This window comes from Streptomyces sp. NPDC104096, from assembly GCF_055584385.1.
Genome location: NZ_JBVJMD010000006.1, coordinates 1 through 57,671, shown reverse-complemented (window position 1 = coordinate 57,671; position 57,671 = coordinate 1). Strand labels below are relative to the sequence as shown.

45 protein-coding genes, 1 tRNA gene and 6 pseudogenes (1 of these 52 running past the window's edge) are annotated in these 57,671 nt (G+C 71.0%); 25 read left to right on the top strand and 27 right to left on the bottom strand.

The genetic code is table 11. The features are described 5' to 3' along the window. Nucleotides 1-293, bottom strand: partial view of a hypothetical protein gene (locus ACZ60B_RS09155; protein ID WP_469385371.1) — the 5' portion only. The gene continues 421 nt to the left of window position 1, outside the view; only the first 293 of its 714 coding nucleotides appear in the window; it begins with the start codon at nt 291-293; the stop codon falls past the left edge of the window. A gap of 336 nt (nt 294-629) precedes the next feature. Here ACZ60B_RS09155 and ACZ60B_RS09150 point away from each other — a divergent pair, with 336 nt between their 5' ends. After that, nucleotides 630-4,616: a phosphorylase family protein gene (locus ACZ60B_RS09150; protein ID WP_469385370.1), complete on the top strand. Its 3,987-nt coding sequence runs from the start codon at nt 630-632 to the stop codon at nt 4,614-4,616. On the opposite strand, the gene ACZ60B_RS09145 is transcribed toward ACZ60B_RS09150, so the two are convergent. After that, nucleotides 4,541-5,236 carry an HAD family hydrolase gene (locus tag ACZ60B_RS09145; RefSeq protein WP_469385369.1) on the bottom strand — a complete coding sequence of 232 codons (696 nt, stop codon included), beginning with the start codon at nt 5,234-5,236 and terminating at the stop codon, nt 4,541-4,543. The genes ACZ60B_RS09150 and ACZ60B_RS09145 overlap by 76 nt on opposite strands. A gap of 11 nt (nt 5,237-5,247) precedes the next feature. After that, the gene (locus ACZ60B_RS09140; RefSeq protein WP_469385368.1) at nt 5,248-5,667 is read right to left on the bottom strand and encodes a polysaccharide biosynthesis C-terminal domain-containing protein; all 420 of its coding nucleotides are present in this window, start codon (nt 5,665-5,667) and stop codon (nt 5,248-5,250) included. Nucleotides 5,668-5,778: 111 nt separating this feature from the next. On the opposite strand from ACZ60B_RS09140, the gene ACZ60B_RS09135 reads away from it, so the two are divergent. Continuing rightward, complete coding sequence (locus ACZ60B_RS09135) at nt 5,779-5,982, top strand: hypothetical protein (protein ID WP_469385367.1); 204 nt, start codon at nt 5,779-5,781, stop codon at nt 5,980-5,982. A gap of 175 nt (nt 5,983-6,157) precedes the next feature. After that, nucleotides 6,158-6,352: pseudogene (locus tag ACZ60B_RS09130) on the top strand (hypothetical protein); the annotation flags it as partial. Here the strand turns inward: ACZ60B_RS09130 and ACZ60B_RS09125 are convergent. Both ACZ60B_RS09125 and ACZ60B_RS09120 read right to left on the bottom strand, forming a co-directional pair. Beyond that, nucleotides 6,278-7,126, bottom strand: a complete 849-nt coding sequence (locus ACZ60B_RS09125) for an alpha/beta hydrolase (protein WP_469385366.1) — start codon at nt 7,124-7,126, stop codon at nt 6,278-6,280. The pseudogene ACZ60B_RS09130 and the gene ACZ60B_RS09125 overlap by 75 nt on opposite strands. 284 nt (nt 7,127-7,410) lie before the next feature. Further along, nucleotides 7,411-7,668: a hypothetical protein gene (locus ACZ60B_RS09120; RefSeq protein WP_469385365.1), complete on the bottom strand. Its 258-nt coding sequence runs from the start codon at nt 7,666-7,668 to the stop codon at nt 7,411-7,413. 777 nt (nt 7,669-8,445) lie between these two features. On the opposite strand from ACZ60B_RS09120, the gene ACZ60B_RS09115 reads away from it, so the two are divergent. Next, on the top strand, nt 8,446-9,330 hold the full coding sequence (locus ACZ60B_RS09115; protein WP_469385364.1) for a hypothetical protein: 885 nt from the start codon (nt 8,446-8,448) through the stop codon (nt 9,328-9,330). A gap of 54 nt (nt 9,331-9,384) precedes the next feature. Further along, nucleotides 9,385-9,705 carry a hypothetical protein gene (locus ACZ60B_RS09110; protein WP_469385363.1) on the top strand — a complete coding sequence of 107 codons (321 nt, stop codon included), beginning with the start codon at nt 9,385-9,387 and terminating at the stop codon, nt 9,703-9,705. A gap of 212 nt (nt 9,706-9,917) precedes the next feature. Here the strand turns inward: ACZ60B_RS09110 and ACZ60B_RS09105 are convergent, their stop codons facing one another. Together ACZ60B_RS09105 and ACZ60B_RS09100 are read right to left on the bottom strand one after the other, a co-directional pair. Beyond that, nucleotides 9,918-11,036: a fatty acid desaturase family protein gene (locus ACZ60B_RS09105; protein WP_469385362.1), complete on the bottom strand. Its 1,119-nt coding sequence runs from the start codon at nt 11,034-11,036 to the stop codon at nt 9,918-9,920. A 7-nt stretch (nt 11,037-11,043) separates the two neighbouring features. Beyond that, nucleotides 11,044-12,099 (bottom strand): ferredoxin reductase, encoded by a 1,056-nt coding sequence (locus ACZ60B_RS09100; RefSeq protein ID WP_469385361.1) that lies wholly within the window; start codon nt 12,097-12,099, stop codon nt 11,044-11,046. 86 nt (nt 12,100-12,185) lie between these two features. Here ACZ60B_RS09100 and ACZ60B_RS09095 point away from each other — a divergent pair, with 86 nt between their 5' ends. Together ACZ60B_RS09095 and ACZ60B_RS09090 are read left to right on the top strand one after the other, a co-directional pair. Beyond that, complete coding sequence (locus tag ACZ60B_RS09095) at nt 12,186-13,325, top strand: PucR family transcriptional regulator (protein ID WP_469385360.1); 1,140 nt, start codon at nt 12,186-12,188, stop codon at nt 13,323-13,325. A gap of 220 nt (nt 13,326-13,545) precedes the next feature. Next, nucleotides 13,546-13,710 (top strand): hypothetical protein, encoded by a 165-nt coding sequence (locus tag ACZ60B_RS09090; RefSeq protein WP_469385359.1) that lies wholly within the window; start codon nt 13,546-13,548, stop codon nt 13,708-13,710. On the opposite strand, the gene ACZ60B_RS09085 is transcribed toward ACZ60B_RS09090, so the two are convergent. Both ACZ60B_RS09085 and ACZ60B_RS09080 read right to left on the bottom strand, forming a co-directional pair. Further along, on the bottom strand, nt 13,697-15,259 hold the full coding sequence (locus ACZ60B_RS09085) for a DUF4139 domain-containing protein (protein WP_469385358.1): 1,563 nt from the start codon (nt 15,257-15,259) through the stop codon (nt 13,697-13,699). The genes ACZ60B_RS09090 and ACZ60B_RS09085 overlap by 14 nt on opposite strands. A gap of 8 nt (nt 15,260-15,267) precedes the next feature. Beyond that, nucleotides 15,268-17,403, bottom strand: coding sequence for a DUF4139 domain-containing protein (locus ACZ60B_RS09080; protein WP_469385357.1), 2,136 nt, complete (start codon nt 17,401-17,403; stop codon nt 15,268-15,270). A 407-nt stretch (nt 17,404-17,810) separates the two neighbouring features. Here ACZ60B_RS09080 and ACZ60B_RS09075 point away from each other — a divergent pair. Beyond that, nucleotides 17,811-18,074 (top strand): annotated as a pseudogene (locus ACZ60B_RS09075) (IS110 family transposase); the annotation flags it as partial. Nucleotides 18,075-18,081: 7 nt separating this feature from the next. Here the strand turns inward: ACZ60B_RS09075 and ACZ60B_RS09070 are convergent. Beyond that, entirely contained in the window at nt 18,082-18,567 is a 486-nt protein-coding gene (locus ACZ60B_RS09070; protein ID WP_469385555.1) for a hypothetical protein, read from the bottom strand. 304 nt (nt 18,568-18,871) lie between these two features. Between ACZ60B_RS09070 and ACZ60B_RS09065 the strand changes: the two genes are divergently transcribed. Beyond that, nucleotides 18,872-21,685: a TIGR03767 family metallophosphoesterase gene (locus ACZ60B_RS09065; RefSeq protein ID WP_469385356.1), complete on the top strand. Its 2,814-nt coding sequence runs from the start codon at nt 18,872-18,874 to the stop codon at nt 21,683-21,685. Between the two features lie 375 nt (nt 21,686-22,060). On the opposite strand, the gene ACZ60B_RS09060 is transcribed toward ACZ60B_RS09065, so the two are convergent. Both ACZ60B_RS09060 and ACZ60B_RS09055 read right to left on the bottom strand, forming a co-directional pair. After that, the gene (locus ACZ60B_RS09060; protein ID WP_469385355.1) at nt 22,061-24,028 is read right to left on the bottom strand and encodes a hypothetical protein; all 1,968 of its coding nucleotides are present in this window, start codon (nt 24,026-24,028) and stop codon (nt 22,061-22,063) included. A 436-nt stretch (nt 24,029-24,464) separates the two neighbouring features. After that, nucleotides 24,465-24,893 (bottom strand): VOC family protein, encoded by a 429-nt coding sequence (locus tag ACZ60B_RS09055; RefSeq protein ID WP_469385554.1) that lies wholly within the window; start codon nt 24,891-24,893, stop codon nt 24,465-24,467. A 225-nt stretch (nt 24,894-25,118) separates the two neighbouring features. Here ACZ60B_RS09055 and ACZ60B_RS09050 point away from each other — a divergent pair, with 225 nt between their 5' ends. Together ACZ60B_RS09050 and ACZ60B_RS09045 are read left to right on the top strand one after the other, a co-directional pair. Continuing rightward, nucleotides 25,119-26,033 carry a LysR family transcriptional regulator gene (locus ACZ60B_RS09050; RefSeq protein WP_469385354.1) on the top strand — a complete coding sequence of 305 codons (915 nt, stop codon included), beginning with the start codon at nt 25,119-25,121 and terminating at the stop codon, nt 26,031-26,033. Between the two features lie 2,075 nt (nt 26,034-28,108). Next, nucleotides 28,109-28,471 (top strand): hypothetical protein, encoded by a 363-nt coding sequence (locus ACZ60B_RS09045; protein WP_469385353.1) that lies wholly within the window; start codon nt 28,109-28,111, stop codon nt 28,469-28,471. Between the two features lie 283 nt (nt 28,472-28,754). Here the strand turns inward: ACZ60B_RS09045 and ACZ60B_RS09040 are convergent, their stop codons facing one another. From ACZ60B_RS09040 to ACZ60B_RS09020, 5 genes are all read right to left on the bottom strand, one after another. Then, nucleotides 28,755-30,341 carry an FAD-dependent oxidoreductase gene (locus ACZ60B_RS09040; protein WP_469385352.1) on the bottom strand — a complete coding sequence of 529 codons (1,587 nt, stop codon included), beginning with the start codon at nt 30,339-30,341 and terminating at the stop codon, nt 28,755-28,757. Beyond that, nucleotides 30,338-30,994, bottom strand: coding sequence for a DUF5987 family protein (locus ACZ60B_RS09035; protein WP_469385351.1), 657 nt, complete (start codon nt 30,992-30,994; stop codon nt 30,338-30,340). The genes ACZ60B_RS09040 and ACZ60B_RS09035 overlap by 4 nt, the downstream gene beginning before the upstream one ends. A 6-nt stretch (nt 30,995-31,000) precedes the next feature. Next, the gene (locus tag ACZ60B_RS09030) at nt 31,001-31,672 is read right to left on the bottom strand and encodes a hypothetical protein (protein ID WP_469385350.1); all 672 of its coding nucleotides are present in this window, start codon (nt 31,670-31,672) and stop codon (nt 31,001-31,003) included. Nucleotides 31,673-32,295: 623 nt separating this feature from the next. After that, complete coding sequence (locus ACZ60B_RS09025; protein WP_469385349.1) at nt 32,296-33,690, bottom strand: hypothetical protein; 1,395 nt, start codon at nt 33,688-33,690, stop codon at nt 32,296-32,298. Beyond that, nucleotides 33,687-34,403 carry a FadR/GntR family transcriptional regulator gene (locus tag ACZ60B_RS09020; RefSeq protein WP_469385348.1) on the bottom strand — a complete coding sequence of 239 codons (717 nt, stop codon included), beginning with the start codon at nt 34,401-34,403 and terminating at the stop codon, nt 33,687-33,689. Before ACZ60B_RS09020 ends, ACZ60B_RS09025 begins: the two co-directional genes overlap by 4 nt. Before the next feature lie 303 nt (nt 34,404-34,706). On the opposite strand from ACZ60B_RS09020, the gene ACZ60B_RS09015 reads away from it, so the two are divergent. Continuing rightward, complete coding sequence (locus tag ACZ60B_RS09015; RefSeq protein WP_469385347.1) at nt 34,707-35,138, top strand: DUF6281 family protein; 432 nt, start codon at nt 34,707-34,709, stop codon at nt 35,136-35,138. A gap of 491 nt (nt 35,139-35,629) precedes the next feature. On the opposite strand, the gene ACZ60B_RS09010 is transcribed toward ACZ60B_RS09015, so the two are convergent. After that, nucleotides 35,630-36,487, bottom strand: coding sequence for an alpha/beta fold hydrolase (locus tag ACZ60B_RS09010; RefSeq protein ID WP_469385346.1), 858 nt, complete (start codon nt 36,485-36,487; stop codon nt 35,630-35,632). Nucleotides 36,488-36,562: 75 nt separating this feature from the next. Between ACZ60B_RS09010 and ACZ60B_RS09005 the strand changes: the two genes are divergently transcribed. The 3 genes from ACZ60B_RS09005 (at nt 36,563) to ACZ60B_RS08995 (ending at nt 39,519) form a co-directional block, all read left to right on the top strand. Further along, on the top strand, nt 36,563-37,042 hold the full coding sequence (locus ACZ60B_RS09005) for a MarR family winged helix-turn-helix transcriptional regulator (RefSeq protein WP_469385345.1): 480 nt from the start codon (nt 36,563-36,565) through the stop codon (nt 37,040-37,042). Between the two features lie 592 nt (nt 37,043-37,634). Beyond that, complete coding sequence (locus tag ACZ60B_RS09000; RefSeq protein WP_469385344.1) at nt 37,635-38,309, top strand: hypothetical protein; 675 nt, start codon at nt 37,635-37,637, stop codon at nt 38,307-38,309. Nucleotides 38,310-38,970: 661 nt separating this feature from the next. After that, nucleotides 38,971-39,519, top strand: coding sequence for a carbonic anhydrase (locus tag ACZ60B_RS08995; protein WP_469385343.1), 549 nt, complete (start codon nt 38,971-38,973; stop codon nt 39,517-39,519). Nucleotides 39,520-40,272: 753 nt separating this feature from the next. Here the strand turns inward: ACZ60B_RS08995 and ACZ60B_RS08990 are convergent. Further along, the gene (locus ACZ60B_RS08990; protein ID WP_469385342.1) at nt 40,273-40,737 is read right to left on the bottom strand and encodes a suppressor of fused domain protein; all 465 of its coding nucleotides are present in this window, start codon (nt 40,735-40,737) and stop codon (nt 40,273-40,275) included. 201 nt (nt 40,738-40,938) lie between these two features. Between ACZ60B_RS08990 and ACZ60B_RS08985 the strand changes: the two are divergent. From ACZ60B_RS08985 to ACZ60B_RS08970, 4 genes and pseudogenes are all read left to right on the top strand, one after another. Then, nucleotides 40,939-41,573 (top strand): annotated as a pseudogene (locus ACZ60B_RS08985) (SNF2-related protein); the annotation flags it as partial. 122 nt (nt 41,574-41,695) lie between these two features. Next, entirely contained in the window at nt 41,696-42,127 is a 432-nt protein-coding gene (locus tag ACZ60B_RS08980; RefSeq protein WP_469385553.1) for a phage holin family protein, read from the top strand. Next, nucleotides 42,124-42,573 (top strand): DUF3618 domain-containing protein, encoded by a 450-nt coding sequence (locus ACZ60B_RS08975; protein ID WP_469385341.1) that lies wholly within the window; start codon nt 42,124-42,126, stop codon nt 42,571-42,573. Before ACZ60B_RS08980 ends, ACZ60B_RS08975 begins: the two co-directional genes overlap by 4 nt. A 4-nt stretch (nt 42,574-42,577) precedes the next feature. Then, entirely contained in the window at nt 42,578-42,844 is a 267-nt protein-coding gene (locus tag ACZ60B_RS08970; protein WP_469385340.1) for a DUF4235 domain-containing protein, read from the top strand. A gap of 441 nt (nt 42,845-43,285) precedes the next feature. Here the strand turns inward: ACZ60B_RS08970 and ACZ60B_RS08965 are convergent. Next, nucleotides 43,286-43,423 (bottom strand): annotated as a pseudogene (locus tag ACZ60B_RS08965) (sigma factor); the annotation flags it as partial. Between the two features lie 347 nt (nt 43,424-43,770). Further along, on the bottom strand, nt 43,771-44,244 hold the full coding sequence (locus tag ACZ60B_RS08960) for a hemerythrin domain-containing protein (protein ID WP_469385552.1): 474 nt from the start codon (nt 44,242-44,244) through the stop codon (nt 43,771-43,773). Nucleotides 44,245-44,407: 163 nt separating this feature from the next. Here ACZ60B_RS08960 and ACZ60B_RS08955 point away from each other — a divergent pair, with 163 nt between their 5' ends. The 5 genes from ACZ60B_RS08955 (at nt 44,408) to fdh (ending at nt 51,707) form a co-directional block, all read left to right on the top strand. Further along, nucleotides 44,408-45,136, top strand: coding sequence for a hypothetical protein (locus tag ACZ60B_RS08955; protein ID WP_469385339.1), 729 nt, complete (start codon nt 44,408-44,410; stop codon nt 45,134-45,136). A 13-nt stretch (nt 45,137-45,149) separates the two neighbouring features. Continuing rightward, the gene (locus tag ACZ60B_RS08950; protein WP_469385338.1) at nt 45,150-46,211 is read left to right on the top strand and encodes a 4Fe-4S dicluster domain-containing protein; all 1,062 of its coding nucleotides are present in this window, start codon (nt 45,150-45,152) and stop codon (nt 46,209-46,211) included. Continuing rightward, nucleotides 46,208-47,242, top strand: a complete 1,035-nt coding sequence (nrfD, locus tag ACZ60B_RS08945) for an NrfD/PsrC family molybdoenzyme membrane anchor subunit (RefSeq protein WP_469385337.1) — start codon at nt 46,208-46,210, stop codon at nt 47,240-47,242. Before ACZ60B_RS08950 ends, nrfD begins: the two co-directional genes overlap by 4 nt. A gap of 253 nt (nt 47,243-47,495) precedes the next feature. Next, nucleotides 47,496-48,443, top strand: coding sequence for a hypothetical protein (locus ACZ60B_RS08940; protein WP_469385336.1), 948 nt, complete (start codon nt 47,496-47,498; stop codon nt 48,441-48,443). Between the two features lie 3 nt (nt 48,444-48,446). Beyond that, nucleotides 48,447-51,707 carry a formate dehydrogenase gene (gene fdh, locus ACZ60B_RS08935; RefSeq protein WP_469385335.1) on the top strand — a complete coding sequence of 1,087 codons (3,261 nt, stop codon included), beginning with the start codon at nt 48,447-48,449 and terminating at the stop codon, nt 51,705-51,707. Nucleotides 51,708-51,729: 22 nt separating this feature from the next. Here the strand turns inward: fdh and selD are convergent, their stop codons facing one another. Next, a complete protein-coding gene (selD, locus tag ACZ60B_RS08930; RefSeq protein ID WP_469385334.1) occupies nt 51,730-52,749 on the bottom strand; it encodes a selenide, water dikinase SelD in 1,020 nt (339 codons plus the stop codon). Between the two features lie 34 nt (nt 52,750-52,783). On the opposite strand from selD, the gene ACZ60B_RS08925 reads away from it, so the two are divergent. Beyond that, nucleotides 52,784-52,876 (top strand) — tRNA-Sec (locus ACZ60B_RS08925). Nucleotides 52,877-52,911: 35 nt separating this feature from the next. Here the strand turns inward: ACZ60B_RS08925 and ACZ60B_RS08920 are convergent. The 5 genes and pseudogenes from ACZ60B_RS08920 to ACZ60B_RS08900 all read right to left on the bottom strand — a co-directional run. After that, nucleotides 52,912-54,654: pseudogene (locus ACZ60B_RS08920) on the bottom strand (SelB domain-containing protein); the annotation flags it as partial. A gap of 12 nt (nt 54,655-54,666) precedes the next feature. Next, on the bottom strand, nt 54,667-56,034 hold the full coding sequence (gene selA / locus ACZ60B_RS08915) for an L-seryl-tRNA(Sec) selenium transferase (protein ID WP_469385333.1): 1,368 nt from the start codon (nt 56,032-56,034) through the stop codon (nt 54,667-54,669). A gap of 407 nt (nt 56,035-56,441) precedes the next feature. Beyond that, entirely contained in the window at nt 56,442-56,768 is a 327-nt protein-coding gene (locus ACZ60B_RS08910) for a hypothetical protein (RefSeq protein ID WP_469385332.1), read from the bottom strand. Continuing rightward, nucleotides 56,723-57,100, bottom strand: a complete 378-nt coding sequence (locus ACZ60B_RS08905) for a hypothetical protein (RefSeq protein ID WP_469385331.1) — start codon at nt 57,098-57,100, stop codon at nt 56,723-56,725. The genes ACZ60B_RS08910 and ACZ60B_RS08905 overlap by 46 nt, the downstream gene beginning before the upstream one ends. Nucleotides 57,101-57,353: 253 nt before the next feature. Further along, nucleotides 57,354-57,671, bottom strand: a pseudogene (locus ACZ60B_RS08900) (type III effector protein); the annotation flags it as partial.

The following is a 57,671-nucleotide window of genomic DNA, read 5'->3' as shown; positions in this document are numbered from 1 at the left end:
TGCATCGCACCCCACACCTGCCCGTCGGTGCCGTCCGGCAGCGGTCCCTCGGCGTGCGTCATGGTGATCGGAGCGAGAGTCACGACGACCTTGCCCATCGTCAACTGCGGTGCCGCAGTGTGCACTTCACACCTCCACCGAGCCGGATCGGCACCGGCGGGAAGGGGCGGGCAGTCACTGAAATCGGTCGCGGACCGGGCGATGGCGGTACGAGGTTCGGCGTGCGCGGAACCTGGTGCGTACAGCCCCACAAGGCCTGTCAGGGCAGCGGCGCCGACGAGGGTGACCGCCACGCGGCGGGCGAGGGACGGGCGGGAGAGACCGGCAGTGGCGTTCGGCATGACCGACATCCTGCCGATCGCGCCGGACCGGCCGCCATCGGTGACTACCCCGTCTCAACCCCGAGCCCACCCTGACGACTTGTCGGGGGATCAGACCGGCGCGCCGTCGGCCGATGGGCGACGCGCCGTACGTCTCGTTCACTCGGCACGTTCGCCTCCCCAACGCCATCGGACGGTCTCGCACCCACAAGCCCCAGTGCTCACGCCGGAATTGCCCGTTCCAGCATGTCTGTGCACTACCGTGAACGTCTGTACCCGTGCAAGAGACGAACGGTCGAGGCTGATCACGTGGCAGACATCACTCTCCCCACCGCGGTCATCCTCACGGCCTTATCTGTGGAGTATGACGCCGTACGGGCCCATCTCACCGACATCGAGACGCTCGTGCACGCTTCCGGCACCCGTGCCGAACGCGGCCGACTCGCTGGCACCCCGTGGTACGTCGCCCTCGCTGAGATCGGCGAGGGAACCCTCACGGCCGCCACCCTCACCGAACGCCTCAACACCTGGCTCGCCCCGCAGATCTTGCTGTTCGTTGGTGTCGCGGGCGGTCTGAAGCACGACATCGACATCGGCGACGTCGTGGTGGCAACCAAGGTCTACGGTATCCACGGCGGCAAGCAGACCCCGGAGGGCTTCCTCGTACGCCCCGAAGCCTGGCGCTCCTCCCACCGCCTGGAGCAGGCCGCCCGCCACGCCCTGCGTGGCACCGAGTACCAGGCCCACTTCAAGCCGATCGCCGTCGGAGACGTCGTCCTCGCCGACGCCGAGTCCGCGATCTCACGCCACATCCACGAGCACTACAACGACGCCGCCGCCATCGAGATGGAAGGATCCGGCGTCGCCCAGGCCGCCCACCTCACCGGCACGCTGGACACGCTGATCATCCGAGGCGTCAGCGACAAGGCCGACATGAACAAACGCGAACGGGATGCAGAGGCCTCCCAGCCGAAGGCCGCGCAGAGCGCAGCAGGGGCCGCCGTCGCCGTCCTCCGGGAGCTGGAACCGACCTACGCTGCCGCCGGCCCTGACGGCGAAGGACGGGGCGGCGGAGGGTTGAGTCTCCCGGACTGGCGGGCCCGGCTCCGGAGACGGGGGCTGCTTATCTGGGGCAGCGAGTTGTTCGCCGCTGGGATGGCCGATCCCGACGACACGTCTGAGCCGCTGGAACGGGACAAGGCCGACAACACGCCTCAGCCGCTGAAGCAGGACGACGCCGTAGACGCCGACCTTCTTCGAACTGGTCGACTGCCATATCTGCAAAGACAGTTCGAGGGAATCGGCCGCCAGTTCGACGACTGGGTGGCTGACTGCCATCAGAGACGTGGTGAGGTCAGACTCAAGGTCTTCTGGATCGTGGGCGAACCGGGTCCGGAGCGGAGCAAGGCGCTGCTTGCCGTGGTGTCACGAGCTCAGGGTGCTGGGCGTACCGTCTACGATCCGGGTCGCAATCTCGATCTGGCCTCGGAGGTCATCGCCGAATTGGGCCACGCAGCGCTCCCGGTGAAGCCGGCGCTCATCCCCGTGGACCTCCCGGCCCCCGAGCCCGGTAACGGCTGGACCAAGTTGCGTGAGGTGCGAGATGGCGTCCGCCGTCACAAGAGCGCGCAGAGAGATCCCGATCCGGTCCTGGTCGTTGGTGGCACGGCGGCGCAGGTGCAGACGGCATACGACATCCTGCAGTCGTCGATCGAGCTTGAGCCGTTCGACGTGAAGGGTCGTCCGTACCCGCAGTTACAGACGGACTCCCGCTTTGAAAGCATGGCGAGTCCGTCCCTACCGGCGAAGCACATATTCAACCGGGGGCTTCCGGCGACCGCGCCGCGGTTGTTCGGCCGCGAAGAGGAGCTGGCGAAGCTGCGGGATGCCTGGCTGTCCAAGGAGACCCGGATCCTATCGGTCGTCGCCTTCGGCGGGGTGGGGAAGTCCGCGCTCGTCAACGCTTGGCTGCGGGACATGCGCGACCATGATTACCTCGGCGCGAAGAAGCTCTTCGCCTGGTCGTTCTACTGCCAAGGAACAAGGGAAGACCAAGTCTCCGCCGACACCTTCGTCAAGTCCGCGTTGAGATGGCTCGGCGACGAAGCGCCATCGAGTCCGAGCCCAGCGGTTGAGGGGGCGCGGCTGGCCAGGCTGATTCGTGAGCATCATTTCCTGCTCGTCCTGGACGGGTTGGAACCGCTTCAACATCCGGAGACGGCGCCGGACGTCGGCGGCAAGATCAGGGATGATTCGATCACGGCCCTCCTCCGTGAGCTGGCCAGGCCCGGATGGGACGGACTCTGCCTGCTCACCACGCGGGTGCCGCTGACCGACGACCTGACACCCCGCGGGAGAAGCGCATCGGCCACCGTCGACGAGCTCAAGCTGGACAACCTCGACGAACCCGCCGGGGCCGACTTGCTCCAGTCCCTCATCGGCCGACAGGACGACATCGAGGCGGTCGGACAGGCAGTCCGGGATGTCCACTGTCACGCGCTGTCGGTCAACCTGCTCGGGCGCTACCTGCGGGACGTCCATGCCGGACAACTCAGCGGACGCTTCGAACTGCAGAATCTCACTTCCGCGATAGCCGACGGCGGACATGCAAAGCGCATCATGGAGAAATACGCCGAGTGGTTGGAAGGGGACGAACGACTTGGCGAACTCGCCATCCTCGGCGTCATCGGACTTTTCGATCGGCCCGCCCCGTACACGGCGATGGAAGCCGTCCTGGCCGACACCGAGTTGGGCCGGTCGGCACCAGGCCTCGATGAAATCGGCAGCGCCGAATGGGTGCGGTACGTCGCGAAACTGCGGGAGATGGGGCTGCTCAGCAGCGACACGGCTGGCCTGCCAGACACTCTGGACGCCCACCCACTGGTCCGGGAGTACTTCCGCGACCGGCTGCAGATCAAGGCGGACGACCTGTGGAACTCGGGAAACCGCGCACTCTACAACTATTACAAGCGGCGCGCCCCAGCGCTGCCGGACAACTCGGAGGACATGAGCCTGCTCTACGCGGCGGTGAACCATGGCTGTGTGATCGGGCTGCATCAGGAAGTTTTCGACAAGGTGATCGAACCGCGGGTGTGGCGCGGTCCTCGCGAATTCTTCTCCACGCGGATCCTGGGCATGACCGGATCCGAGGTCGTCGCATTGTCCAACTACTTCCAGATGCCCTCCTGGACGAAACTGCGGCAAGACACCGGGCTGTCCCAACGAGCCCAGCTCCTCGTGATGAGCACCGCCGCTCTACGGCTTCGGCAGCTCGGCCGACTCGACGACGCCCGGGCCAGCTGCGGCGAAGTGGACCGCACTGTCGAGCTGCCGGACGAGGAAGCGGCTGAGACGACGGCGGTAGACGAGCCGGAGAGGGAGATTGCACGACACGCTGCCTACACCTCCTCGCTCCACTGCGAGCTACGGGTGATCGCCGGACAGCTCGGGCCGGGCCGGGAGAGCGCCAAACGCGCCATCGTCTTCGCAGACCGCTGCGACGACGCCTACTTCAAGATGTATGCCCGGTCCTGCCTCGCGGAAGTGGACTTCATGGAGGGTGACTTCGACGAAGCGCGGGATTGGTTCGCGGAAGCCGAGGCGATCGCGTCGGAGGAGGGCTCGAACCTCCCGTTCCTGTACTCCCAGAACCTCTACCGTTACGGCTATTTCGCGATCGAGACCGGTGGTGCCGCAAAGCTGCTGGCCGAGGCGAAGCAGCAGCCCGAGTGGGGGCTGGCCGGCATCAATTCCTCCCCACTCTCGCGGGCCGTCCAGAAGCTCATTCTGAGCGCGGCCTGCCGCTCGCAGGTCGAGCAGGAGGCATTGAGCCCAGAACACCTGGCAACGGCCGGCGCACTGATGGACGACGCGATCGTCATGTTCCGCGGCGCCGGCTACAGCGACTACATCGTGCGCGGGCTCCTGGAGCGGGCACACCTGCTGCGGATCCGGCGGCAGCCTCAGGACTACGCGAGCGCCCTCGACGACCTCGACGAGGCGCAGGCCGAGGTCACCCGCGGCAGCATGAAACTCCTGGCCGCCGACGTGTCCCTCCAACTGGCAGCGTGCCACCTCGCCTTCTGGCCGACGGCGTCGCCGGAGCGGCAGGCTGAAGTCTCGGCATCAGACACCCTGGCCCAGGCCGAGGAGCGAGTCCGGGCTCTGAAGTATTGGCGCCGCAGGCCGATGCTGGCCGAGCTGAAGCGGCGCGCGAGAGACTACGGCGTCGGCTGGTCATCGGCCCAACGCAAGATGTCCACGACCCCGCGGGTTGCGGGCAGCGGCGACACATAGTCGACCACCGCTTTGACTTCCGGAATGGCGTTCACCGGGCAGGCCGACAGCCGGGCCGCCCGCAGCATGGGAAGGTCGTTCCAGGAGTCGCCGATCGCCAGTACGTCGGACCAGTCCGTGCCGGTACGCTCCAGAAGCATCTGTACGCCGTACATTTTGTCGACACCTCGGGGCGTGACGTCCACCGAGGCCATCGAACGGTTGATCTCCACTTCGGTCAGGTCGCCGGCCGAGATGAGCTTGAACAGGGCGTCCACCGTGTATCCGGGCTCGGGGTACACGGTGTAACAGGTCATCTTGCCCAGTTCCTCGCGATACGAACCCGCAGGCAGGAGCGCCCGAACGGCATCGGCGTCAACCCGAGTGGCGAGCAGTTCGTACCGGTCTTCCCGCGGCAGGTACAACACGCCGCCGCCCTCGCACACACACGGCGTCTCGGCTTCGTGGAGACCCAGCACCTGCACCATGGCCTCGACATACGGAACGGAGCGCCCGGTGCAGAGGGTGAATGTGCCGGGAAAGCCGGCGACTGCACCCGCGAGGTCGTGCAACGCTGCCAGGTCGAATCGCTGCCCCTTCGCATCCACGACGCAGCCTTCGTTGTCACAGCAAACCAGCACGAACGCTCCTGTCAGGTCAGGGTCGGAACGACCACACGAGGATAGGCGTCGGGGTTGTCGGCGTCGTAGGGGCCATCGGTCATTCCCATCATCGTCACCGGAACCGCTCCGTCGTTGCGGACAGCGTGCGCCATGCCGGTCGGTACCGTCACCAAGACGGTGCCGGGCCTGTCGAAGAAGCGCTGCTGGATCGGTGTACCCGCGCCCACGTCCCAGTGCAGTGACCAGCGGTCGGCGGCCATGATCACCAACAGCTCACGTCGAGCGGCGTGGTAGTGGTTTCCACGGACGGCGCCGGGCTTGATGGTGGCGATGTGCATATCCTCCACTGGGAATTGCCCGCAAAAGACCTCTGCTGGAACGCTGAAGCTGCTGCCGCGAGCATCACCGGAGTCGTGCAGTTCGACGAACGAGAGGCTCTCGTTATTCATCCGGCGACCATTTCACGAGTGGGTTGTTCGGTTCAACCTGAAGAGCGTCGCACAAGGTCGTGATCAAGCGCGCTTGCCGGCGTCGCTCTCACGCTCCTGGGTAACGTGTGTGTGGAGCGCAGCAAGTGGCGCCAGACTCGACGAAGCGAGCAGAGGGCCCGCTCGCTCGAATCTCTTGTGGATCTTCTGCAAGCCATCACCGACATCGCCCGCACGCTCAGGCAGACCGCTGAGCAGATCGACGATCTCATCGGTCAGGTCCGACGGCAAGGCACGGTCGCCCGCATCGTCGGCCCCGCAGCACGTTCAGCTTGATCACGACGCTGGAGGGGCAGATTGCCCCGATCTACCGTCTGGTCGCTGAAGTCGGGCGCTCAGGAAATGGTGCCGTTCTCGTCGAGCCTGCTCGGCAGTTGCTGAAGACACGGGACGCCTTCATGGATCACCTTCGAAGCGCCGATGGCATGGCCTGGCTTTGCGGGCCGGGGCCGACTACCAGGTCCGCCGCTACCCCGGCTGGGACCGCCACATGACCCTCGCCATGGCTGCCCACGCCTGCCTCACCGTCCTGCGCACCCGCACCTTCGACACGGACAATGCAGAAACGGATTCAGCTCACGGACGAGATGGCGGACTGGATCACCTTGGTCACGGCCGCGGGGTCCGACACCAGTGTCAGGTGTGAACCGCCCTTGTAGAGCGTGACCTTGGAGCCCGCCCGGTGGGCCATCTTCTGTTCAGAGGCAGGAGTGATGATCTGGTCCCCGCTGCTGATGAAGTACCAGGAGGGGATCGACTGCCACGCCGCGTACTTGGACGGGGTGTTGAAGGCCACCGTCGTCGCGGCACGCTGCGTGGCCCACAGGCCGACCGCCTTGTCACGAGGCACACTGCTCGCGAACTTGGAGACGAACACGTTCTCCTTCAGGTACAGGGCGGACGCCTTGGACGGAGCGTTCGGGTAGGGCACGGCGTCGTACAGGTCGGCCGGCGATCCCTTGGTCAGGACCGACGTCGGGCCGCTGAGCTGCGCCGTGGTCTCCCCGACCGCCGGTGCGGCGGCGTCGACGTAGACGAGCGCTTTCACGTTGCCGACGCCCTGGGCGGCATTGGTGATCACCGAACCGCCGTAGGAGTGCCCGACCAGAACGACGGGACCCTTGATGGTCTTGAGGAAATCGTTGACCGTCTGCGCGTCGGTCGTCAGATTCTGGAGCGGGTTGCCGATGGCACGCACCGAGTATCCCGCGTGACGCAGCAGGGTCACCTCGCCGCTCCAGCTCGATGCGTCCGCCCACGCCCCGTGCACGAGGACGACCGTGGGCTTCGCCTGTCTGCCGGCAGCTCCGTCGACGTGCGGGACACCGCTCGGGGGAGCCGCGCCGACCATGGTGGTCACGGCGATCGAGGCCGCCGCGAGAGCCACCGGCAGATTCCGCCGCCTGGGAGAGCGAGCCATCGCAGGCCTCCTTGTCCAGAATCACCATGAGGGCGCTCCTGACGAATGCGAACGGCCGGGCAGCACGGCTCGCGGGGGAAGCACACTGCGGCCACCGCCACGTCCCTGGCCACCATACGACGGTAGCGCCACCCCGCCTCATCGGCATCCGGAAGGCGCAGGGCCGGGCACGCAGCGTTGGGCAAGGCCCGCGTTCACGTCGGGCACCGTGCGCACCAAGGGCAAAGAGCGGCGGGGGCCGATTCTGATCTGCCGTCACTTTCGGGTGCCGGCGCTGCGGGTGTCTACTCCTCGGTGGACTTGCGGGCGTGCAGACCGGCCATGCCGACGGCGGTCAGGGCTGCGGTGGGAGCTACTGCCGCGCGGCACACCAGGAACGCGGTGCTGAAGCCGCTGCCCAGGGCATCCAGAGCCAGCTGATGAGCGACGGATCCCGGGATCCCGGCGGGCAGGCTGTTGACCGCGATGGGCCCGCCGGCCTCGGCGATCCCGGGTGCCGTCGCCTCCTCACCGGCCAGCAGGCCGGCACCGGGGAAGCCCACCGGGAAGGACGAGCCGGCGTTGATGAGAGCGACCGTGGCGACGGCGGGGCCCGGTCTCGATCACGGTGAGCCCGCTGCCGCCTCGGCCGGCTTGGATGACGTCGGACCGGGGGACACCGCCCGCCGTCAGCGTGGACGCGGCGGTAAGTCCGGCCAGCAGCGCCGCAGCCGACCAGGCGCTGACACGCACCTCGCTCGCACCCGACTCGGCTGCACCGGACCGGCCAACCGGTCCCGCACCCTGGCCGTACGGGTGCGGGACCCAGGACGTCCGCCGGCGCCGTGGTCTTGGCGAAGGTGTGCCCGCCGGCGGTGAGTGCGACGGCCCATGGTGTCGGCGGCCGGCGGTGCTTCGGGTCGCTTGTCGTCGTTGTGGCGTTCGTCGGTGAGGCGTGTGGTCTCCGGGCCCCGGTAGGTGCCGTCGGCGGGCTCCCGGACCTCGGTGCGGCCTTCGCCGTATCCGAAGGTCTTCAGTCCCATCGACTCCAGGGCGACGTTGCCGGAGAGGATCATGAAAGTCGGCCCAGGAGAACGTGCGGCCGTACTTCTGCTTCACCGGCCACAGCAGGCGGCGGGCCACCATTGCCTGCCGCTGTCGCCCCGGCGTGGCGCCCGTGCGGCCGCCGCTGAGACCGATCCTGCTTCAGCGGCCGTCCCACCGGCCGCTGAAGCCCCGGCCCAGGTGTGGCGGCGGGAGAACCAGGGAGTGTGAAGTCCGAGCAAGGTCACGGGCCACTCCGTACCAGGAAGGGCCCGTGACCGTGAAAGGGTTCTGTGATGGCGCGCCGTCAGATGTATTACGTGGACCACGCGGCGGACTTCGGCCTCAGCGCCCTGGCCGAAACGGTGTGCAGCCGCGTGTCATTCCGCATCGACGAGCCGACGGTGGCGGCCCTCGCCGCACGCGCGGCCCTCGACGAGGATCACCAGCTGAGCCGGGACGTTCGGCTGTTGCCGGAGTCGCCGCTGCCCGACGAGACGCTGCACGCCGTATGGCTGGCCGCGACCCGACGCGGCTTCGACCCGGCCGAGCACGGCCTTGACACACGGTCCTGGCTGCGACGCGTCCTCAAGGGTTGCCCGCCGCCCCCGCAGGCCGACTCCGGGGGCGGCCCGACGACGACGGAGGAGGAACTGCGCGACGCCGTGACCGCAGAGCTGCGCCTGCTCGCGCCCGCCCTGAGCGCCGCGGTCCCGGCGCCGGACCTGACGTACGCACTGGAACGGGTGGTTCGGGAGGTCGACGCGGATCTGGGCTTGCGGCTGCTGCTGCGCGCTGTGAAGGCGTATTCCGTGCGGGTACCGTACGACCAGTACCAGCGCCTGCTGGGCCTGGGCGACCGGCTGGATCACCCTCTCACCGCTGTTTTCGAGGGGCTGAGTGTGCGCTGGCCATCCCTGGACATCATCGGGCGGGATTTCAAGTTCGGCTTCGGACTGCCTGAGCTTTCCAGGCTCTTCGACGCGGAGCGGGACGCGCGGTGCTACGAAGACACGTCAGCGCCGCGCGAGCGCGTCGTCCAGTTCGCGCGCAAGGACAGCGGGCTCGTGCCCGGGGCGCAGGCGGGTGCCCTGCTGGAGGACGCCACCATCCTGCTGGACTCGGCGCTCGAGGACGAGCAGCTCACCGCTGTGTGGAGGACGGCTTCCCGCCGGCTGTAGGCGAGCGAGGAGTTCGACGCCGACGGACGGACATGGCTGCGCCGGATCGACGAGGTGTGCCGGGAGCGGCTGGACGACGCCGACCCCGCCTGCACACCCAAGCCGCGTCCTGCGCGCACCGACCTTGCGGACGCCGTTCTGACCGAGATCCGCAGAACTGCCCCGGCCTTGGATGCGGCCGGTGCCGCCCTCCTCGGCAAAGTGGTGACGCACGCGGATCCAGGCCTCGGCCTCCGGCTGCTGCTGCGGCTTCTCGACGCCTGCGCGACCCCCCTTGCCGAAGACCGGTGCTCCCGAATCGAGCGGCTCGGCGACCGCTTCGGCTACGGCGAAGACTTCATGCGTCGAGAATTGCGGCCCCACATCACCCGGTAGCGCGTCAAGGATGTGTGCGCTTTGTCAAGAGGGCGCGATCTTTGGTAATTCGCAGGGTGTCGAAGCCATTGCGAGTGTCCCGAAGGTCCCGGGACACTGTGTCCGCACGCAGCGGCTGCGGCTGCTCCCAGCGCGCGTAACGGAGGGCCGGGTGCCCACCGAACCCGGCGGTGCCGCCGGTTCGGCCGAGAGGCCTGAACCAATGCCGGGAATCAGGCCGCGACGAGCTCCTGCTCGCGGTCCGGCGTCTTGACCTTGGGCTTCTTGTTCGGCAGCGAGAGCCGGACGACCTTGCGCCACGCGGAGAACACCTGCTTGGGCAGCGGCCCGGTGACGTACTCCAGTTCGTACTTCTCGAACAGCGCGCGCACCTTCACCGCGACCTCGGCGTACCGGTTGCTCGGCAGGTCCGGGAACAGGTGGTGCTCGATCTGGTGCGATAGGTTGCCGGTCATGAAGTGCATGGCCTTGCTGCCGCTGATGTTCGCCGAGCCCATCATCTGGCGCAGGTACCACTGGCCGCGCGTCTCGCCCTTGATCGACCGGCGCTCGAAGACCTGCACGCCCTCGGGGAAGTGCCCGCACATGATCACCGAGTGGGACCAGATGTTGCGGACCAGGTTCGCGGTGAACGTGGCGGCGAGCGTGGTGAGGAACGACGGGCCCGACAGCAGCGGGTGGATCACGTAGTCCTTGAGCACCTGCTTGCGGATCTTGCGGCCCACGTCCTTGGCCCGCGCGCGGAACTCCGGGTTCTTGCGGCGCCGCTTGTGCAGGTTCTTGCCGAGCTCCAGGTCGTACGCCGCGATGCCGTACTCGAAGAAGCAGGCGTTGATGAAGTTCCACAGCGGCTGGCCGAGGTGGAACGGGTGCCACTTCTGGTCCTCGTCGACGCGCATGATGCCGTAGCCGAGGTCGTTGTCCTTGCCGATCACGTTGGTGTACGTGTGGTGCAGCTCGTTGTGCGAGTGCTTCCACTGGTCGGACGGCGAGACGTGGTCCCACTCCCAGGTGGTGGAGTGGATCTTCGGGTCCCGCATCCAGTCCCACTGGCCGTGCAGGATGTTGTGGCCGATCTCCATGTTGTCCATGATCTTCGCCACGGACAGTCCGGCGGTGCCGAGCAGCCAGGCCGGCGGGAAGAACGAGAACAGCAGTACGCCCCTGCTGGCCAGCTCGAGCTTGCGCTGCGCCGAGATGACCTTGCGGATGTAGGCGGCGTCCTTCTCGCCGCGGCTGGCGATCACCTCGTCGCGGATCGCGTCCAACTCGCGGCCGAGCTCCTCGATCTGCTCCGCGGTCAGGTGGGCGGTGGGGTCGATAGCGGTCAAGGTGTTCCTACCGTTCGATGTCGCAGGGGCCCGCGGCGGCGGACACGCAGGTCTGGATGAGGACGCCCGGTTCGGCCTCGGTGATGTCGCCGGTGCGCAGGTCGCGTACGGCGCCCGCCTTGAGCGGCGTGACGCAGCCGAAGCAGATGCCCATGCGGCACCCGGAGGGCATGAGCACCCCGGCCTCTTCGCCGACGTCCAGCAACGGCGTGGCGCCGTCCGCGTCGACGGTCTTGCCGGTGGTGCTGAACGTGACCTCGCCGCCGTCGCCGGCCACGACGATGCCGGGGCGGAAGCGTTCCGTGTGCAGGCGCTCCTGCACGCCGTGCTCGGTCCAGTGTGCTTCGGCGGCGTCGAGCAGGCCCGCGGGCCCGCAGGCCCAGGTCTCGCGCTCGGCCCAGTCGGGCACGAGTTCGCCGAGACGGGCGATGTCGAGCATGCCGTCCGTGTCGGTGTGCACCTCGGTGAGCCGCAGCTTCTTGTCCGCGACCAGGTCGTGCAGATCGCCCCGGAAGATCACGTCCTGCGGCCGCGGCGCGCAGTGGACCATGACGACGTCGTCGAACCCGGTGTCGCGCAGCATGCCCATCACCGGCGTGATGCCGCTGCCGGCCGTCAGGTAGAGCACCTTGGCGGGCTTGGCCCCCGGCAGCACGAAGTCACCGGTCGCCTGGTCGAGCTGGATCAGCGTGCCCGGTGTCGCCCTGCGGACCAGGTGGTTGCTGACCTTGCCGTCGGGGATCGCCTTCACGGTGATCGTGATGCGGCCGTCCTGGCGGTTCCTCGGCGAGGTGATGGAGTAGGCACGCCACAGGCGCACCCCTTCGACGTCGACCCCGATCCGCACGTACTGACCGGCCGTGTGGCCGCGCCAGCCCCGTCCCGGTCTGATCACGATGGTCGCGGCGTCGGCCGTCTCGGGGTGCACGGCCTCGATGCGCCCCCGCAGGTCGGCGCCCGCGCGCAGCGGGCTGACCAGGTCGAGGTAGTCCGACGGCAGCAGCGGCGTCGTGACCATCTCGAGCATCTTCCACGCCCTGCTGCGAAGGGCTGTACTCGTCATGGCTCCAGCTTGCTGCGCCTCAGGGCGTAAAGTCCTGACCGCAGGACGTAAATCTGGTCGGCAGAATTGTTCGCAGGGAATAAATCGTGAACCATGTGATCCGGAGGGCAAGCGAACTGGCCCTCGACGAGACGACGGTCACCGTACTTCGGGCCGGGCTGAAGGCCACCGCCGACGAGGTCGTCCAGGCGATCATCGACGAGGTCCCCCCCTACGCCAACGCCCTCACGGGCCACATGGGCGCCACCATCCGCCGAGCCGTCCGCACCGCCCTGGGGCACTACCTGGACCTCGCGAGCGGTAACGCCACGGGCGGCGACGGCGGTGACGCGGCCTACGAGCTGGGCCGCGGCGAGGTGCGCGACGGCCGTTCGATGGACGCCCTGCTCAGCGCCTACCGCGTCGGTGCCCGCGTGGCCTGGCGGTGCCTGGCCGAGGGTGCCGTACCCGCGGGTCTGCCCGCCGCCGAGGTCGCCAAGTTCGCCGAGCTGACCTTCGCGTACATCGACGAGCTCTCCGCCGCGAGCGCCGCGGGCCATGCCGACGAACTGGCCGCCCGGGGCAGGGATCACGAGCGCCACCTGGAGCAGCTGGCCCGCGACCTCCTCGCCGGCGCGAGCCCGGACGTGCTGCTGGTCTCTGCTCAGCGGGCCGGGTGGCAGCCTCCGGTTTCGCTGACCGCGGTCCTGCTGCCCGCCGCCCAGGCCCGGCCCGCCTACCGTGCGTTCGACCCGAGCACCCTCGTCCTCGACGATCTGCCGGACGCCACCGGTGTGCTGCTCGTCCCCGATGCCGACCGGTCACATCTCCTGCGGCAGCTGACCGACCGCACCGCCGTGGTCGGCCCGGCCCGGCCATGGACGCGTGCGTCCGCCTCGTACGAACGGGCCGTACGCGCGCGCTCCCTCTCCTCCGATATCCGCGACACCGAGGACCACCTGCCCGAGCTGGTGCTGAGCGCCGACGTGGACGCGTTCGCAGACCTGCGTGCCCGGGCCCTCGCACCGTTGCGGGCCTTGCCCGTCGCGACCGCGCGGCGGCTGGAGGAGACGTTGCGGGCGTGGCTGCTGCACCAGGGCAGGCGGGACGAGGTGGCGGCGGCGTTGTTCGTCCATCCCCAGACCGTCCGATACCGGATGTCGCAGCTGCGGGAGCTGTTTCCGGATCTCGCATTGCCGCACCGGGTCCTCGAACTGACGCTGGCGGTCGGTCCTCGGGTCAGCTGACGCGTACTTCGACCGTCCACGACCGCGTCCGTGGGCGGTCCAGGAACCGTGCCTCGTCCTCGGTGCCGTCGGCCGGCTCGTGCGGCCCGGCGAAGAGCGGTACGAGCCAGCTGAGACCGGGGGTTGATGTGAAGACCGGACAAGGCCTCGGGAAGCCCGTCGGGGACGCTGTCTCCGAGAAGCGCGGTGGCGGACACGGCTCGACCGGATCCGGTGGACGATGCGCACCGGCCCGCTCGCCGACGCGCTCATCGAGCATCCGATCGGCGATCCGGGCCGTTACGCCCTGGAAAACGGCTTTCATGTCGTCGTGGAGGGGCATGCCGGGTTGACGGCTTGCAGGGCCCGGGTCCGGCGGCACGATGCCGTGCTCACAGGCCGGTGACCTTGGCACCGGCCGACAGGTCGTAGGCCAGGGTGACCGTGCGGTGGCCGCCGGGCGGGACGGTGACGTCCCAGCGGACGATGCCTTCGGTGTCGACCACGTCGGGTGCGGGGGAGCAGGCATCCTTGCGCAGGCGTATCTCCACCGCCGAGACCTCGGACACCGGGATGCGCTCGCGGACGACCACCGTCCGTTCGTCGTTCTCCTCGGGTGCGGAGAACCGGGACAGATGAAGCCGGACGGTGCGGGAGATCACGGTTTTCTGGGTCATCCCGACAGAGTCGCGGGACTCCTCGGCATGCCGGACCACCCGGAAGTCGTCGCAGCTGCCGAAGGCAAGCTCCACGGGGGCTCCGGGAGCGGCGAAGTCCAGTGTGCCGCGGCCGCTGAACCCGCTGTCGCGGATCAGATCCACGGGCCCGGCCAGCAGCGCGTGTCCGGACTCGTTGCCGAACCGGACCAGCCGGGTGACCAGCGGGGACAGTTCGGGGGAGCAGGCGTACTCACTGCTGGTGGCCGCGGTGAAAGCGGAGACCGGCACCCGGTGCGCACGCCCGTCGCCGGGCACGGAGACCGGCGCGGGGGAGCGCAGCACCCGTGCCTGACCGCCGTCGGCCAGCCCGGGCAGGCCGAGTGTCGGTGCCGGACCGAGGTCGCCGATCTCCTGCTCGCGCATCTCGACGTCGACGGTGCGGCGCTCCGCGGCGGAGCGGTCCTTGAGCGTCAACCGGTCCTCGCCCAGCCGCGGGGGCTCGGTGGCCAGCGCCGACCGGGCCGTCGACAACGTCAGCCGTACGTCCGACCAGTCCTCGCCGGTGCGCTGCCAGACCACGGCGTCGGTCTCCAGGGTGAGCGAGTCCCCCTCGAGCACGGCCCGGTAGGCGGGCCGCCACAAGGCGCACGGGGTGAGGTGGCTCAGTCGTATCCCCGCCGGCCCGGCTGCCGCGGCGTCCACGGTCAGCTCGACATGGCCGACCAGTTCGAGGGGCTCCGCCTCGGCGAGATCCACGGCCCGCCGGATCTCCCCCTGCTCGCAGGCGACGGCGGTCAGCCGGGCCTCCACGGCGCGCAGGTCCTCGCCGTACGTGTCGCGTTCGCCGTCGACCTGGTCCAGTCCGCGGGTCCAGCGGGGCACCTCGCTCTCCCCGGAGCCGGTCCCCTCGCCGATGTCCCGCAGCAGGTCGGCGGCGAGCCGGGCGAGCAGGTCGAGGCGGGCACGCAGACGGTCGCGCCGCTGTTCCAGCGCGACCTGCTCCTCTTCCAGGGCGTGCGCGCGCAGGCGCAGGGCGGAGTCGTCGTCGGGGGACGGCACCGGCCCGCGCGGGGTCCAGCTACGGACGATCCGCACGTCGAGCACGGTCGCCGGGTGATCGGCGGTCAGCTCGGCATGCAAGGTGCGGTCGACGGCCAGCGCGCTGACCGGCCCGAGCCGCAGCCGCTGGACTCCGGCCTGCAGATCGACTGCGGCGGTCCGCTCGACCTGGGCGCGATCCTCCAGACAGGTGACGGCCGTGACGGGGAGGGCGATCGGCTTCGGGGTCGTGGACATGGTGGGTGTCAGCTCCTGCGGTTGCCGCCGACCAGGGCCTTGCCGGTCGGGATGCGAATTTCGTAACCGCCTTCGAGGGCGAGGGAGCCGCCGGCGGGCAGGTCCACCCGCCAGACGCGGATACCGGGAGCATGCTGATCGGGGGCCGTCCCGTCCTCGGGCGCCGTCCAGTCCGCGTTCTCCACGATGCGGACGTCCGCCTCGGCGGTGACCGGTACCCGCTCGCGGACCTCGAGGGTGACGGGCCTGGCGAGATGGCTGGCCAGTTCCACGTGGACACGGTGGTCGAGCACGGTGGTGCTGTTGCGCAGGCCCGCCGTCGATTCGTGCACGCTCGTACGGCGGGTGACGCGGATGTCCTCGGCCGGCCCGAGCCCCACGCGGCGCACGCCGCCCGGCGCGAGCGTGGGCAGCGCGGTGGTGGACAGAAAGCCGTCGTCGACGGTGATCTCCACCGGCCCCGCCAGCAGGGCCTGGTCGGTGGCGTTGGAAATCACCAATGTCGCGTACACGGTCTGCTCCACGGACGGTACGCAGAGGTATTCGGTGCGCAGCCCGACAGGGATCTCGGTGACCGTGACGGTGTGCCAGGTGCCGTCCGAGGGCACGTCGGCGCGGGCGGCGGCGTCGAACCGGTGGTCGAAGGAGCCGGCCGACTCGCGGGGCGGTACGGCGTGTCCGGGCAGGGGCAGCGCGGCGACCGCCTCACCGCGGCGGCGGTACTCGGCGGCCACCGGGTCGAAGGACGGGCCGGGGAACAGCCGGCCCCTGTGATCGCCCGGGTCGTCGGGGCCGCACAGGACGAGGGCCGCGTAGTCGAGTTCGCCGTCGCTCGGCCGCGGCGGACCGGCGGCCGGCTCCGGAGCCGGTGGTGCTCCCGCGGCGAGTGCCGGCGCCGGTGGCGCCACCGCCCGGCCGGGAGCCGGGGCGGCGGGGCCGGCGAAGGAACTGCTGCGGGCGAGCGGCCGGGCCGGCTGCGCGAGGTCCGGCACCGCGCCCGGGAAGACCATGGCGGCGCCGCTGGGCGCCTGGGGGGCCGCGGGTACGGAGGGCGGCCTGCCGTAGACCGGTGGTCCCGGCGCAACGGGAACGGGCGCGGCCGGACCGGCACCGGCCGCCGGCCTGCCGTAGACCGGCGGGGGCGGGGGCGGCGCAACGGACACGGGCGCGGCCGCACCGGCACCGGCCGCCGCCCCGGCAGCCAGGGGAGCCGCGGACGTCGCGGGACGCGGGCCCGCCGCGTCGTACCCGGTGAACAGGTCGGCGAGCCCCGCAGGGGGCTCGCGCCAGCCGGAGGGTGCGGGAGCGGGCTGACGGCGCCCGATGCGGATCGAGCGAAGCTCCGGCAAGTCGGTGCGGCGCCGCAGGTCGGCGGTGGCCAGCGCGATGCGTACGCCGGTCCAGTCCTCTCCGGTGCGCTGAGCGACCGAGGCACGCAGGACCAGTCGGCCGGTGCCCTCGCCCTGCCGGTACCCGAGACGGTAGGCCGGAACCCAGACGGCGCCAGGCACCCCGTACTCGAGTTCGAGCTCCGCCTCGCCGGTGCCGTCGAGGGTCAGGGCCGCGCAGACCGTCGTGTCCACGTGCGCCGACGGTGCGTCGGTGGAGGCCCGGGCGAGGCTGTCGACGGCGATCTCGAGTTCGTGCTCGATCCGGGCCAGCGCCTCCTCCAGCTCGACCAGACGTGCGTGCAGTTTCGTCAGCCGCCCGTCGACGAAATCGGCCAGCGTCAGCCAGGCGTCGACCGCGGTGCGGCGGTGCGGATCGTCGCGCCTTCGGGCCGGCGGGACCGGACGCAGGTCCGTGACTTCCTGGATCAGGCTCAGCTGCCGGTCTCGGCGGTGCTGCGCCGCCGCGTACTCCTCACGCAGCCGCTCCGTCTCGCGCCGCAGTCCGTCGTGCGAGCCGGTGCGGGAGGGCTCGGCGTCGACCTCCACCCGCGCCTCGACCACGCGCAGGCCGGAAGCGCCTTTGACGCGCGCCCGCAGCGAACCCGGGTCCAGGGAGCGCGGCAGCCCCGTCACGCGCACCCGTCCGTCCTGCGGCACGGTTCCCCGGGCCAGTCGGTGGCAGAGCGCGCCCTGCGCGTACACCACGACCGCATCGAGGGTCGATCCCCAACTCCGTGCGCCTTCGGCTGCCATGTGCTCCCCCACCGTCTCCGTGCCGGTCACAGCCTACGCCCGGCCGTGCGCGCCCCGCCGAGTGCCGGTACATCGGGACTGCCCGCAACCGCGAGGGCGACAAGCCCACTCGGCGGGGCGCGTGGTCCACTTCCCCGGTACGGGCAGAGCTTCCGCCTTCAGCTGCGGCGTCAGGGTTTGATGCGCCCCCGGACGGCGCGAACCGACAGGGCGAGCCGGGTGGGTTGGAGGAGTCGGGAGGCCCTTTCGAGGTACGTGCCGGGAGCCGTGGGTGTCCATCGGCGTCGACCGTCCGACCCGCTGTGGCCTCACCGGCCTTCCGGCCGGAGCCCGGCTTCGGCCCGAGGGGCCGCGTACCGGGAGGGCCGTCGGTGTCGCCGTCTCCGGAGGGCCCGCACGGCCGGGGCGCCGGACCTGCCCCGGTGACCCGGAGCCCGGGCTCCTCGATCCGCGGCAGACAACCGTCCCGGAGAGGAAACGAGCAGCTCGAACGGGCCTTGCTCCTCTCCGTGTTCGCAGCCCTGGGCGACCCGGCCTCCCGGGCCCGATACGACAAGAAGATCGCCCAGGGCGAGCACCGTACCCGGGCCCTGCTCCGCCTTGCCGGGCGCCGGGCCGACGTCCTGTTCGCGCTGCTCCGCGGCGGAGCCCTCTGCGCACCACAGCCGTCGATACCGGTCAGCCGACCTGCGGGTACGCGAGGAGAACGACTTGATCAGCCTCGACGTCGAAGCCGAGCACCGGATGGCCGTGGTCGCCTTCCGGGCCCATCAGTACCGGCTTGCCCAACCGCCGCCCGGTCTCCCGGAGGAAGCCGCAGCACACATCAAGTCGATCCTGGCCCTGCAACTCCCGCAGGTCGACGTCGAAGTCGACTTCGTCCTCGGCATGAAAACGGAAGATCGCCAGCACGTCGTCGGTCGGCCAGACCCGCAGGTCCGGGCACTCGGCATCCGCCGGGCGGGACAGCACGGCCTCCGCCCGAGGCACCGGAAGCACCTTCTCTCCCTCGGAGTACCGGCGCTTCCAGTCCTTCTCGGCGACGAGATCGAGGACCTCCTGCCAGTCCTCCACCGAGGTGTTCGGGACACGCACGTCCGGCAACGACCCCATCAGGTCCGGATCGAAGAGACAGCTCACGTCACCCCACAGCAGATCAGCCACGGCGCCATGCTGCCCGGCGCACGGAGCCGACGCACCCCCGTTTCGCTCGACCAAAGGCATAGGGGCCCCGGCGAGCGGAAGCGCCCGCCGAGAGCCTGGGCGGCACCCCGGGCCGATCGTCGCCCGTGCCGCCCAGGCCCGGGTCGTGCCGGGCCGTGACGTTCCGCCGCCCAGCCGCTGACGGCCTGTGGAACGAGGCGGAACGGAACGGAACGCCGGGAGAGAGACGAGTTCGACCTCTCCTGGGAGACATGGCGTGGGTATCTCGCGAAGAAGGCTACTGACGGCGACCGGAGCGGGTGTGGTGGCGGCAGCCATCGACGCGGGCGGCTTTCGCGCCGCGGCGGAAGCCACCACCTCGATGGAGGCCGGCCGGACGGCTGCCACGGCGGCTGCTTCCCCCTCGGACGTGCCGGTGGTCACCACGTGGGACCGGACGGTGCAGCGGGAGAGTTACGCCCAGGGCGCGGGCTATCAGCGGCTCGTCGCCGGACCGGGGGAGCCGCACACCATCCGCACCGACCTCTGGTCCCGCTTCGGTCCTCCGACGATGGCGCTGGCGGCGTTCGCGCAGATGACCGACCTGCACATCGTGGACGACCAGTCGCCGGCCCGCCTCGAGTTCATGGACCGCTACGCCGACGCGGGCGCCCCGCACTACGCCTCGTACCCCACCGACTCGGCCTACCGGGGCCACGAGTTCCTCTCGACGCAGGTCGTCGACGCGATGTGCCAGGCCGTCGCCGGAATCGGCAAGGGCCCGCGAAGCCGGATGCCGCTGCAGTTCACCATCGTCACCGGCGATGCGATCGACAACTGCCAGCACAACGAGAACCGCTGGTACATCGACCTGCTCGACGGCGGCCGGACCATCGTCCCGGACTCCGGCGCCGTCGGCCTGGACCAGAGCTTCGCCGGCGGTGCCCTGACCGGCGGCGGCACCGGGGACGACCACTACTACTACCCGTCCGTGCCACCGCAGCAGGTGCCGGGCAATCGGTACACCGGCACCTCCGGTCTCGGCTTCCCCTACGTTCCCGGGCTGCTGGACGCGAGCGGTGCGGTGGGTGCGGCCCGCCGGCCGTTCGTCTCGCACGGCCTGCGCATGCCCTGGTACGCGGCGTACGGCAACCACGACGGCCTGTGGCAGGGCAACGAGCCCATCGACAACAACCTCGTCGACGTGCAGGGCATGACGCTCGGCACGTCCAAGACCACCGGCACCTCCGCAGACCTGCCGGACGACTACAGCGACCTCGGCACCTTCGGCAAGCTGATGGTCGCCTGGGAGCTGGAGGGGACCCGGGTCGCCGCGGACCCCGACCGGCGGCTGCTGTCCCGCAAGGCCTTCATCCAGGACCACTTCAACACCTCAGGCCTGCCGGTCGGTCACGGATTCCAGGGCGTGGGGATCGACAAGGCCTACTACGCGATCCCGTCCGGTTCCGGCGACCTGATCCGCTACATCACGCTCGACTCCACCAACACCAACACCGACGGTTTCGGCTCCGGCGCCGCGGGCGGCTCGATCGACACCGATCAGCTCGAGTGGCTGGAACAGCAGCTCAGGGCCAACAGCTCGCGCTACATCAACACCAACAACCACATCGTCACGCAGAGCGGTGTGCAGGACAAGATGTACGTGATCTTCTGCCATCACACGCTCAACACCATGGACAACCTGGACGACGGCATCTTCGGCGGCATCTTCGGGGACCGGCACACCGGCGACGAACTCAAGTCACTGCTGCTGCGCTACCCGAACGTGATCGCCATGGTCAACGGCCACACACACGCCAACAAGATCATTCCCCATCCGGCGCCGGCCTCCAGCCCGATCTCCGGCGGCTTCTGGGAGATCTCCACCGCCTCGCACATCGACTGGCCGATCCAGAGCCGCATCATCGAGATCATGGCGAGCCCCGACGCGCAGAACGCGGGGGAGTCCGGCTCCGCCGCCGGGCCCGCCACCCTCTCGATCTTCACCACCATGGTCGACCCCGCCGCGCCCCTCTCCTTCGGCGGCGACACCAGCACTCCCGCGCAACTGGCCTCCCTGGCACGGGAGCTGGCCACCAACGACCCGCAGGAGGTGAGCCGTGGCATCACCAACCGCATGGGCCTCGACCAGGACCGCAACACGCAACTGCTCCTGCCGGCCCCCTTCCCGCTGCACGCTCCGCACCCGCTCGGTTCCCCCATCGCCGCGGCCCGCAACCAGGACGGACGGCTGGAGCTGTTCGGCACGGACGCGCAGGGCAACCTGTGGAACACCAGTCAGCTGACCGCCGGCGGCGACCTGAAGCCCTGGACCAAGCTCGCCGGCGGCCCGGGCTGGCAGTCCGTCACCGCCGCCGCCCACCAGGACGGCCGGGTCGAGGTGTTCACCATCGACCAGAACGGCTTCGTCACCCGTCGCGCGCAGACCGGCGCGGGCAGCAGCACCTACACGGCACCCCAGCAGTTCGACTCCGCCTTCACCTCGGCGAGCGCGGTCCAGGACCAGTGGGGCGGCATGCAGGTCTACGCGACCCGCAGCGACAACAGCATCCGCCACCGCTGGCAGGACTTCCTCAACGACGACACCGCCTCGAACGGCTGGTTCACTCCCTGGACCCAGCTCGGCGGCACCGCCGTCCAACTGGCCGTCGAGACCGGCTCCGACGGGCGTGCCGTGCTGGTCGCCATCAAGGAGGACGGCCTCCTCGTCCAGCGCAAGATGAACGTGGCCAACGCGCAGACGGAGAGCGAGTGGGGCGGGGTACTGCCGCTCGACGGCATCCTCGACTCCATCGACCTGGCCCGCAACCTCGACGGACGCCTGGCGATCTTCGGTACCAACCCGGACGGGATGCTCTGGCGCCGCTTCGAGACCGCCCCGGGCAGCGGGACATGGCAACCCTGGGCTCGGATACCGGCACAGGCTGGTGCCACCTCACTGAGGATGCGTCACGTCTGCGCCGAGCGAGGCGGAACCGGCAGGATCGCGCTGTTCGCCGTCGACAACACGGGCACGCTGTACCACTGCGAGCAGTCCGGTCCCAACAGCACCGACTGGTCCCCCTGGGTGGCCGGCGGCGTCGAACTGCGGGCCACGCACACCTTCGGCGGGCTGTGAAAGCCCCGGCGACGCCCGGTCCGTCCCGGCCCTCCGCCTGAACACGGGCGTCGGCCCCGCCGCTCGGCGGGGCCGACACCCGTACGGCTCTCCGTCTCCGGTACGACCCTCCCGTCACCCGCCTCTGCCGCGGCCCCCGCAGGAGTGCCGGACGGGCGAGCCACGGCTGTGCGGCAGAGGAAGCCGTGACTCGAAGGGAACCGGCACGGCGCTCTCCCGCCGCAGGATGCCGACAGCCGCCGAAGCAGCCGTCACGGCCGCGGCCACCGAGGCCGGAAGGCCGGCCGCACAGACCGGCCGCGACGATCCCGAACGGGGAGACCGGCGGACACCGCCGCAGCCCAGGATCACGCCGCAAGCAGGGCAGGGCCCGTGTCAGGCGGGCCAGTACGAGCAGCGCACCCCGGTGTGCACCGCCTGCCGCAGATGCTCACCGATCGCCGGATCGGCTGCCGCGATCCGGTCCAGCGCCCGGCGGACGGCCTTGCTCACCGCCACCCGGGAGCGCTCCTCGCTCTCGGAGAAGCGGCGCGCGCGTCCGCCCAGGCCCGTGGCACCGGCGAGCTGGCTCACCAGCCAGTCGTGCTCGGCCTGGGCCACAGCGGCGCGCTCCTGGTCGCGGGCCGCCCGGAACGCGTCCAGATCGGTGCGCAGCCGCGCCAGACGGCTGCGGTACTCCTGCACCGCCGCCCGGTCCAGCACCGGCTGTCCGGGCGCAGCCGCCCGCCCGGCGGCCTCGCCGAGGGCGGTCAGCCCCGCCACGAGGTCGGCGGCCCGGATCTCCTGGCGCGGATTGGCGATCAGCACCACCAGGTGCAGCATTCCCACGCTGTGCTCCACCAGGACGCTGCGCCCACGCAGCCCGATCAGCCACTTGCGGCCCAGCCGGGTACACGACACCGCCGGCTGTCCCTGCCCGTCCTCGTCCTGTGGATCCGCGCCGTCACGCCCGTCGGTCCTGGGCAGCGGCTCCGCGGCCTCCTCGGCGGCCGCGGCCATCTCCTGCCGGACGGCGTCGGCCTCCGCGGGCCGCCCGGCCCGTACGAGCGCCACCGCGAGCCGCTCCCAGGAGGCATTGACCGCGGGCCAGTGCGCCAGGGCGAGGTTGCGCCGTACCGCCTCCCGCAGATGGCCCACGGCCCGCTCGGCATCGCCCGTGGCCAATGCGGCGACCCCCAGCGCGTGGTGGGCCGAGCCGAAGCAGGCGACGGCAAGACTGCCCACCACCGGCAGGTGGGCGTAGGGGCTCAGCAGCTCGTAGACCCGTGCCGCCGTGGCGGTGTCGTCGAGGAGATAGGCCGCCTCCGCGACACCGTGCATCGTCACCATCCAGCTGCTCGACCGGGGCAGGTCGCCGAGGTCGCGGCCGCACAGCGTGGCCAGTGCGCCGACGGCCCTGCGCCGGTCCCCGGCCGTCACCGCGGCCACCGCCAGCGCAGCCAGCGCGTGATCGTCCACAGCGCTCAGCGTCGGCGAGTTGACCACGTCGCCCAGGAGCGGCACGAGCTCTCCCACCCGGCCCTGATACCAGCGGATGGTCACCAGTTGGGCGGCCTGCCACACGGTGGCGTTGACGTCACCGGCGGCGATCCCGCGCTCGGTACAGGCCCTGGCCAGCACCTCGGCCTCGTCGAGGCGGCCCGCGCGGACGGCGAGCATGACCTCCATCGCGCTCACGACGAAACCGACCGCGAGATGATCACGCTCGGCCAGCAGGCCACGAAGCTCCGCCAGGCAGCGTTCCGCGTGAGGGTCGCCGTCCAGGAACATGTCCACCGTCTGCCACAGCAGTCCCATCAACAGATCGCTGCGGCGGGACGTGAGAAAGCTCTGCGCGACCAGCTCGCCGGCCAGTTCCCGGCGCAGCGCGCCATGCTCAGGACCGACCAGGCAGTGATGAGCCAGGCTCGACGCCTCGGCCCGCGCCAACGGGTGCTGCCGTGCCCTTGCCTGCTCGAGCAGCGCCAGTACGGCCGTGTTGTCGCTGCTGCGGTAGTCGCCCTCCCCGGCCAGTCGGATCCGCAGCCGCAGTGTCAGCGAGGACTGGGGGTCCAGGAGCTCCAGCACCCCGCGTATCCGCGATTCCAGGAGAACCGAGCCGGCGACCGTACGGTGTTCGTGCACCCACAGACCGCCGAAGCCGAGCGCGGCCACCGCCATGGACCGTGCGTCGCCCACCGACTCGGCCATCCAGTAGGCGCGTTCGAAGCGGTCCCGGCCGGCGCGCAGATCGCCGTCGTCGACGACGGCACGAGTGCCCTCCTCGAGCAGGGCCCGAAGCTCACCGGCCTGCCGGGCGTCCGGTCCGGACGCGTCCCGAACGGGCGCATCGACATTCTTCACGGCTCTGTTTCTCTCCTGGGTGCACTCGACAACGCCAGGTGAAGCCGACCGGACGGCCGTGTCGGTCGTGATCAGTGGCCTTGCCACAGGACGCGGGACGGCGAGTGAGCCTAGCGCAGCGGCCACAGCGGGGGAACAGCCGAAGGTCGTACGGCAGATGGACACCGTGGAAAAGCCGGTGCTCCGGGACCCGACGTGCCGGGTCCGGGCTTCCGGACCCGGGGGCCACGACGCCAGGAAGGACCGTGACCGGCTCGCACCGGCCGGTGCGGACCGGACCGGCAGACGTGGACCGGCCTCCACCTCCACCGGCCCAGGCAGCGTCACCGAGGACGGTCGGCCATCCCGGATCGAGATCCCGGTGTGCATATGTACCTGTCGGAGCCCCTCGGTGGCGTCTCGGGGAGCCGCCGCGTCGGGAGCCGGCTGCGCCAGTTCACCGACCCTCAGGCTGACGGGGAGCGTGGCCTTGCTCGGCTCGGTCGTCGGCGTCCTGGGGATACCAGCGGAGTTCGATTCCGTTGCCGTCCGGATCCTGGATGTAGACCGATGTGGCCGTGCCGCGTGCGCCGAATCGCGGTACGGGTCCTTCGAGAACCGTGCAGGGTGCCGATGCGATGAACTCGTCCCAGTCCAGGGGGTCGACGGTGAGACAGATGTGGTCGACATTGGCCGAACCTCGGGCGCCGGCGACGAGGTCGATGATGGTCTCCGGGGTGATCCTGACCGACGGAAAGGGCGCCTGCGCCTGTCGCCACTCGTCGACGCGTACCGGCTCCAGCCCCAGGAGGCCGGTGTAGAACGTCAGGGAGCGTTCGACGTCGGCGACGTTGAGGACCAGGTGGTCGAAGGCCTTGACCCGCAGGGAAGGCACTCGCGGTGCCTCGCGACGGGTCTGCGCGGGGCGGCCGTGGCCCTGCGTGGACGCGTGAGTTTCGGACGGGCCGGTGGTGGCGTTCGGCGTGATCACAGCTCTTCCCTCGATGGTGGAGTCGGTGGGGTTGTTCCAGGATCCGTCGGACCGGATGCGCCATCAAGGCAGCATTGCCATACGATCGTTGAGCCTGACTCAACGAACGGGGAGAGGGACGTGCTGGAGCGTGTGGAGCTCGAGACCTTCCTGACTCTTGCCGAAGAGCTCCACTTCGGCCGTACCGCGGAGCGCCTCGGTCTCACGACCGGCCGGGTGAGTCAGGTGATCAGGAAACTGGAGCGGCACATCGGCGGTGCGTTGTTCGAGCGGACCAGCAGGACCGTTCGACTCACCCCGGTCGGCGAGCAGTTGGCCGGCGAGCTGGCACCCCTCGTCGCCGCGATGGAGGCCGCACTGCGCAAAGCGGCCGACGCGAGCCGAGGTGTCACGGGCGACCTTCGGGTGGCCTTCCTCGGGGAGGGAACGGCCCCCGCACTGCTCAAGGCGGTCGCGCTGTTCGGCGAACGGCACCCCGACTGCCGGGTCGAGGTCCGGGAAGTGCAGCTGTCCAACTCCCGCGCGAGCCTGGTCGACGGTTCGGTCGACGTCCTCGTCGCCTCGTACCCCTTCGACGGGATGGCCTGCGGTCCTGCGCTGATCACGGAGAAGCGGGTGCTCGCGGTCGCTTCCGGGCATCCCCTCGCCGGTGAGCGTTCGGTGTCGCTCGAGGTGCTCGCGGACCACCCCGTGGTGCAGTACCCGGAGGTCACATCGTTGGGGTTCAAGCGGGACCGCACCCCGGACCGCACCCCGTCGGGCCGCCCGATCCCGAAAGGACCGGCCGGAGCCTCGTTCTCCGAAATGCTCACACTCGTCGCGATGGGCAAAGGGGTCCTTCCGGTGGGCGAGTATTCCCGCCTGTACTATCCGCGTCCTGACGTCACCTACGTGCCCCTCCACGATGCACGCCCGATCGAACGCGGCCCGGTCTGGCGGAGGGGGAACACCACCGCGCACGTCGAGGAGTTCGTACGGGCTGTGGCGGATACGGCGAACAGCGTGAGGGTCCCCCGAGGCGCAGGGAACGGGTGACAGCGGATCGGCCGAGCCTCGGCGGAGGAGCTCCGGCGCTGCCCGTCTCGAGGAAGTGTCCACCAAAGTGGCGTGAGCGTGCGGTGCGGACGTGACGGACTGCCGAGCCGAAGCCCGTGAACCGCCGCACGGCCGAGGAACTCGGCGTGGATCACGAAGGGGCTTCGACGTCCGGCGCTGTCGCGGCGGGCGCTTTCCGGGCCGGCGGTGCGCCGGAAGTCATGTGCGCGGCCCGGGACGGGGCGGGCCGGCTGGGTGCGGCCGTCGCTGCTGCGGCTGTGACGCCCGGGAAACCGGCTGCCGCGCTCGCAGGCGGGACTGCCGTGCTCGCGCGGGAGCCTGCCGTGTCCCGGACGGGTGTCTGGTCCGTCTGTCCGCAAGCCCGCACGGTTCCCCGCCCTGCAAGCGGCCGAGGGAGGCGGGGAAAGGGATAGGAAAGACATGGAAAATTTCGCCAAAGAAATCGAGGTATTTCGGTCAAAAAAGGCAGCTGTGTATCTGTGTGTACCCGGACAAGCGCGGTGGAAGCGAACTCTCTGCATCTTCCGAAGCTGGACATTTCACGGCCGGCGAATCAGATGCGGAGCCGCCGTGTACTGGGGCTGCTGAACTGCCGGGGCCTTGCTCCTCTGGTTTATCTGATCCTCCGGTCGAGTGCTTTCGGTGATTCGCTTTCCATGGGGGAGGGGTCTGTAGAAACCCCTTGCTTATGCGCTCCGACCTGCCGTTTGACTCCCTTCGGGCACGGGCTGCCCATTCGGCTCGATGCCGGTCGGTCGGATTGGACATCCAAAATTTGTGGGTAGTGTCGGTTGCCCTGACAGGGATTTCCTTTCGTTCGAAGGAGGATCGACCAGTGAAGAGTATGGCTGGAACTCTGGCTGCCGCAGTTCTGGTGGTCGGGACCGCTGTTCTGCCGCTCGCCGGAACGGCGGCAGCTGCTGCGGCCCCTGGTGCCGTCACGTCCCCCGCGGCTGTGGGTGCGGGCCTCCCCGGTGTCGACCACGGCGGTGACCACAACCGTGGCGGCGACCATGACCGTGGCGGCGACTGGGGCCGCGGTGGCGACCACGACCGTGACCGGGGCCGGGACTGGGGCCGCGGCGAGGACTGGGGCCGTGGCGGGGACTGGGATCGGTATCACGACCGGGGCCGTCACTGTTACTGGAGTCACCGCCACGGCTGGGGCCACTGGGTCTGCCTGGACGGCTGGCGCCGGTAGCTTCCGCCTCTTCGACCGGGGTGCTGCCCGCCGCTTGGCGGCGGGCAGCACCCCGGTCTGCTCGGATGGCTTCTCGGGGTGTTCCGGCGGGGGCCGGGGTGTCAGCCGGGAGCCACTCGAACCAGTGGTCCGCTTCGAACGCGGATCGTGCAGGCAGGCCGTACCGGTCTTCGCCGCCCGTCTCGCCGGATGGGCAGCGAGGAATCGGGGGCCTGGTCTCGCGGATGAAACCCTATTACCCGGGCTGATCGGTCGGTCGCCTGCTGAATGGCGGGATTGACTCCTGAAGATCGTTGGGGGTGGCGCCACTCGATAAGATGTAATGCACCTCTAGTTTTCGCCGCGCCGCGGGCTGCCGGACGTTTCCGGAATCGACTCATCTCGTCCACGTCGAGAACTGTCAGAGCCATGTTCCTGACATCAGTCAGAAGGTTGTCGGCACTCGGAGGGTTCGCCGGAGAGCGGAATCGCTGGCCCCCCTTGTGGCACCGCGCGCAACGGCCGTGGTGGATGATCCTTGGACGACGAAAACCTGGACTTCTCCAGCGGCGCTCCATCATGCGACCCGCTCAGTTCCGGTGGAGCAAGAGGAAAGCGATGGAAAGCCCCTCTTCTGCGCTTGTTCGGTCGATCCGGAATCCGGGGCAAGATCTGTGTCGGCAGCGACCCGATTTTGGTTCTGGATCACTTTCCCGATCCAGGACCAATTTTCAGCCGTCGCCGACCGGCGGCATCGAGGTGCTCCCGGTGAGAGGCCCTGGTCCTGCCGTAGATGTCGAAGAGCGACACGCTGCATACTGCTGACGGCCAATGGGGCGGCACGTGAAGCGCACGATACGGGGAGAGAGCCACCATGACGCGTGAGACCGCCAGTGCCGCAATAGGTCCAGCCTCTTGGGCCGCACGTTTCGCCTGGGGCGTGTTCGGCCTCTTCCTGTTCGCCTGGACGGTGTTCGAGGCGGCGAAGCACACGGGCCTGACCATTCCGTTCGCCGTGGCCGGGCTCCTTGTCCCCTTCCTGGCCAGGCTCGTGCCGGGCTCGGCGGCCGTTCAGGTCGCACTGCTGCGGGTCTGGATCCCGTTCGCCGTCATGGCGGTCTGCTCCATTGTTCCCGGCCTCTCCGACAACACTGCCGCGCCCTTCACCTTCGGGATGGCCTGGCTGACCCACATCGCGCTGAGGCGCGCTCTGGGATACGGGCTCCGCTCGTCGTGACAGAACGATCAAGTGCGCGGGGACAGGCCCGCGCCCCGTGCGCGGGTCTGCCGCCTGCAACGTGTGCGGGCCGCGGTCGTCATGGACGTCACCGCGCCCGTGCCGACCCGCGCCGAGAACGAGAACGCTCTTCACCAGGTACGGCTTCGGCCTGTACGCGTCCAGTGGTGGGGTCCATGCGGGCACGCGGCGTGGGAAAGACTGTTGGCTTCGACCTTGTGTCCGGGTGGGTTTCCGGTCCGCCCGTCGGGCTGGGCGGTGTGGTTCGGAGTCTCCCGTCGGTCTATCGGCCGGGCAGCGGGACGCCTCCTGTCATCGTCACTCCGGCCTCGGCGACGCGGGTCGCGATCCCGGTGGCGGCACGTTCGGCCAGCGCGGCGATGGTCAGTGACGGATTGACGGTGAGCGAGGCGGGAACAGCCGAGCCGTCCGTGACGAACAGGCCCCGGAATCCTCGTAGTTCGTGCTTGTCGTCGAGGGCACTGGTGGACGGGTCGTCGCCGATGCGCGCGGACCCGAGCGGGTGGGCCGTGACCGTACCGGCCAAGGCCTCGGTCCACGGACGGACCCGGGACAGACCGTCCTTCTCCAGGATTGCGCGGAGCGCCGTGTCCGCCCGGTCCCATGCCTGGCGGGTTCGGGTGGTGGGGTGGAAGGACATCGTGCCCTGACCGAGACCGGGTGCCAGGCGGATGAAGCTCCCGGTGGGAGGAACCACTCCGAAGGTGCCCTCGTTGTCGTCCTCGGTCATGGCGAGCAGGGTGAGCCACGACGGCCAACGGGCCCGCATCCGACGCTTGTCGACGCCGAACCAGCCGGGCGCGCCGGTCGTCTGGGCGAGGACGTTGGTCAGCGGCGGGAAGTAGATCTGCTGGAGCATGAACCGGCTGTACTCCGGTGCGGACGGATCCAGGTAGTCGTACGTGGCGGAAGTGATCGGCCGGCCGATCGGCAGCCCCTGGTAGACCGTCCCGTCGGGGCGGGAGAGTCCGAGCAGCGACCCCGTCCTGCTCTCGTCGACGTCGGCGACGCTGACGTGGTCGCCGTTGCCGGAGAAGTAGCGGCCGACCGCACGCGGGATGCCGCCGAGCAGCAGGGAGGACCGCTGGAGGATCACCGGCGTGCCCACCGCACCCGCCGCCAGCACCACGACCTTGGCGTGGATGATCCCCACGTTCGTGGTGCAGGTGTAGTCATCGGGGTCGAGGACGGTGTAGGCGACCGCGTAGCGGTAGCCGGACTCCAGTGAGGGGGTGATCAGCTGGACCTCGTGGAGTGGCCGGATGACCGCGCCATGGGCTTCCGCCGCGGGGAGATAGTTGAGGAGCATGGAGCGCTTGGCGTCGAACGCGCAGCCTGACAGCATCCAGTTGCAGTTGGTGCAGGCAGCGGTGTCCACCGCCACCGGAACCGGATTGCAGGTGTGCCCGGCCCGTCGGCAGGCGGCCGCCAGTACCCCGCCCGCGTAGGAGACGTCCGACCAGCCGGTGCGTGCGACCGGCAGTGCCTGCTCCACCCGGTCGTACCACGGGTCGAGCGTGGCACGGCTGAGGGACGCCGGCCACATCCGCCGTCCGAGGCTGCCGTGGCGCTCGAAGGCGTACGACGGCGCCCGCAGCGAGGCGGCGAAGTAGACGACGCTGCCGCCGCCCACGCAGTTGCCGGCGACCACCGAGACGCCGTCGCCGCGGATCACATCGACGATCTTGTTGTAGGTGCCCAGGCGCATGGAGTGGCTGAACTGCGCCGCACCCCAGCGGGGTCCGCGCTCAAGAACGGTGACGCGTGCTCCGCCTGCGGCCAGGTAGTACGCGGGGATGGCCCCGCCGAAGCCGCTGCCGATCACCAGGACGTCCGTGGTCTCGGTCATGCCGGGCTCCCGGAAGGGGTCGTGGCGGGATGGAGTGCCGCGAGCGGGCGGCCGTAGGAGAAGTCCCCGAACCGCCACAGGCCGTCCGGGTCCGGCTCGGGAAACCTCAGCCAGTTCAGGCCCGGATGGCCCTGGGCCAGGGCGGTGGCCGTGTCGAACTGCCCGGCGGTGTCGAACGCGATGCCGACGATCAGGCTCATCATCTGCCAGACCGGCTCGTCGACGTCGCCCGAGCCGAACAGGCCGCTGACCAGATTGGTCCGGTGCGGGAAGGACAGGCCGACGAAGGGCGGCCGGCTGGGTGACAGCCAGATCAGCCGGACCGCCGCATAGGTGACGGCACGGGCGTCGAGCAGGGCCGCGATCTCCGGCAGCAGCGAGGCCAGCGGCAGCTGGGGGGAGTTCATGACGTCGATGACGCCCGCCTGGACGGCGCCTGGCCCGGTGACCGCTCCGGCGCACACCTGGTCACCCGGGAACCGGTGCTCACCGGGGATGAGGGTGTCGGCAAAGGCCCCCAGGGTCTGTGTCGTCCAGCCCTCGGAGACATGCGCCGCGGCGGTCGCCGGGGTGGCGGTGAGCCCCCCGGCTGCCGACAGGGCAACCGATGCGGTGAGCGCCTTGAGGATCGCTCGTCGGTCGACGGTGGACACGGCCGGTCAGCCGATCAGCGCGCAGCCGAGGTCGGACGCAAGCGCCACCGTCAGACCGGTCTCCCCGGCCTTCTGCCCGTATTCGGACAGCGCGTCGGCCAGGTCGTCGAAGTTCGAGGCGCGCAGGGCGGCGACGGCGTCGCCGATGCCCACCGTCCGGCCGTCGACGCTGAAGTGGGTGAGGCGGGCGCCGGCCCGTCGGCCGGTCTTGTCCCACCAGTACTGGCCGTCCCACGCCACGTACGGTACGGCGCCGTCGGTGGCCTGCACGCTCCAGTGGTCCTTCTGGTAGTAGCGGCAGGTCAGCATGGTGATGGCGAAGCGGGCGGGCTCGGCGACCAGGAAGCGCAGGGCTCCACCGTCGTCGAAGGTGATGTCGCGCTTGCTGTACTGCACGCACAGCGGGTTCGCGAACATCAGCCACAGGGGCGGCTGTTCACCCTCACCGAAGTCGTGCCAGGTGCACGTGGCGGCGAAGCCCGGTTCGGTGAAGGGCCCGACCGGAGGCACGTCGGGGGAAGTCCGGACCGCCGAGGTGCTCACGGTCCGGGCCGTACGGACGTCAGTCGCCGATCCGGCGGGTGCGGCGGATGCGTCATGGCTCGGGAACAGCGCGGCGCAGACCCCGAGGGCCAGCGCGAAGCCGGCCGCGGTCGTGCGCAGGTACACGGGGAACACAGGACCTCCTGGACGCGCAAAGGTGTGGTGTCGCTCGGAAAAGGCCGCCGAGGGCGGGGAACCGGCAGGCCGAGGATGGGCACTTCGCTCAAGCGGCAGAGGTGGTACGGGTGACCGGGCCTCGATGACGGCGACAGGCATCCCGACGCGGGAGAGGTGGGGACGGCCATGTCTTCGCCGGCGCCCGGGTCGACAGCGACCGGGCCGGTGCTCGAACGCGTGGGCAGGTCGCGGGACGGCGGCTGGTCGAGCTGCGCACTGTCGAGCGGCGGGTCGCCGGGGCCGGACGCCAGGGGCGGCGGACGGCACTGACGCAGCGTCCGTTCGCCGACGGAGCGGTACCCTGATCGCGTCCAGGAGTGGCGGCAGGGGCCGGTGGGAACCGGGAGTCCCATGGGCTGCTGCCGCCCCGCTGTGCTCGAGGCGGCAGGCCGCCTGCCCGTGCGGGCCTCGGTGCCGGCCCCCATCGCCGCGGCCGCAGCGCGCGGGCCGTCCCCTCCACAGCGGGCATGGTGTCGAGCAGCATCGCGGCCCTGCCCTGCACGAGCCGCGTCCACACGCAGGTGCCTCCGTCCGTGAGCAGGGCGACCGCACGTCCGCCGAGGCGGGCGGATCCCGATGGTTCATCGGTCGCCGACCTCCGCGTGCGCGGTGCCCGACAGCCGCCATACGGCTTCCCGCCGCCATGTGCCCCACCAGCGCTCCAGGCTGACCACCGTGTCCGCCCTCTCGCTGTTGCGGCAGACCGCGGCGGAGCCGTCGGGGTCGGTGTAGTCGAGCGACAGGGTCCGGTCGGGCGGCTGGGTGACCGTCACCTTGATGCGTCTCAGGCCCGCCCTGCCCTCGACCCGCCACTCGGGCAGGCCGAGGTCCGCGCGGAACCGGCCGATGCCCGCCCAGCCCACGGCGGAGCGTTCCGCGCGCCGGGGCCAGCTGCGGCCGTTTCGGTGCAGGCGCAGGAAGACCAGGGGCGGCAGCCTGTGGAGTCCGCGTCGCATGGACACCGCGGCGACGATCTCCAGGACGTCACCACCGCCCAGGTCGGCGTGGAGCCAGGCCCAGCGGCGTGCGTTGCCGTGGCCGTAGATGCGGGCGTCGGCCCCCGGAGCGTGGTCCAGTCGCAGCTCACCGGCGCCGTACCGGATGGTGCCGCTGTAGCGGGAGCGGCTGGCGGGGAGCATGTGCGAGGCCGGAAGCCAGGGGTGTCGCCAGGACCAGCGGGGAAACGTGTGCAGCGGCGGGCCCTCGGGGCTCTCGGTGAGCGCCCAGGTGAACGTCCCCGCGGAGCCCGTGAGCCGGCCCGGTCGGACGCGGATGCCCTCGGCGGTGAAGCCTTCCGGATGCGCTGTCCACGGTACGGGGCCGAAGCGTGCGTGTTCGACGTGGCCGTCCTTGGGGAAGACGGCGATCCAGCCGTGCGCGTAGGCGGCGGAACCGTCGGAGGGCGCCACCAGTTCGTGGTGCAGCCAGATCCCGCTGTCGGTGGCCGGATCGGTCAGGGTCGTGTACCAGACCTCGGTCCGCCCCGGTGTGCCGTCCCAGCGCGACGCCAGATGCCCGTCGGCGGGGGACGCGACAGCCCGCGGGAACCGGAAACTCGCGAGGAAGGGCAGCAGGCCGGTGACGAGGGGAAAGCGCAGCGTGCCCTCGCCCACGCGGTCACCGTTCTCGTACAGGGTGTACGGCAGTACGGTCAGAGAGGCGAGCGGGCGCCTGGGCGACATCGACTTGCCGCCGACCAGAGTGAGTCGCCGGCCTTCCATGGCGAAGGTGATCCGGTAGCGGATCCAGTCGCGCGAAAGGGGCGCTGTCTCCAGCTCGCCCACGGCTTCGGTGTCGTCGGCGCGTCCCGCCACGCGTACGCGTCCGGTCACGTGCGCCCGCGTCGTGCGGTGGGGCAGCGGCACCGCGTCGGCACGGACCAGCAGGTCCAGCCGGACGGGCTGGTCGCGGTCCTCGCCGGCCAGACGCACACGGCCCAGCAGGGTCTCCCTGAACACCGTCCCGCGTAAGCTCACAGGGCGCCTTCCCGGCGTCGGCGGGAGCGTGCCAGCCCGTCGAGCATCATGCGTTCCGTCGCCGACAGATAGTCGCCCGCGGCGGTGCGCGCCGCCTCCTGGTCGCCGGCGGCCACCGCCTCGACGACCGGAGCCAGACGGTCACCAGCGGCCCGGGGATCCTCGAAGGGCCCGACCAGCGCCCCGCGCACCGGCAGATACGCGTTGAACAGGGTGTTGGTCAGCAGGACGTACACCCGGTTGCCCGTGGCACGGGCCAGTGCACGGTGCACCTCGACGTCCGCCAGCTGCACGGGCTCGCCGCCCGCCGCGTCGCCGACGGCCGCCAGCAGCAGACGCAGTTCGGCGACCTGGGCCGCCGTGGCACGGGCCGCCGCGCGTTCCGCGATCAACATGCCGATGCTGCGGCGGACTTCGAAGATCTCACCGATCCAGTCGGGGCTGTGGAGCACCAGCATCGGCAGGAGGTCCGCCCCGCCCAGGCGCAGGAAATCCCTTACCCGGGTCCCCACTCCGTGGCGCGTCTCCAGCAGCCCGGCGTGCGCCAGCCGCTCGAAGGCGTGCTTGAGGGAGGTGCGAGTGACCCCGAATCCGTCGGCGAGTTCACGTTCGGGAGGCAGATAGCTTCCGGCGGGATGACGCTCGGCGAGGATGTCCTCGCGCAGCCGCTTCTCCAGCGCGTCGACGATCGTCTCGCGTGGCAGTGCATCCACCTCGGCTCCCGGTGATTGAGTGGTCCAGTGGCTGAGCCACTGAACCACCGTTGATGACACGGCGTCAATAACTGCGGCCGGGACAGCGACGATGCCACGCGCGTGGATTCCGGTTCGTCACGATGCCGCCGCCCGACCGGGCACGCCCCCAACGGCGGCCACCCGAAAGCGGAACGAACCAGTTCACCTCGAGCTCCGTCATGGTCATGAATGGATCGGGAGCCGCGCCCGGGGTCCGAACTCCCCCTGCGCCATGCGGTACCCGGCGAGACGGAGCACGCACGCTCCAGAGGGAGCCCACTGATGCGAACCAGCACCTCAAGCCGACGCAACGCCGCCAGGTCGACGCGGTCGCGGCGGCTGTCGTGGTACTCGGGCACGGTCATGGCCGTGGCCGCGCTGACGACCGGCTGCACGGCGCAGGGCGGGGGAGGGGAGGCCGAAGGGTCATGCGCGATCGCCGCCCTGTACGGGGGCCGCACCTACACGCAGGTGGCCGACGTCGACTTCACCGTTGGCGAAGCACTCGGCCCCGCCGAGTTCCCGCCCTGCGACGACACGCCGGGCCACGACGACGATGCCGCAGCGCCCGAACCGGCCACGGCCTACGCCGTCGACGGCTTGAATCCACGTATCGCCATTGCGATGCGGTACCCCTCGGACGAGGTCGTGCTCCTTGCCGTCCGACCCGGCGGCAGCCTGCCTCCGGAGGTCAAGGCCCTGGCACGAGGCTAGGGTTGGACCGGCGTGGGACAGGGCCACCATGTACCTCGCGGGCTGAACTGGCCGTTCCCCAAGGAGAGTTGGAGGGGCACCGCCTGCTGGGCAGGGAGCGGAATCCCTATCGACGGACGACGGGCAGGACGAGGAGCAGCGCCAGACGGGAGTGCGCTGGTGTCTGCCCCGAGCACCATGGACACGGCGATCGGGACGCCCGGGCGCGGTCGCCGTGTCCCCGCCGGGTAGTCCGACGCGAGGGTGTCGAGCAGCGCCGAGAGCGCCCCCTTCACCTGCTGCCCCCGTCCTTGATGCCCTTCGGCTCGAAGCCGACGCGTACCGGCCGCCACCCGGCGAAGGGATCCGCGCGTGCGCGCCCCCGCGCAGGACGCGGGTCGACCGCTCGCGGGTCACCCCCCAAATACCGCGACGGGCGGCCAACTGCGCAGCAACACCGACCGGTCGGCGATCCCGGGTTCCGGCCTCGACACACGGTCATTCGTGCACATTCACTGCGGCGGGTGGCATCCCGCGGGCGGCGCCCCGAGGAACTCCAGCACGATCGCGTCCACGGCCGCAGCGCCGGCGGTGGGCATCGCGTGGTGGCCCAGCCCCGGCAGTACTTCGACCCGGGCCCGGGGCAGCAGCCGACGGGCCCGGGCCGCCGTCGCCTCGGCGTCGTGAACCCGACTGCGTCCGGCGAACAGCACCAGCGCCGGCACGGCGAGCGGCGCCGGGTCGAGCGTGCGCCCCACCACCGGCCGGCCCCGCCCCCGCAGGGTCGCGCCCAGCACGTACAGGCGCTTGAAGTCCTCGTCCACGCCCGTTCCCGCGCTCTCCCAGTCGAGGTACGCGCCGACCCGCCGCGCGGTGGGCCGCAGCAGCATCGGCAGCACACGCAGCAGGTAGCCCGGCCGGTACCCGCCGAACACCTGGGTCGGATCGAGCAGTACGAGGCGTTCCACCCGCCGCGGCATGTGCAGCGCGTACGCGGCGGCCACCCAGCCGCCGTACGAGTGCCCGCACAGGGCGGCCGCCGACAGCCCCAGCCCGTCCAGTACGGCGTCCAGCCACGCCGTGAGGTCGCCCGGCGTGCGCAGTGGCAGGCCCGCGCGTTCGCTGCGGCCGACGTCGCCGAGGATGTCGACCGCGTACACCCGGTGCAGGGCCCCCAGGGCCGAGGCGTTGGCGAACCATGACGTGCCGGTGGTCCCGCCGCCGTGCAGCAGCACCAGCGGCGCGCCGTCCGGGGGGCCATAGGCGTGCACCCGGGTCGGTCCGTACGGCGTGGGCACGGTCAGCTCGGCGGTGCCGGCCGGCCAGCGGGCCAGCAGCGCGTCGTAGGCGGCGAAGAATGTTTTGGACACACCGGCTCCTCGGGAGATCGCCTGACGTATTCTCTCGCTGAGCGAGATACTAGGCGAGCGAGAGAAGATGCGTCAGTGAGTACCGAGCGGACCCCGCACGACCCGCGGCTGCGACTGGTCCACCAACTGCGCGCGGCGACCGTCGAGTTCGACCTGCTCGCCGCGGAGTTCGCCGCCCGCAACGGACTGCACCCCACCGACCTGCGGGCCCTGATCGCCCTGCTCGACGCCGCCCGGGCCGAACGCCCCGTGACCCCCGGCCGGCTCGGCGAACAGCTCCGACTCAACTCCGCCGGCACCACCACCCTCATCGACCGGCTGGAGCGGCTCGGCCTGGTACGCCGCGAACGCGACACCACCGACCGCCGACGGGTCCTGCTCACCGTCGAGCCGCAGGCGATCGACCTCGGCTGGTCGTTCTTCGGCCCCGCCATCGGCACGCTGCTCACCGCGATGGACGCCTTCACCCCAGCCGAACTCGACACAGCCGAGCGCTTCCTCACCGCGATGACCACCGCCGCCGCCCGCACGAACGCCGCCACGCCTGACCCGTAGCCGAGCGCGGCCGGGCGGCGGGCCCGCGGCGTCGAGGGTTTCACCCGTCCCAGCCGCACCGGCCATCGCACGAGGTCCGCCGGCGGCCCACGACCGACCGGCCCCGCCGTCCCAGCAGGCCGGATCGGCCGCGCGGACGGCTCACCGCACCGCGGCCGATCCCGACGGAGGATCGCGCGGCACCGAGGAGAGACGCCACGAGAACGTGACATCTGCCCAGGTCGAAGCCGCAGTGCGGTGGACGGTGGCCCGGCTGTCTCAGGCTTCGTTGCCGCCACCGGCAGATCCGGCAAGGGGACCTGAGACGGCGGCGACGAAAGGTGAGACGGGACGCGGGGGGCTGGGCGGCGAGCTGCTGTGGCGATGGTGACAGTGCGGCATCCGCAGAAATGACCAGCTGTCTGTCACCCGATCTGGCCGTTTCCGTAAGCGACTGCCCAGACGGCCGGAGTCGCGTGCACGAGCGGGTTCGAGCCGTCGTCACGGATCACGGCCGCGACGATATCGGCGACCCGGCCGCGGGCCGACAGCCGCGCTAAAACGAAGTGATCGGGCTGCTCGGCTGCCGTTAGGCTCCCCACGGAGGCCGCCCATGGGGATGTCGTTGCTGTACGAGGTTTTGGAACCGCTGCCGGACGCGGAGAGCGCCCTGCGCCGCGCCCGCGAACTCCTGAGGGACTTCGCCGACTGGGCGGACGACCCGGACATCCCCGAGATCGGCCAGGTCGTCACGGCGGAGCAGTACGCGCACGCGCTCACGTTCTTTCGCGAGGGCCGGTTCATGACCCGGGCCGGCAGGCGCTTTCCGGAGACGGGCCTGGAGGACTTCTGGAGGCGGCTGCACGCGCTGGGCGTGCCGCGCGGCGAGGATCCGTACGAGGTGCAGGTGGAACTGATACCCGAGCTCGCGGGGCTTTGGCCGCTTCCCCCGGAGATCTGTCTGGAACCGTGGCGGGACGCCTGGCCGCCACTCGTGCTCTCCCGCTCGGAGGAGACCTGCGGGGAAGCCGACATCGACGCCCTGGTCGCGGACGTCGGTCCGCTGTCCTTCGACGTCGGCTGGCACGCCGCGCTGCGCGGACTGCCCTCCAGCAAGCTGTGCGGTGTCCAACTGTGCCTCAACAGCGTCTGGACCTGCCAGAGCTCCGAGCCGGCGCAGGGCACGCACGGTGTCCACCTCTCCATCGGGACCAGGAACCGAGACGTGCAGGAGGAGTGGCTGGCCGCCACTGGCCTGGCTCTCGGCGAGCCACTGCCGGGCTGGTAGACGTCAGCTCATTTCCGCTCCCCGCAGCAAAGGCAAGCGGGGGAGAGGGGTGGCAGGCCGGAGTCCGGAGCGCCGTCTGGCCGGACGGAATCGTGCAGCTCGCCGTACTGCCGTCGTCCCCCGCGGCCGCGTGAGCGGACCGCACCGTCAGCCGTGGTCGCGGGGAGCAGCTGCCGCGATGTGGCCGAGCCCGTCGTGGGCGCTCCGCTCAGCGCACCACCGCGGTAATCCCTGTTGCGACCTGTCAGGACGGCGCGATGCGCACGACCCGCCGTCCCCCGGCCATCGGTCCTCGCTCACGCTGCGGTCCCGGCTTCAGAGGTTCGTGCCGCCGCCCGGGCCTGCTCTGTGGGCCGTCTGCGGCAATGTGGCCCCCGCCCGCTTGCGCCTGCAGCCAGGACACCCACACCGGATGAACAATTGGCCTGGTCAGAACACAGGGACGTGTCTGGGCGGTATCGAGGGGAAGCGACCGATGGACAGAGCCGGGCGTCCGGATCGTAGAGCGCTGCTCGTCGGCGGAGTCGTGGGCGGCGTGCTCGCGCTCGCGGGGTGCTCATCGATGAGGGTGGCCTCCTCGGCGGCCAGCGCTTCGCCGGAAGCACGGCCCACCACGCCCGCCGCGGCGTTCGCGAGGCTGATGGAAGGCAACAAGCGTTGGGTGAGCGGAGACCTTCAACACCCCGACCGGGATCCGAACCGGCGTCAGTTCGTGGCCCAGGAGCAGGAGCCCTTCGGGTCGATCCTCTCGTGTATCGACTCCCGGGTGCCGCCCGAACTCCTCTTCGACACCGGCCTGGGTGACCTCTACGTGATGCGCACGGGCGGGGAGGCGGTCGGACCGGTGGTCACTGGTTCCGTCGAGTACGGGCCCATGACGAGCGGCACTCCCCTCATCGTGGTCCTCGGGCACCAGCGCTGCGGCGCCGTCAAGGCGGCGTACGCATCCATTCGTGACGGCAAACCGCTGCCCGGCAACCTGCAGGCGATCGTGAAGGCACTGCAGCCGGCTTACGAGCAGGCGGCCCGGGAAGGCGGCGCCGACCCGGTCGAGACCATGGCCCGTGCCCAGGTCACGTTGACCGCGGCCGATCTGCGCTCCAACGAGGACCTCGCCCCGCTGGTGAGCAAGGGCGCCCTCGCCGTGGTCGGCGCCTTCTACTCGCTCGACACCGGCAAGGTGGAAGTCCTGGCCGGCGCGCCCTCCTGACCGGCCCAAGGGGCGGTACGAGGTCGGTGACGGGCGGCCGAACAGCTTCCCGAGGCGCCCCGGATCGGCTGACAGCCGGCATCACAGGCAGAGTCGACCACGACGACGGCCGCGGCCTTGCGTCCGTCCTCGGTGTCGCACATCTCGATGAGCGGCGTCGGAGACGTCGTGACGGTCGTGCTCAGGTCCCACTCGTCGTCGCGGAGCGGAACCCCGACCGTCTTCGAGGCGTGGGGCATGGGTTTGCTCCTTGACGAGTCGGCCGTCCGTGAGATGCGGCGGGACAGACAGTCCGTAGGACCCCCGTTGAGACCTGCCGCAATGGCGAGTGCGGATCACAACGCAGGCGCCGCGTAGGACTTGCGCCTGTCCAGGAGCCAGGCCCTGTGAGGTCGTCCGGCCCACCGGACGGGAGTCAGGGGATGGTCGCGGGTTGCCGAAGAGGCCGAGCCTGCGACCGTGGCTGCGCTGGGCGCGGTCGCGCTCCTGCTCTCGCCGCGAGCCCTGGTCCTGGACCTGCCCGCCCGCCGCACCGCCCTCTTCCGGGTCTACCGGGGAGCGGCCCCGCCGACAGCGTCACCCCGGTCTGGCCGGCCCTGTCGTGGATCCTGGACCGACGCACCACGAGTCAGCGCGCTGAGAAGGCTGGGGATCTGGGTGGTTTCTCCGGCGGGACGGAAGACGCAGGTCCTGTGCTGACGCACGGCCGCTCGAGCGCTCCTTTGATGCTGTCCACCAGCTGCCCTCCCCGGATCAGATCGCGGGACGCCGGAGCACGTTGGTGGGCTCCCAGTCGCTCCTCCAGAAGGCTTCAAGCCCGTACTCGTCGATGAACTGCCGCTCGACCTCGTGGATGGGGTACATCCCTTGGATATTGATCACGTCGTGGCCCTCGTGTCCCGGAATGCCGACGTCGATGCCCAGGTAGTCGTCTCTGTCGAGGACCAGTGGCGCGAACACGCAGAATGCCGTCATCTCCGACTCGGGCACGATGCGCTCACCGAAGTTGATCGTGCTGCCGTAACTGAATGGGCAGGCTCCACGGAGTTGCTCTGCCAGGAAGCCCACGGCATGGGCCCAGATCACGTTGGTCGAGTTCACGCTGAGGCAGAGTTCCGGCGAGCCGTGCTGCCAATCGGGATGCTCCGCCAGCGACAAGCCGTAGGTGAGCGCCGTGAGAAGCCCGTCCGGCAGGTTGTCGTAAACGATCTCCGTCACGCCCCGCAGCCCCTTCTTGGTCGACTCGACAGGGAAGAAGCGGGGCTCCCTTCCTCCGGAGAGTCGATCAAGATGGGCGAGGTACTTCTCAACGCGACTGACCATGTGTCCAGCCTGCACGATCGCTCACTGGCGCACGCCCCCGGGGCCGTCACCGGTCACGCTCCGCAAGAGGTCCACAGAAGTTGTGCAGAACCCGAGTTCCGACGGCAGTTGGCTCTGGCCGGGGAGCCGCTGACCGAGGAGGAGATGAACCGCCTGGTCGAGGCGCACCGGCCGGTGGTGCGGCTGCGTGACCAGTGGGTGATGATCGATCAGGCGCTGGTCCGCGAGCAGCGCGGCCGCGAGCTCACCGCGATCGATGCCCTGGGTGCGACGCTGACCGGCGAGGCAGAGATCGACGGCACGTCCGTACCGGTCACCGCGACCGGTGCCCTGGCGCAGTTGCGCGCGCGGATCGCCGAGCCGGAGGCGGGCCCGGACGGCGCATCGGCCACCGCCAGTCAGCCCGCCGCGCTCGCAGCCACACTGCGCGATTATCGGCTGCGGGGCCTTGACTGGCTGGACCGGATGACCTCCCTCGGTCTGGGCTGCTGTCTCGCCGACGACATGGGCCTCGGTAAGACGATCACCTGATCTCCCTCCACCCGCGCCGTCACGAGCGATTGGCCCATGGCCCCCTTCTGGTGGTCTGTCCGACGTCCCTGCTCGGCAATCGGGAGCGCGAGGTGCGGCGCTTCGCACCCGGTATCGCCGTACGTCGTTTCCACGGCCCGGGCCGCACCCTGGACGACCTCGCACCGGACGCCTTCGTCCTCACCACGTACGGAGCCCTGCTTGGGCAGCGCGTCAAAGCAGTGCTGAGCTGGTCCGTTCGGGGTACTCGCGTGATCACGTGATGGGCCATCGCGCGGTCCGTCGTTGTGGATCAGGCAGAGAAGAACAGGAGGTGATCGTCGTGTCGACCGTGCAGCCATACCCTGATGGCCGCACTCGTGCCCACGGCAACGACGTGCCGGTGAGCGAGCTGGTGCAGCAGGCGTCGCAGCAGCTCACGGAGCTGGTGCGCGGCGAGATGAGGCTGGCCCAGGCGGAGATGAAGGAGAAGGGCAAGCGCTACGGCAAAGGCGGTGGCCTGTTCGGCGGCGCCGGAGTGGTGGGCTTCCTGATGCTGCAGGCGCTGGTGGCAACCGTGATAGCAGCTCTCGCCGTGCCGCTGCCGGTATGGGCTGCGGCGCTGATCGTTGCTGCGGTGCTGGGTGTGACAGCTGCGGTGATGGCCCTGAGCGGAAGGAAGCAGATCGAGGAGGGCGCGTCGCCGATACCCGAGCAGACGGTGGAGAGCGTGAGGGCCGACGTGGCCGAGATCAAGGAGAGTGCACAGCGATGACCCAGCCGCCCCACGACGAGCCCACCGCTTCCAGCCCCGAGGAACTGCGCGAGCAGGTCGAGGAGACCCGTCAGGAGCTCGGGCAGACGGTCGAGGCGCTGGCGGCCAAGACCGACGTCCGGGCCCGCGCCCAGGAGAAGGCCGCCGAGGTCAAGCAGCAGGCCACCGCCAAGGCCGGGGAGCTGAAGACCAAAGCGGCCCAGGCCGTGACTCAGGTGCAGGACAAGATTCCCGACCCGGTAAAGGACAAGGCCGCATCCGCCGCCGACCAGGCCCGGGCCAAGGCCGCTCAGGTTGCTGACCTGCTGCAGGACAAGACGCCCGAACCGGTACGGCACAAGGCAGCCCAGGGAGCACAGGCGGCGCGGGACAACCGCCCCCTGGTGCTCGCGGCGGCCGCAGGCGCCGTCCTGGTGTGGCTGGCACGGCGCCGCACGAAGGGATGAGCGGATGAAAGCCTCGAAGATCGCCTACAAGCCGGTCGGTCTCGCCCTGGGAGCCGTGAGCGGCATGCTCGCCGGCGCTGTGTTCAAGCAGGCTTGGAAGACGCTCGGTCACGAAGAGGACGCCCCCGACGCCACCGACGAGGAGCGCGCCTGGACCGAGGTTCTGCTCGCCGCCGCCCTGCAGGGCGCAATCTTCGCCGGGGTCAAGGCTGCCGTTGACCGAGCCGGCGCCACTGCCACGCGCCGCCTGACCGGCACCTGGCCCGGCTGACAACAGATGCGGAACGGGGGTGCCGGTGTGACGTAAATACCGGCGCCCCTGCAATACCGGCACCCCCTGCTTGCATTCCCCGCACGGAAGGTCGCACCACCGTGTCCGCTTCCCACATGATGTCCGCCCTGAGCGCCGCGGCAGTCATCGGCATCGTCCTGGCCGCCAGGTGGGCCGCCACCCGCCCGTCACGCAGCCTCCATGGCGCCAGCGCCGGCTGCCCCTGGTGGCACCGCACTGCGGCCGCACCGGATACGACCTCGCCTCCCGCGCCGGACGAGGCCGCACGGGAGGCCGTGAAGGAGGCCGAAGAGCACGTCCAGCGCTGCTGGCGGCAACTGCGAACCCAACCTGACCGGCCCGACTGACCAAATGCACCGAACCCATGGTCACCGACCTTCCTCGTCGTACTGGGTACGCTCCGAGGAGTGGCCGGTTCCCGCTGTCGCGGAAGAAGCGTTTGATCTCGCCGATGACGCAGGGGACGGCGAAGGAGGTGAACCCGACCTCGCAGGAAAGGTCGAAGCGGTCGATGGCCCTGATGAGACCGATCGTGCCGACCTGGACGACGTCTTCCAATCCCAGGCGTTTTGGGGGAAACCCGCGCCGGGTCGGCGATCTGCGGTAGTGCGCCGGTCGCCGTTGCGCTCTTCTCGGTCACCAAGGACCGTCGGGCGGGCCCGGGCGGCGTGAACGGCGTGCGTCCCCGCGGGTGGTGGGCGGTGCCGCAGAAACGAGACGGTGCTGCGTCATGCACAACGGACTGCAGAGCGCCCGTCGCGAGTTACGTGAGTAACCGGCGTGGACGGATTTGGCGTGCGGCGGTCTTGTGCCGCGGAATCGTGAGTTGCGGGCCGGCCGGCACGTCATGGCCTGACGGGTGGTGCAGGCGATCTCGCCCCGGCAGCCCGGCAACCGGCTACGGTCTACTTGTCGGCACTGGGGATGGCCAGGGGGTCGCTGGGGGCGTTCTTCTTGGCGCTTTCCATCCGGTCGCCGAGTTCTGTGAGCCGGTTGCGTCCCATGGCCTTGCGGACCTCGGGGAACCACTCCTTTTCCTCTTCCTCGACGTGGTGACGCACGTTCTCGATGAGGACGGTCATCTTGGCGTCGAACCGCTCGTCGGCCGGATCGAGATCCTTCAGTTCGGAAAGCATCCACAGCACGACATGGTGTTCCTCGACGCTTTCGAGGACGTGGTCCTTGGTGTCGGGGGCCGCTTCCCGGGAGGCCGGATAGAAGATCTCCTCCTCGATGAAGGCATGGGTGGTGAGCTCTTCGATCACCTGGTCAGCGATCTTCCGCTTCTCGGCGTGGGCGTTGTCGCCGGCCTTCTCGAACTGCTTGAACAGCTTCTCCACCGTCTTGTGGTCTTCCTTGAGCAGCACGATCCCGTCCACAGATTCCTCCACCTCGTTGTCTCCCGGAAGCTGGGTGCGCCCGGGACGACTGTGTACCCCCGAACGCTCTCGATATCGGCTGGGGCTTCCGCCGTTGGCACCCATGGGGGCGGGACCGAGCCGTTTTCCCCGAGTCCGGGACCGGTCGGCCACCGGGTTGCGAATGTCAGCTGCCCAAGGGCACCCCTGGTACGTGGGCCACCTGGAGGCGGCCCTGCGGCTGATGCCCGCCGAGACGAACATCGCCGGGCACACCGTCGTCCGGGACGTCCTGCTGCCCGGCGCCGTGCTCCCGGCCGTGCTCTTCGCGATCCTGTGCGCCTACCCGTACTTCGAACGGTGGATCACCGGCCCCGGCCCCGAACAGCACCTGTGCGACCGCCCGCGCAACCAGCCCACCCGTACCGCGCCGGGCGTCGCCGCGGTCACGGTCCACGCCGTGCTGCTGATGGCGGGCGGTCAGGACGTGCCGGCGTACCGCTTCCAGGTCAGACTGGAGTTGCCGACGTACATCTTCCGCACGTCCCTGTTCGTGCTCCCGTTCCTGGCCTACCACGCCACGAAACGGGCCTGTCGGGGCCTGCAGGCATCCGACCGGCGGCGGCTCATCGAGGGGCAGGAGGCGGAAGAGGTACGACGTACCGCCGGCGGCGGGCTACGAGGGTGCGCACATGCTGCTGCCCCGCGCCGAGGCCTACCGGGTCCTGGTGCGCGACACGTCCCGGCCGCGCGCCCACGGCACGGAGGTCTGGCGCTGGTTCCGCAGACACCTGCTGCGCGACGCCCTCAGCCGCTGGTACTTCGGCGCACGAGTGGAACTGCCGGTCACCGAGTGGCGGCGCCGTCGCGTGGAACTCGTACGGGCGGCACCGGAGAGGGGGACGACAGGTGAAGGAGGTCGAGCCATGACCGATAGCGGCGCCGACGACGCGACCCGCAGGGCACGACCGGACCCCGGCCGGCAGAACCTGCTGTACGGTCCGCAGCCGGACGTGGCGGGAGCGGCCGGCTACCCGGACAGCCCGCCGCGCATGGGCTTCTTCACGGACACCACCGTCTGCATCGGCTGCAAGGCGTGCGAGGTGGCCTGCAAGGAGTGGAACGCCGTCCCCGAGGACGGTCTCGAACTGACCGGCATGTCCTACGACAACACCCAGGGGCTGGGCGCCGACACCTGGCGCCACGTGGCCTTCATCGAACAGCGCAAGCCGCTCGCCGTCCAGGAGCCCGGGGCCGCCCACGACGACGTCGACGTGTTCGCCGCCGCCCGCGTCCTCGGCACCTCCGCCTCGTCGCCCGGACCAGGAGCCACGGCCCCCGCCCCCGGCACCGCCCCGGCGGGCGCACCGGCCGGCGAGATCTCCCCGGTGTCCCCGGACGGGCGCACCGAACTGCGCTGGCTCATGGCCTCCGACGTGTGCAAGCACTGCACCCACGCGGCCTGTCTCGACGTGTGCCCCACCGGATCGCTCTTCCGCACCGAGTTCGGCACGGTCGTCGTCCAGGAGGACATCTGCAACGGCTGCGGCTACTGCGTGCCCGCCTGCCCCTACGGCGTCATCGACCAGCGAAAGGACGACGGACGCGTCTGGAAGTGCACGCTGTGCTACGACCGGCTCGGCGTCGGCATGGAACCGGCCTGTGCGAAGGCGTGCCCGACCGACTCGATCCAGTTCGGGCCCCTGGACGAACTGCGGGAGCGGGCGTCCGGCCGGGTCGGCCAGTTGCACGCCGCGGGCGTCGCCGACGCCCGGCTCTACGGCGAGGATCCCGGTGACGGGGTCGGCGGCGACGGCGCGTTCTTCCTGCTGCTGGACGAGCCGGAGGTGTACGGCCTGCCCCCGGACCCGGTGGTCACCACCCGGGACCTGCCCGACATGTGGCGGCACGCGGCGCTGGCGGCGGCCACGCTCATGACGCTCGCCGTCGGCAGTTTCGTGCGCGTCGGTCCGAGGAGGCGGCGATGAGCGGTTCCGATGTGACACGCGACGGCGTCCGGGGGGCCCGGCCCGGCCGGAACGCCGTCACCGGCAAGTACGGCAGGCGCCGGAAGGGCCGCGGCGAGCGCAGCATGGTGCCGGACGCCGAGTTCTCCTCGTACTACGGCAAACCGATCCTGAACAAGCCCACCTGGAAACCGCTCGACATCGCCGGCTACCTGTACCTGGGCGGGCTCGCGGGCACCTCCTCGCTGCTGGCCGCCGGTGGGCAGCTGACCGGCCGTCCCGCGCTGGCCCGGGCCGCGAAGCTGGCCGCGACGGGCGGGATCTCGCTGTCGCTGGCCGCACTGGTCCACGACCTGGGCCGCCCGGCCCGCTTCCTCAACATGCTGCGCGTCCTGAAGCCGACCTCGCCGATGAGCGTGGGCTCCTGGCTGCTGGCCGGATACGCCCCGCTGACCATGGCGGCCGCGGCGAGCGACGTCGCGAACCGGTACCGGCCGGTGGGTGCGGCCGCCACCGCGTCGGCCGCCGTCCTGGGACCGGCGGTCGTCACCTACACCGCCGTGCTGATCGCGGACACCGCCGTGCCGTCCTGGCACGAGGGCTACCGTGAGCTGCCGTTCGTCTTCGCGGGTTCCGGCGCGACCGCGGCGGCCGGGCTGGCGATGCTGGCGGCGCCGCCCGCGCAGACCGGGCCCGTCCGGCGGCTCGCGGCTCTGGGCGCAGCCCTGGAACTAGGCTGCTTCCAGCTCATGAAGCACCGGCTGGGCAGCCTGCTGACCGAGCCGTACGAACAGGGCCGGGCGCACACCCTGCTGCGCACGTCGGAACTCCTCACGGCGGGCGGCGCGGCCCTGGCGGCCCTCGGCGGCCGACGGCCCCACCGCGCCCTCACGGCGGTGGCGGGCGCGGCCCTGCTGACCGGCTCGGCGGCCCTGCGCTTCGGCGTGTTCCACGCCGGCGTCGCCTCGGCCGAGGACCCGAAGTACACGGTCGTACCGCAACGGGAGCGGCTCGACGCCGGGGCAGCGGACGGGACACCGAACCAGCCGTGAGGTCTGCCGCGCGGAAGGCGGCCGGGTAGGGCGGCGGCTCACGGTGCAGCCACGCGGTCGCCAGGCCCGCGCGGGCGGCGCCGTCGACGTCCCAGGGGCGTGCGGAGACGAGCATCGCCCCGTTCGCCGCCGCCCCGGCCGTACGCAGGGCGCAAGCGTAGACGGCCGGGGCCGGCTTCCGGACACCCGGCGCCTCGATGTCCACGTGCGCCTCGAAGCAGCCGGTGAGCCGGCCCGGCCGAGAAGCGCACGGGTGGTGGCGACCGTCCCGTCGGTCAGGGTCAGCAGGCGGTGGCCGGCTGCACAGGGCACGTACACCGTCGGGGACGGCTGGGTGGTGCGCGGGCAGCCCGGGCAGTGCGCCCAGCACATGGGCCACGGCGGGGTCCGGGTCGGTGTCGGGCGCGCGCCGGGTGAGGAAGGTGCGCAGCAGGTACGCCGCCACGGCCGCGAAGGAGGCGTGGCCGCCCGCCAGGGTCAGGACCGTGCCGTCGCGCAGGACACCCGCGAACCAGGTGGGCGGCAGGTGTCCGGGCAGGCCGACATCGGTCGGCCGGGCGGCGAGCGGGCCCGTGCCGGTCAGGGTCTCGTCGACATCGAAGACCAGGACGCCTGGCAGCCGGTCACGGTCCACGCAGCTCACCGCCTTCCGCGGCGAGTGCCGCGCGTGCTCCCGTTGGTCCTGCCAGGCGGTCCACGCCACCAGGAACACCGCGAACGCGGCGAGGACACCGACGTAGCACGCCTCCAACCGGGGGCGTTCGGCGCACTGCGAGGCGGAGTCCACCAGCCCGTCGTCCGCGAGGTGCTGGACGACGGCGACCGGGTCGCCGACGAGGCACTGGCGCAGGAACGCGAGGGCGCCCGCACCCTGACCGCGCTCGGTGCGGCGGCACCCGACAGCGAGGAGTTCGACGACCTCGTCGGACAGCTCGTCGACCAGCTGCGACAGCACGTGGCCCGCGAGGATGCCGTGTTCGCCCGGCTGCGGGAGAATTCCTACCAGAAGGACCGGGAGCGGCTCGGCGAGAGGGTCGTGCGCGCCTGGCGGGCCGCACCGGCCCGCCCTCACCCGCACACCCCGCAGCAGCCGGCGGCGGTCGTCGCGGGCGCCGGCACCGCCGCGGCGCTCATGGACCACGTCCGGGACACACCCGGCAGCCGGCCCGCCGACCGCCGGGGCACGGAACGGGAGGACTGAACCGTGGGCCTACGCACCTGGATCGACTCCTGGCCGGTCTACCGACAGCTCACCGGCACCGACCCGCTGGGCCGCGGCGCCGCCGCGAAGAGCGGGCACAGCGCCCGGCTGACCCCCCGGGTGGCGAGCGCGGACCGTGTGGTGAAGTCGGTCTGCCCCTACTGCGCGGTCGGCTGCGGCCAGAACGTCTACGTCGAGAACGGCAAGGTCACCCAGATCGAGGGCGACCCCGACTCCCCGGTCTCCCGCGGCCGCCTCTGTCCCAAGGGCTCGGCCAGCCTCCAGCTGACCACCGGCGACTCCCGCGAACACCAGGTCCTCTACCGGCGCCCGCACGGCACCACCTGGGAACACCTGGACCTCGACACCGCGATGGACATGATCGCCGACCGGGTCATCGAGTCCCGCAGGGCCGGCTGGCAGTGGGAGGTCGACGAGACCCGCACCCGCCGCACCCTCGGCGTCGCGAGCCTCGGCGGAGCGACCCTCGACAACGAGGAGAACTACCTGCTCAAGAAGTTGTACACGGCGATCGGCGCGATCCAGATCGAGAACCAGGCGCGTGTTTGACACTCCTCCACCGTTCCCAGTCTGGGAACCTCGTTCGGACGCGGCGGCGCGACGACCTTCCAGCAGGACCTCCAGCACTCGGACTGCATCGTCGTCCAGGGCTCGAACATGGCCGAGTGCCACCCGGTCGGGTTCCAGTGGGTCATGGAGGCCAAGGCCCGCGGCGCCAAACTGATCCATGTCGACCCGCGGTTCACCCGCACCAGCGCACTGGCCGACCTGCACGTACCGCTGCGCGCGGGCACCGACATCGCCTTCCTCGGCGGGATCGTCAACTACGTCCTGGAACAGGAGAAGTACTTCCGGGAGTACGTCGTCGCGTACACCAACGCGTCCGTGATCCTCGGCGAGGACTTCCGGGACACCGAGGACCTGGACGGTGTCTTCTCCGGCCTCGACCCCGACAGCCGCTCCTACGACAACAGCAGCTGGCAGTACGAGGGCATGGAGGTGCAGGCGGCCTCCGGTCAGCGGGACGAGGAGTACGACAAGCGCACCGACGGCGGCAGCTCGGTGACCGAGGCCGCGCGCGGCGAGGCACACGGCTCCGGCGGCGCCGACATCGGCGAGGGCGAGCCCGAGCGGGACGAGACGCTCACCCACCCGCGCTGCGTCCTCCAGGTCCTCAGGCGGCACTTCGCCCGCTACACACCGGAGACCGTCGAACAGATCTGCGGTGTCCCGCAGGACGTCTTCCGCCAGGTCTGCGAACTGGTCACCGACAACTCCGGGCGCGACCGCACCACCGCCTTCGCCTACGCGGTCGGCTGGACCCAGCACACCGTCGGCGTGCAGTACATCCGCGCCGCCGCCATCCTGCAGACCCTGCTCGGCAACATCGGCCGGCCCGGCGGCGGCATCCTCGCACTGCGCGGACACGCCTCCATCCAGGGCTCCACCGACATCCCCACGCTGTTCAACCTGCTGCCCGGCTACCTCCCCATGCCGCACGCCCACCAGAACCAGGACCTGGACGCGTACGTGGAGGCGGAGGCCGCCCGCAAGGGCTACTGGGGCAACATGCGCTCCTACCTGGTGAGCCTGCTCAAGGCGTACTGGGGCGACGCGGCCACCCCGGAGAACGACTTCTGCTTCGACTACCTGCCGCGCCTGACCGGCTCCCACTCCACCTACGAGACGACGATGGCCCAGCTGGAGGGGGTCTGCAAGGGCTACTTCGTGCTCGGCGAGAACCCCGCCGTCGGCAACGCCAACGCCAAACTGATGCGGCTGGGCATGGCCAACCTGGACTGGCTGGTGGTCCGAGACTTCTCGCTCATCGAGTCGGCCACCTGGTGGCAGGACGGTCCCGAGATCGAGACCGGCGAGCTGCGCACCGAGGACATCCGCGCCGAGGTGTTCTTCCTGCCGGCCGCCGCGCACACCGAGAAGGACGGCAGCTTCACCAACACCCAGCGGATGCTCCAGTGGCACCACCAGGCCGTCGAACCGCCGGGGGAGTGCCGCAGCGAGCTGTGGTTCGCCTTCCACCTCGGCCGGATCATCCGCGAGAAGCTGGCCGGCTCCACCGACCCCATGGACCAGCCGGTGCTGGACCTCACCTGGGACTACCCGACCAAGGGCACGCTGGCCGAACCTGAGGCGGAGGCCGTCCTCGCCGAGATCAACGGCTACGACGCCGAGGGCAACCCGCTCGCCTCCTACGAACAGCTCAACGCCGACGGCTCCACCGCCTGCGGCTGCTGGATCTACTGCGGGGTCTACGCCGACGGCGTCAACCAGGCCGCCCGCCGCAAACCCGGCAAGGAACAGAACTGGGTCGCGAACGAATGGGCCTGGGCCTGGCCTGCCAACCGGCGCATCCTCTACAACCGCGCCTCCGCCGACCCGGACGGCAGGCCGTGGAGCGAACGCAAGGCCCTGGTGTGGTGGGACGGGGAACAGGCGAAGTGGGTCGGCCACGACATCCCCGACTTCGCCGACGACAAGTCCCCGCACCACCGCCCGCCACCCGGCGCGAGGGGCGCCGAGGCACTCTCGGGCACCGACCCGTTCATCATGCAGGCCGACGGAAAGGCCTGGCTGTACGTGCCCTCCGGCCTCACCGACGGCCCGCTGCCCACCCACTACGAGCCACAGGACTCCCCGTTCCCGAACCTGCTCTACGGCCAGCAGCGCAACCCCGTACGGCAGTTGATGCCGCCCCACCCCGACAACCGCTACCAGCCCAGTGGCACCGAGCCCGGCTCCGAGGTCTTCCCGTACGTGGCCACCACCTACCGGCTCACCGAGCACCACACCGCCGGCGGCATGTCCCGGTGGCAGCCCTACCTGGCGGAGCTGCAACCCGAGTTCTTCTGCGAGGTGTCACCCGAACTCGCCGCCGAGCGCGGCCTGGAGCACACCGGCTGGGCGACGATCGTCAGCGCCCGCGGCGTGGTCGAGGCCCGGGTGCTGGTCACCGACCGGATGGCCCCGCTGACCGTGCAGGGCCGCCGGCTCCACCAGGTCGGCCTGCCCTACCACTGGGGCCCCAACGGCTACAGCACCGGAGACGCGGCCAACGAACTGCTGCACCTGTCCCTCGACCCCAACACCCACATCCAGGAGACCAAGGCCTTCGCCGTCGACATCCGCCCCGGCCGCCGCCCACGCGGCCCGGACTCCCTGGCACTGGTGCGCTCCTACCGCGCCCGGGCGGGCATCGACGAGCACACGGGCACGGAGCCGTGAGATCGCCGGGGCCGGGTTCCGGTCAGCGCAGTACGAGCGAGTACGGCCCCCGCGGCACCAGTTCCCCGATCACCGGCGCCCCCGGCACCTCCCCGGCCACCAGCAACCCGCCGGAGGTCTGGGCGTCGGCCAGCAGCAGCCGGATATCGGCGTCGGTGTCCCCGAAGTCGGTGTACGGCGCCACCCACTCCAGGTTGCGCCGGGTGCCGCCGCTGACGTACCCGTCGCGGACCGCCTCCCGGGCACCCTCCAGAAAAGGCACCGCGGCGGTGTCCAGTACGGCGGTCACCCCGGAGGCGCGGGCCAGTTTGTGCAGATGACCCAGCAGACCGAAGCCCGTGACGTCGGTGGCACAGCTCGCCCCGGCGGCCAGCGCGGCGGCGGAGGCGTCCCGGTTCAGGGCCGCCATGGTCGCGACCGCCTGCTCGAACCGCTCGCCGGTCGCCTTGTGCCGGTTGTTCAGCACGCCCACTCCGAGCGGCTTGGTCAGCGACAGCGGCAGGCCGGGCCGCCCGGTGTCGTTGCGCAGCAGCCGCGCCGGGTCCGCGACACCGGTGACCGCCATGCCGTACTTGGGCTCGGGGTCGTCCACGCTGTGCCCGCCGCCGACATGGCAGCCCGCCTCGGTCGCCACGTCGAGGCCGCCGCGCAGCACCTCACGGGCCAGCTCGAACGGCAGCCGGTCGCGGGGCCAGCCGAGCAGGTTGACCGCGAGCAGGGGCCGGCCGCCCATCGCGTACACGTCCGACAGCGCGTTGGCGGCGGCGATCCGCCCCCAGTCGTAGGGGTCGTCGACGACCGGTGTGAAGAAGTCGGCGGTGCACACCACAGCCGTCCCCACCGCTCCGGGCAGGGTGACCACGGCCGCGTCGTCGCCGGTGGCGAGGCCGACGAGCAGCGGGCTGTCGGTGCCGGTGAGGGAGGGCGCGGTCAGCCCGCTGACGACCTCCTCCAGCTCACCGGGCGGGATCTTGCAGGCGCAGCCGCCACCGTGGGCGAACTGTGTGAGCCGTACGGACGCCGGGCGGGTCGCTGGTGTCATTCCGCTCTCCTGGGGAACTAGCGTGGCGGTCGGTGGAGGCGTGTGGGTGCCTGGTGGCCCTCCCGGTCTTCAAAACCGAGGTGCCCGAGGATCTCGGGCAGGCGGGTTCGATTCCCGTCCGCCTCCGTCCCCCGCCCGCTCCCGGCAGCGTCGGCGTGTGTCGTCCACGCGCTCCGTGTACCCGCGGGCGTCCAGGTGCTCCAGCAGCGGCACCGCCACCCGCCGCGTGGTGTCCAGCGCCTGCCGGGCCTCGCTCGGCGTGAACGGCTGGGGCAGCCCCGCGAGTACGGCGGCCGCCCGCCCGTCCGCGCCCGGCAGCAGCACGATCCCCTCGGCGATCCGCAGCAGCGTCCCGGCCGCCTCCGCCGCGGCCACCGCCCTGCGGGAAAGGCCCAGTTCGGCGAGCCGGGCGGCGTCCGGGGCGCGGAACGGAGCCCGTTCGAGGTCCGCGCGTACGGCGTCCACCGCCTTTTGCACCGGGGGCGGCAGGGACGGACGCCGTCCCTCGGTGCCGTACAGCCGGCCCTGGCGGACCGTGAGCCCCGGGGTCTGGGCGACGAGTGCGTCGACCAGGGCCCGGTCGGGCAGGCCCAGCAGCCGGCGGGCGGCCTCGGAGGGCAGCCCGGGCTCCAGGGGACGGTCAGCGGCATGCCGGTCCACCGCTTCGGCCAGGCTCCTGCCCAGTCGCGCCCAGTGGTCCGCGTCGACGAGCCAGTCCCCGGCCACGGGCGCGACCGGCGCCGGGACGCCCATCGCGAGCAGTTCCGGGCGCCGGATCGGTCCGCGCCTGCGCAGCTCGGCCACCCCGTCCGCGGAGCCGCTCATGCCGGTCAGCTCCGCCGCCCGTGCCCGCCCCGCACCCCGCCCGGCCAGCCGCGGCGGCCGGACGTCCAGCACGGTCGCGGCACACGGCACGCGCCGGCCGCCCGGTTCGCGCAGCACCGCGCGGTCGCCGACGCGCAACGGCAGCTGTCGGCCCAGGGTGAGCCGGGCGGTGTCCTCGCCCAGCGGGCGGACGGTCACCGGGACGGCGGCGGTGCCGATGTGCAGGCTGACGCTCCGGGGCAGGTCGGCGACGGCCTGTCCGGTGACCCGGACGTCCACGAGCCCGGTGAGCAGCCAGCGCCCCGGCGCCAGCAGCACCTCGCCGCGACGCAGTTCGCCCACACCGGGGCCGTGCACGTTGACGGCCACGCGCGCGACCCCGCTCACGGCGGAGCGGTCCTCGTGCAGGGACTGGAGCCCGCGGACCCGCAGCACGGTCCTGCCGTCACCCGTCACCAGCCGGTCCCCGACCCGCAGGGTGCCCGCCCCGAGCGTGCCGGTGACCACCGTGCCGTGCCCCCGCACCGTGAACGCCCGGTCCAGCCAGAGCCGGACGTCCGCAGCGGCGGGCGGCACCGGCAGGCGGGCCGCCAACTTCCCCAGTTCGGCACGGAGTCCATCGAGTCCGGCGCCGGTCACCGCGCTGACCGCGACGGCGGGGACCGTGCCGAGCGAGGTGGCCGCCAGCCGCTCGCGGGCATCGGCCAGCACGGGCGCCGGATCCGCCAGGTCGCCGCGGCTGACGGCGAGGACGGCGTGCCGGACCCCGAGGGCGTCGAGGATCGCCAGGTGCTCCTCGGACTGCGGCTGCCAGCCCTGGTCGGCGGCCACCACGAACAGCACCGCGGGCACCGGGCCGACACCGGCCAGCATCGTCGCCACGAACCTCTCGTGGCCCGGCACGTCCACGAAGGCGAGTTCCTCGCCGTCCGCGCCGAGCCGGGTCCACACGAACCCCAGGTCCAGGGTGAGCCCCCGGCGGCGCTCTTCCTCGAAGCGGTCCGGTTCCATGCCCGTCAACGCCCGCACCAGGGCGGACTTGCCGTGGTCGACGTGTCCCGCGGTGGCCAGCACCCGCATGAGGCCCGCCTCCTACCCGGCCGCCGCGGCACGGACCGCCCCGGCCAGCCGGGCGTCTTCCTCCGGCGGCACCGCCCGCAGATCGAGCAGACAGCGCCCCGCCTCCAGCCGCCCGACCACCGGGACCCGCCCGGCCCGCAGCACGGCGGCGAACGGCTCGGGCAACGACAGCGCGGCACTGGGCAGCGTCACCCCGGGCGCCCCGCCCCCGCCGACCGTGGCGGCACTGCCGACGGACCGTGCGTCGATACCGTCGGCGGCGAGCGCGGCGGCGAGCCGGTCGGCGCGTTCGCGCAGCGCTGTGGGGTCGGCGGTCAGCGCGGCGGCGGTCGGCGTGGGCGGCCCGGTGAGGGTGGCCTCCAGAGCGGCCAGGGTCAGCTTGTCCACGCGCAGGGCACGGGCCAGCGGATGCCGGGCGAGGGCGTGGACCAGGCCCTCCTCCCCGAGCAGGAGCCCGCACTGCGGCCCGCCGAGCAGCTTGTCGCCGCTCGCCGTGACCAGAGCGGCGCCGGCCCGCAACTGGGTCGCGGCGTCCGGCTCGTCCGGCAGCAGAGGGTGCGGGCCGAGCAGCCCGGAGCCGATGTCGACGACGACCGGGACACCCAGCCCGGTGAGCTCGTCCACCTCCGCGGCCCGAGTGAACCCGGTGATGAGGAAGTTGGACGGATGCACCTTCAGCACGAACCCCGTGTCAGGACCGACCACGGCGGCGTAGTCGCCGGCGGTGGTGCGGTTGGTGGTGCCCACCTCGCGCAGCCGGGCACCTGTGGAAGAGAGCAGGTCGGGCAGCCGGAACCCGTCGCCGATCTCCACCATCTCGCCGCGGCTGACGACGATCTCCTTGCCGGCGGCGAGCGCGGTCGCGGCCAGCGCCAGCGCGGCCGCGCCGTTGTTGACGACATGTACGGCCCCCGCCGCCGGCACCCGGTCGGCCAGTGCCCGCAACGCCGTGCGCCCGCGCCGGGCCCGTACCCCGGTGTCCAGGTCCAACTCCACATCGGTCGGCCCCGCGGCCCCCGCCACCGCCCGCCGGGCCGCGTCCGACAGCGGCGCCCGGCCCAGGTTGGTGTGCAGGAGCACACCGGTCGCGTTGATCACCGGGCGCAGCCCGCACGCCGTGTCCGGGAGCAGCGCGAGCGCCTCACCCGCCACGTCCTCCGGCGCCACCCGTCCGGCCCGGGCCCGATCCTGTGCCTCCCGGACGGCGGCCCTGACCACGGGCGCACCGAGCAGCCGCGCGGCCTCGGCCAGCCGCGGCTCCCGCAGCAGCACATCCGTACGCGGAACCAGCCGGCGCACGTCGGGCCCCCGCCACGCCGTGCCGGACACCGCCCGCCCCGGCTCCGTGCCCTTCTCCTCCGCTGCACCCCGCGGACCCATGCGGCTACGTCCCTCCGCCCCGCCTCAGACTGCCCGACCACCCCCATCGTCCTCCAGCGCCCCCCGCGGGCCCTCCGACACGCTGAGCGACCGGGAACTCGGCGCATCAGGGCATGCGGCAGGCAGCTGCCGCGGTGCCCAAGGGCGTGCGCGGGTCGACTTCAGGCCGGCGAAAGAACCACCGATCGCCGCCGCACCGGTTGACGTGGTGCTGCTCGCAGGACGGGCCCGCTCCGTACACCGACCCGCTATCGCCCTTGGGGCGACCAGGCCGAGGTGGTTCGGCCATGGCAGTCGCCTGGTCTTCCTCTCCTCCATGACGTGGACGTCCACGGACAGGCGGCGATGGGCCGGTACCGACATCGGGTGCTCCGACCCGGGCCGCGCGCGTATTTACAGGGTGCGGGTCAGACGATCGGTGAGCACCCGGTGAAGCGGGCCGGGTCGGGCAGGTAGCCGCTTTCGGCGAGCAGCGCGCTGCCGTAAATCAGCTCGGCGATCTCCGCCGGTGCGGGGTCGTCGGCGTTGGCGCCGTGTGCTGTGCGCAGGGCGGTGATCAGTGGGTGCGCGGGGTTGAGTTCCAGGATCCTCTTGACGGTGGGCAGTTGCTGGCCCACCGCCCGGTGCATCTTCTCCAGGTTCGGCGTCACGTCGTGGGCGTCACCGACGATGCAGGCCGCCGAGGTCGTCAGGCGGACCTGCTTGATCTGCTCGGACAGGGTGGTGTCAGCCACGGCAGCAGGGCCGCGAAGCCCTGTTCGCGCCGGGCCTTCTCGGTATCGGTTTCCGTCTCGCCCTCGGCGTCGGTGCGCTCGGTGGCCATCGGGATCGGCCAGCGGATGAAGACCGAGTACTGCTCGACGATCTGGCGGATCTTCGGCTCGGAGAGGTAGTCGGCGAGCCCGTCCTCGCTGTCGGCGGGCTCGAGGTGCAGGGTGACCGAGGTGCCCGCGGGCAGGCCGTCGACGGTCTGGAGGTCGTAGGTGCCCTCGCCGTCGGACTCCCACTGGGTGCCGGAGTCGGTGCCTGCCCGCCGGGTGCGCAGCGTGACCTTGTCGGCGACCATGAACGCCGAGTAGAAGCAGAAGCCGACGCCGAACCGTCCGATCAGGCTCTCGGCGGTCGCGGCGTCCTTGGAATCCTTGATCCTCTCCAGCAGGCCGGCGGTGCCGGACTGGGCGATCGTGCCGATCGGCTCGACAAGGTCGTCCCGGTCATGCCGATTCCGTTGTCACGGACGGCCAAGGTGTGGGCATCCTCGTCGACCTCCAACCGGATGTGCAGGTCGGTGGTGTCGAGCTCGGGGTGGCTGGAGTCGGTCAGGCGTCGTCGGTGGTTGTCGTCGTGCGCCGGTGTTCTAGGGCGTCCAGGGATTCGGCGAGGCCGGTGTGGCGGGCGTCGAGGTAGGGGCGCATGCCGGTCAGGGGGGCGATGAGCGCGGCGGCGTCGGCTGTGCCGAGGGCGGCGTGCAGGGCGGCCTGGGCCGGGCGTGCTTCGGGCGCGAGCTGGTCGAGTGCGGTGATCTGGCCGGCGAGGCGGCGCAGGTCGGCGGCGTTGGCGCGGGCCCAGGTGGCGGAGGAGCGTTCGGCGGCCCTGGCCTGGCGGGTGGCCGTCACGCGCTGTTCGCCGGTGGTGCC

Coding starts and splice junctions, on each gene's coding strand:
- ACZ60B_RS09140 (WP_469385368.1), bottom strand. CDS start 5,667: ATGAATAACGAGAGCCTCTCGTTCGTCGAACTGCACGACTCCGGTGAT.
- ACZ60B_RS09125 (WP_469385366.1), bottom strand. CDS start 7,126: ATGGCTCGCTCTCCCAGGCGGCGGAATCTGCCGGTGGCTCTCGCGGCG.
- ACZ60B_RS09115 (WP_469385364.1), top strand. CDS start 8,446: ATGGCGCGCCGTCAGATGTATTACGTGGACCACGCGGCGGACTTCGGC.
- ACZ60B_RS09100 (WP_469385361.1), bottom strand. CDS start 12,099: ATGACGAGTACAGCCCTTCGCAGCAGGGCGTGGAAGATGCTCGAGATG.
- ACZ60B_RS09090 (WP_469385359.1), top strand. CDS start 13,546: ATGCGCACCGGCCCGCTCGCCGACGCGCTCATCGAGCATCCGATCGGC.
- ACZ60B_RS09085 (WP_469385358.1), bottom strand. CDS start 15,259: ATGTCCACGACCCCGAAGCCGATCGCCCTCCCCGTCACGGCCGTCACC.
- ACZ60B_RS09080 (WP_469385357.1), bottom strand. CDS start 17,403: ATGGCAGCCGAAGGCGCACGGAGTTGGGGATCGACCCTCGATGCGGTC.
- ACZ60B_RS09045 (WP_469385353.1), top strand. CDS start 28,109: ATGACGCGTGAGACCGCCAGTGCCGCAATAGGTCCAGCCTCTTGGGCC.
- ACZ60B_RS09040 (WP_469385352.1), bottom strand. CDS start 30,341: ATGACCGAGACCACGGACGTCCTGGTGATCGGCAGCGGCTTCGGCGGG.
- ACZ60B_RS09015 (WP_469385347.1), top strand. CDS start 34,707: ATGCGAACCAGCACCTCAAGCCGACGCAACGCCGCCAGGTCGACGCGG.
- ACZ60B_RS09000 (WP_469385344.1), top strand. CDS start 37,635: ATGGGGATGTCGTTGCTGTACGAGGTTTTGGAACCGCTGCCGGACGCG.
- ACZ60B_RS08975 (WP_469385341.1), top strand. CDS start 42,124: ATGACCCAGCCGCCCCACGACGAGCCCACCGCTTCCAGCCCCGAGGAA.
- ACZ60B_RS08970 (WP_469385340.1), top strand. CDS start 42,578: ATGAAAGCCTCGAAGATCGCCTACAAGCCGGTCGGTCTCGCCCTGGGA.
- ACZ60B_RS08955 (WP_469385339.1), top strand. CDS start 44,408: ATGTCAGCTGCCCAAGGGCACCCCTGGTACGTGGGCCACCTGGAGGCG.
- ACZ60B_RS08950 (WP_469385338.1), top strand. CDS start 45,150: ATGACCGATAGCGGCGCCGACGACGCGACCCGCAGGGCACGACCGGAC.
- nrfD (WP_469385337.1), top strand. CDS start 46,208: ATGAGCGGTTCCGATGTGACACGCGACGGCGTCCGGGGGGCCCGGCCC.
- selD (WP_469385334.1), bottom strand. CDS start 52,749: ATGACACCAGCGACCCGCCCGGCGTCCGTACGGCTCACACAGTTCGCC.
- selA (WP_469385333.1), bottom strand. CDS start 56,034: ATGGGTCCGCGGGGTGCAGCGGAGGAGAAGGGCACGGAGCCGGGGCGG.
- ACZ60B_RS08905 (WP_469385331.1), bottom strand. CDS start 57,100: ATGGTCGCCGACAAGGTCACGCTGCGCACCCGGCGGGCAGGCACCGAC.